This window comes from Terracoccus sp. 273MFTsu3.1 (assembly GCF_000383675.1).
In the GTDB taxonomy this organism is placed as follows: Bacteria; Actinomycetota; Actinomycetes; order Actinomycetales; family Dermatophilaceae; genus Terrabacter.
The window spans coordinates 230,687-287,155 of record NZ_KB911824.1 but is presented as its reverse complement, the minus strand read 5'-3'; the positions used below and the strand labels follow the sequence as shown (position 1 = coordinate 287,155).

General features: G+C 71.0%; 50 protein-coding genes (2 of these 50 only partly in view). 19 read left to right on the top strand and 31 right to left on the bottom strand.

The window, feature by feature from the left end; translation table 11 throughout:
• The 3 genes from H283_RS0116470 to H283_RS28235 all read right to left on the bottom strand — a co-directional run.
• Positions 1-100, bottom strand: partial view of a hypothetical protein gene (locus H283_RS0116470; protein WP_020144627.1) — the 5' portion only. 488 nt of this gene lie to the left of the window's left edge; the window shows 100 of its 588 coding nt (coding positions 1-100); it begins with the start codon at positions 98-100; its stop codon lies off the left edge, out of view.
• Between the two features lie 206 nt (positions 101-306).
• On the bottom strand, positions 307-1,539 hold the full coding sequence (locus H283_RS0116465; RefSeq protein ID WP_020144626.1) for an McrC family protein: 1,233 nt from the start codon (positions 1,537-1,539) through the stop codon (positions 307-309).
• A gap of 19 nt (positions 1,540-1,558) precedes the next feature.
• A complete protein-coding gene (locus tag H283_RS28235; RefSeq protein ID WP_051103667.1) occupies positions 1,559-4,375 on the bottom strand; it encodes an McrB family protein in 2,817 nt (938 codons plus the stop codon).
• Between the two features lie 323 nt (positions 4,376-4,698).
• Here H283_RS28235 and H283_RS0116455 point away from each other — a divergent pair, with 323 nt between their 5' ends.
• A complete protein-coding gene (locus tag H283_RS0116455; RefSeq protein WP_020144625.1) occupies positions 4,699-5,352 on the top strand; it encodes a DUF6318 family protein in 654 nt (217 codons plus the stop codon).
• 452 nt (positions 5,353-5,804) lie between these two features.
• The gene (locus tag H283_RS0116450) at positions 5,805-6,257 is read left to right on the top strand and encodes a hypothetical protein (protein ID WP_020144624.1); all 453 of its coding nucleotides are present in this window, start codon (positions 5,805-5,807) and stop codon (positions 6,255-6,257) included.
• Between the two features lie 97 nt (positions 6,258-6,354).
• Here the strand turns inward: H283_RS0116450 and H283_RS0116445 are convergent, their stop codons facing one another.
• From H283_RS0116445 to H283_RS0116435, 3 genes are all read right to left on the bottom strand, one after another.
• Positions 6,355-7,317, bottom strand: a complete 963-nt coding sequence (locus tag H283_RS0116445; RefSeq protein ID WP_028785660.1) for a hypothetical protein — start codon at positions 7,315-7,317, stop codon at positions 6,355-6,357.
• Positions 7,314-7,595 (bottom strand): hypothetical protein, encoded by a 282-nt coding sequence (locus tag H283_RS0116440; RefSeq protein WP_020144623.1) that lies wholly within the window; start codon positions 7,593-7,595, stop codon positions 7,314-7,316. Before H283_RS0116440 ends, H283_RS0116445 begins: the two co-directional genes overlap by 4 nt.
• A gap of 112 nt (positions 7,596-7,707) precedes the next feature.
• Positions 7,708-8,142 (bottom strand): hypothetical protein, encoded by a 435-nt coding sequence (locus tag H283_RS0116435; RefSeq protein WP_020144622.1) that lies wholly within the window; start codon positions 8,140-8,142, stop codon positions 7,708-7,710.
• A gap of 160 nt (positions 8,143-8,302) precedes the next feature.
• Here H283_RS0116435 and H283_RS0116430 point away from each other — a divergent pair, with 160 nt between their 5' ends.
• Together H283_RS0116430 and H283_RS0116425 are read left to right on the top strand one after the other, a co-directional pair.
• Complete coding sequence (locus tag H283_RS0116430; RefSeq protein WP_020144621.1) at positions 8,303-9,733, top strand: amidase; 1,431 nt, start codon at positions 8,303-8,305, stop codon at positions 9,731-9,733.
• A gap of 116 nt (positions 9,734-9,849) precedes the next feature.
• Positions 9,850-12,249 carry a Tex family protein gene (locus H283_RS0116425; protein ID WP_020144620.1) on the top strand — a complete coding sequence of 800 codons (2,400 nt, stop codon included), beginning with the start codon at positions 9,850-9,852 and terminating at the stop codon, positions 12,247-12,249.
• A gap of 53 nt (positions 12,250-12,302) precedes the next feature.
• Here H283_RS0116425 and H283_RS0116420 read toward each other — a convergent pair whose 3' ends face one another.
• A complete protein-coding gene (locus tag H283_RS0116420) occupies positions 12,303-12,683 on the bottom strand; it encodes a VOC family protein (RefSeq protein ID WP_020144619.1) in 381 nt (126 codons plus the stop codon).
• A 141-nt stretch (positions 12,684-12,824) separates the two neighbouring features.
• On the opposite strand from H283_RS0116420, the gene H283_RS0116415 reads away from it, so the two are divergent.
• Positions 12,825-13,259, top strand: a complete 435-nt coding sequence (locus H283_RS0116415; RefSeq protein WP_028785659.1) for an SRPBCC domain-containing protein — start codon at positions 12,825-12,827, stop codon at positions 13,257-13,259.
• A gap of 77 nt (positions 13,260-13,336) precedes the next feature.
• Here the strand turns inward: H283_RS0116415 and H283_RS0116410 are convergent, their stop codons facing one another.
• The 3 genes from H283_RS0116410 to H283_RS0116400 form a co-directional block, all read right to left on the bottom strand.
• Positions 13,337-14,260: a universal stress protein gene (locus H283_RS0116410; RefSeq protein ID WP_020144617.1), complete on the bottom strand. Its 924-nt coding sequence runs from the start codon at positions 14,258-14,260 to the stop codon at positions 13,337-13,339.
• 175 nt (positions 14,261-14,435) lie between these two features.
• On the bottom strand, positions 14,436-15,983 hold the full coding sequence (locus H283_RS0116405; RefSeq protein WP_043649775.1) for a S8 family serine peptidase: 1,548 nt from the start codon (positions 15,981-15,983) through the stop codon (positions 14,436-14,438).
• Positions 15,984-16,224: 241 nt separating this feature from the next.
• The gene (locus H283_RS0116400; RefSeq protein WP_020144615.1) at positions 16,225-16,662 is read right to left on the bottom strand and encodes a ChaB family protein; all 438 of its coding nucleotides are present in this window, start codon (positions 16,660-16,662) and stop codon (positions 16,225-16,227) included.
• Positions 16,663-16,894: 232 nt separating this feature from the next.
• Between H283_RS0116400 and H283_RS0116395 the strand changes: the two genes are divergently transcribed.
• From H283_RS0116395 to H283_RS26790, 3 genes are all read left to right on the top strand, one after another.
• A complete protein-coding gene (locus tag H283_RS0116395) occupies positions 16,895-18,358 on the top strand; it encodes an MFS transporter (RefSeq protein ID WP_043649772.1) in 1,464 nt (487 codons plus the stop codon).
• On the top strand, positions 18,355-18,909 hold the full coding sequence (locus H283_RS26795; RefSeq protein ID WP_020144613.1) for a universal stress protein: 555 nt from the start codon (positions 18,355-18,357) through the stop codon (positions 18,907-18,909). The genes H283_RS0116395 and H283_RS26795 overlap by 4 nt, the downstream gene beginning before the upstream one ends.
• Before the next feature lie 140 nt (positions 18,910-19,049).
• On the top strand, positions 19,050-20,369 hold the full coding sequence (locus H283_RS26790; protein ID WP_020144612.1) for a nuclease-related domain-containing protein: 1,320 nt from the start codon (positions 19,050-19,052) through the stop codon (positions 20,367-20,369).
• Positions 20,370-20,392: 23 nt separating this feature from the next.
• Here the strand turns inward: H283_RS26790 and H283_RS0116380 are convergent, their stop codons facing one another.
• The 5 genes from H283_RS0116380 to H283_RS0116360 all read right to left on the bottom strand — a co-directional run bounded on the left by H283_RS0116380 (position 20,393) and on the right by H283_RS0116360 (position 26,545).
• Positions 20,393-21,292: a universal stress protein gene (locus H283_RS0116380; protein ID WP_020144611.1), complete on the bottom strand. Its 900-nt coding sequence runs from the start codon at positions 21,290-21,292 to the stop codon at positions 20,393-20,395.
• A 25-nt stretch (positions 21,293-21,317) separates the two neighbouring features.
• A complete protein-coding gene (locus tag H283_RS0116375; RefSeq protein ID WP_020144610.1) occupies positions 21,318-22,259 on the bottom strand; it encodes a universal stress protein in 942 nt (313 codons plus the stop codon).
• Positions 22,260-22,398: 139 nt separating this feature from the next.
• Positions 22,399-22,872, bottom strand: a complete 474-nt coding sequence (locus H283_RS0116370) for a hypothetical protein (protein WP_020144609.1) — start codon at positions 22,870-22,872, stop codon at positions 22,399-22,401.
• A complete protein-coding gene (locus H283_RS0116365; protein ID WP_020144608.1) occupies positions 22,869-24,983 on the bottom strand; it encodes a CARDB domain-containing protein in 2,115 nt (704 codons plus the stop codon). The genes H283_RS0116370 and H283_RS0116365 overlap by 4 nt, the downstream gene beginning before the upstream one ends.
• A gap of 143 nt (positions 24,984-25,126) precedes the next feature.
• Positions 25,127-26,545, bottom strand: coding sequence for an aminotransferase class V-fold PLP-dependent enzyme (locus H283_RS0116360; RefSeq protein ID WP_020144607.1), 1,419 nt, complete (start codon positions 26,543-26,545; stop codon positions 25,127-25,129).
• Positions 26,546-26,726: 181 nt separating this feature from the next.
• On the opposite strand from H283_RS0116360, the gene H283_RS0116355 reads away from it, so the two are divergent.
• Positions 26,727-28,352: an HNH endonuclease signature motif containing protein gene (locus H283_RS0116355; RefSeq protein WP_156023251.1), complete on the top strand. Its 1,626-nt coding sequence runs from the start codon at positions 26,727-26,729 to the stop codon at positions 28,350-28,352.
• Positions 28,353-28,496: 144 nt separating this feature from the next.
• Here H283_RS0116355 and H283_RS0116350 read toward each other — a convergent pair whose 3' ends face one another.
• Together H283_RS0116350 and H283_RS0116345 are read right to left on the bottom strand one after the other, a co-directional pair.
• Positions 28,497-28,925, bottom strand: a complete 429-nt coding sequence (locus H283_RS0116350; RefSeq protein ID WP_156023250.1) for a hypothetical protein — start codon at positions 28,923-28,925, stop codon at positions 28,497-28,499.
• 66 nt (positions 28,926-28,991) lie between these two features.
• Positions 28,992-30,650 (bottom strand): NERD domain-containing protein, encoded by a 1,659-nt coding sequence (locus H283_RS0116345; protein ID WP_028785656.1) that lies wholly within the window; start codon positions 30,648-30,650, stop codon positions 28,992-28,994.
• Between the two features lie 185 nt (positions 30,651-30,835).
• Between H283_RS0116345 and H283_RS0116340 the strand changes: the two genes are divergently transcribed.
• Positions 30,836-32,776, top strand: a complete 1,941-nt coding sequence (locus H283_RS0116340; protein ID WP_043649904.1) for a hypothetical protein — start codon at positions 30,836-30,838, stop codon at positions 32,774-32,776.
• Positions 32,777-32,866: 90 nt separating this feature from the next.
• Here the strand turns inward: H283_RS0116340 and H283_RS0116335 are convergent, their stop codons facing one another.
• Positions 32,867-33,877 carry an aldo/keto reductase family protein gene (locus tag H283_RS0116335; RefSeq protein ID WP_020144602.1) on the bottom strand — a complete coding sequence of 337 codons (1,011 nt, stop codon included), beginning with the start codon at positions 33,875-33,877 and terminating at the stop codon, positions 32,867-32,869.
• Between the two features lie 74 nt (positions 33,878-33,951).
• Here H283_RS0116335 and H283_RS0116330 point away from each other — a divergent pair, with 74 nt between their 5' ends.
• From H283_RS0116330 to H283_RS0116320, 3 genes are all read left to right on the top strand, one after another.
• Entirely contained in the window at positions 33,952-36,618 is a 2,667-nt protein-coding gene (locus tag H283_RS0116330) for an AAA family ATPase (RefSeq protein ID WP_043649901.1), read from the top strand.
• Between the two features lie 78 nt (positions 36,619-36,696).
• Positions 36,697-36,948, top strand: a complete 252-nt coding sequence (locus H283_RS0116325; RefSeq protein WP_020144600.1) for a DUF4242 domain-containing protein — start codon at positions 36,697-36,699, stop codon at positions 36,946-36,948.
• 297 nt (positions 36,949-37,245) lie between these two features.
• A complete protein-coding gene (locus tag H283_RS0116320) occupies positions 37,246-37,653 on the top strand; it encodes a hypothetical protein (RefSeq protein ID WP_028785654.1) in 408 nt (135 codons plus the stop codon).
• 12 nt (positions 37,654-37,665) lie between these two features.
• On the opposite strand, the gene H283_RS0116315 is transcribed toward H283_RS0116320, so the two are convergent.
• From H283_RS0116315 to H283_RS0116295, 5 genes are all read right to left on the bottom strand, one after another.
• Positions 37,666-39,051 carry an NAD-dependent malic enzyme gene (locus H283_RS0116315; RefSeq protein WP_020144598.1) on the bottom strand — a complete coding sequence of 462 codons (1,386 nt, stop codon included), beginning with the start codon at positions 39,049-39,051 and terminating at the stop codon, positions 37,666-37,668.
• A gap of 168 nt (positions 39,052-39,219) precedes the next feature.
• Positions 39,220-41,343 carry a bifunctional lysylphosphatidylglycerol flippase/synthetase MprF gene (locus tag H283_RS0116310; RefSeq protein WP_020144597.1) on the bottom strand — a complete coding sequence of 708 codons (2,124 nt, stop codon included), beginning with the start codon at positions 41,341-41,343 and terminating at the stop codon, positions 39,220-39,222.
• 121 nt (positions 41,344-41,464) lie between these two features.
• A complete protein-coding gene (gene folE, locus H283_RS0116305; RefSeq protein WP_043649898.1) occupies positions 41,465-42,010 on the bottom strand; it encodes a GTP cyclohydrolase I in 546 nt (181 codons plus the stop codon).
• A gap of 80 nt (positions 42,011-42,090) precedes the next feature.
• On the bottom strand, positions 42,091-42,972 hold the full coding sequence (locus H283_RS25455; RefSeq protein WP_156023248.1) for a patatin-like phospholipase family protein: 882 nt from the start codon (positions 42,970-42,972) through the stop codon (positions 42,091-42,093).
• Positions 42,973-42,974: 2 nt separating this feature from the next.
• Positions 42,975-43,436 carry a hypothetical protein gene (locus H283_RS0116295; RefSeq protein ID WP_020144594.1) on the bottom strand — a complete coding sequence of 154 codons (462 nt, stop codon included), beginning with the start codon at positions 43,434-43,436 and terminating at the stop codon, positions 42,975-42,977.
• A gap of 164 nt (positions 43,437-43,600) precedes the next feature.
• On the opposite strand from H283_RS0116295, the gene H283_RS25450 reads away from it, so the two are divergent.
• From H283_RS25450 to H283_RS0116280, 3 genes are read left to right on the top strand one after another with little or no spacing between them, the layout of a single operon-like run.
• Positions 43,601-43,882 carry a hypothetical protein gene (locus tag H283_RS25450; RefSeq protein WP_020144593.1) on the top strand — a complete coding sequence of 94 codons (282 nt, stop codon included), beginning with the start codon at positions 43,601-43,603 and terminating at the stop codon, positions 43,880-43,882.
• Positions 43,882-44,619 carry an RNA polymerase sigma factor gene (locus H283_RS0116285; protein WP_020144592.1) on the top strand — a complete coding sequence of 246 codons (738 nt, stop codon included), beginning with the start codon at positions 43,882-43,884 and terminating at the stop codon, positions 44,617-44,619. The genes H283_RS25450 and H283_RS0116285 overlap by 1 nt, the downstream gene beginning before the upstream one ends.
• Complete coding sequence (locus tag H283_RS0116280) at positions 44,616-44,855, top strand: hypothetical protein (RefSeq protein ID WP_043649769.1); 240 nt, start codon at positions 44,616-44,618, stop codon at positions 44,853-44,855. The genes H283_RS0116285 and H283_RS0116280 overlap by 4 nt, the downstream gene beginning before the upstream one ends.
• Positions 44,856-44,938: 83 nt before the next feature.
• Here the strand turns inward: H283_RS0116280 and H283_RS0116275 are convergent, their stop codons facing one another.
• Positions 44,939-45,682 (bottom strand): ABC transporter permease, encoded by a 744-nt coding sequence (locus H283_RS0116275; protein WP_156023247.1) that lies wholly within the window; start codon positions 45,680-45,682, stop codon positions 44,939-44,941.
• Positions 45,679-46,401: an ABC transporter ATP-binding protein gene (locus tag H283_RS0116270; RefSeq protein WP_020144589.1), complete on the bottom strand. Its 723-nt coding sequence runs from the start codon at positions 46,399-46,401 to the stop codon at positions 45,679-45,681. Before H283_RS0116270 ends, H283_RS0116275 begins: the two co-directional genes overlap by 4 nt.
• A gap of 199 nt (positions 46,402-46,600) precedes the next feature.
• Here H283_RS0116270 and H283_RS0116265 point away from each other — a divergent pair, with 199 nt between their 5' ends.
• Together H283_RS0116265 and H283_RS0116260 are read left to right on the top strand one after the other, a co-directional pair.
• Complete coding sequence (locus H283_RS0116265) at positions 46,601-47,797, top strand: sensor histidine kinase (RefSeq protein ID WP_020144588.1); 1,197 nt, start codon at positions 46,601-46,603, stop codon at positions 47,795-47,797.
• 14 nt (positions 47,798-47,811) lie between these two features.
• Positions 47,812-48,474: a response regulator transcription factor gene (locus tag H283_RS0116260; RefSeq protein WP_020144587.1), complete on the top strand. Its 663-nt coding sequence runs from the start codon at positions 47,812-47,814 to the stop codon at positions 48,472-48,474.
• Between the two features lie 103 nt (positions 48,475-48,577).
• Here H283_RS0116260 and H283_RS0116255 read toward each other — a convergent pair whose 3' ends face one another.
• The 5 genes from H283_RS0116255 to H283_RS25440 all read right to left on the bottom strand — a co-directional run bounded on the left by H283_RS0116255 (position 48,578) and on the right by H283_RS25440 (position 55,056).
• Positions 48,578-51,505, bottom strand: a complete 2,928-nt coding sequence (locus H283_RS0116255) for a vitamin B12-dependent ribonucleotide reductase (protein WP_020144586.1) — start codon at positions 51,503-51,505, stop codon at positions 48,578-48,580.
• 94 nt (positions 51,506-51,599) lie between these two features.
• Positions 51,600-52,097, bottom strand: a complete 498-nt coding sequence (gene nrdR, locus H283_RS0116250; RefSeq protein WP_020144585.1) for a transcriptional regulator NrdR — start codon at positions 52,095-52,097, stop codon at positions 51,600-51,602.
• A gap of 493 nt (positions 52,098-52,590) precedes the next feature.
• Positions 52,591-53,019, bottom strand: a complete 429-nt coding sequence (locus H283_RS0116245) for a Crp/Fnr family transcriptional regulator (RefSeq protein WP_020144584.1) — start codon at positions 53,017-53,019, stop codon at positions 52,591-52,593.
• Positions 53,020-53,143: 124 nt separating this feature from the next.
• Positions 53,144-54,409: an MFS transporter gene (locus tag H283_RS25445; RefSeq protein WP_020144583.1), complete on the bottom strand. Its 1,266-nt coding sequence runs from the start codon at positions 54,407-54,409 to the stop codon at positions 53,144-53,146.
• Positions 54,406-55,056, bottom strand: coding sequence for a helix-turn-helix transcriptional regulator (locus tag H283_RS25440; protein ID WP_020144582.1), 651 nt, complete (start codon positions 55,054-55,056; stop codon positions 54,406-54,408). The genes H283_RS25445 and H283_RS25440 overlap by 4 nt, the downstream gene beginning before the upstream one ends.
• A 127-nt stretch (positions 55,057-55,183) precedes the next feature.
• Here H283_RS25440 and H283_RS25435 point away from each other — a divergent pair, with 127 nt between their 5' ends.
• Positions 55,184-56,461, top strand: a complete 1,278-nt coding sequence (locus H283_RS25435) for an ATP-binding protein (protein ID WP_020144581.1) — start codon at positions 55,184-55,186, stop codon at positions 56,459-56,461.
• On the opposite strand, the gene H283_RS27295 is transcribed toward H283_RS25435, so the two are convergent.
• Positions 56,358-56,469 carry the end of a hypothetical protein gene (locus H283_RS27295; protein WP_156023245.1) on the bottom strand. Its footprint extends 581 nt past the window's final position, so only the last 112 of its 693 coding nucleotides appear in the window; the start codon falls outside the window, past its right edge; the stop codon is at positions 56,358-56,360. The genes H283_RS25435 and H283_RS27295 overlap by 104 nt on opposite strands.

Sequence of the window (56,469 nt, the reverse complement as noted above, 5' to 3'; positions counted from 1 at the left end):
GGACCACCTCCTCCTGGAAGGTGACGACACCCTTGGTGGGGTCGTGCGTGGTGGTCGTCGCACTACCTTCGGTGTGCGTGTCGCGCGGGATGGTGCCCATGGAACTCAACTCCAGAACTCGGTGTGTGTTCCGGCAGCTTCTCTGTCGGTACTACACAGCGTAGTAGTAGCTGGTCCACAGCGCTCCCCCATCGCGGTGTGATCTGCCGGACACCGGGGCACCCCGCCGCGAGACAGCGCTCAGACCGCTCCGGCGGCAGACGACCCGCCGCGTCAGCGCCGCGTCAGCGCCGAGGGTGCGCCGCGTCAGCGGCGCGAGCGGATGAGGGTCGGGACCTCGAGTTCCCCTGGGGCGTCGGCGAGCTCGCGCACCAGCTCGGCGAGCGCGTCGAGCGAACGGCACACGGCGGCATACGACCCGTCGAGACGGATCGGACGGCAGAGGATCCGGGTGCCCGCGTTGCGGATGACGATCTCCGACTCCGGCGCACGGTCGCTGTTGCAGTGGATGAGCAGGCCCGTCGGCAGCCCCATGGCGGTCGTGTAGGCCACGAGCTCGAGGTAGTCCCGCGAGGCCATGTAGCCGTCGGCGCCCATCGAGTACTTCGCGTCGCCGACGAGGACGACCTCGCTGCCACGGCGCACGACGAGGTCGGGGGCCATCGTGACGGCCCGGCCCTCGTCGAGCCAGACGTCCTCGTCGCGCTCGATGCGCATCTCCGGGGCCAGACGCAGGTCCAGCTCCTGGGCGATCCAGCGCTGGAAGAGGTCGTCCATGTCGACCATGAGGCTGTTGGCCTGCTGGTCGCCGGCCTCGTGGCTCAGCGACATCGCTTGCAGGACAAGGCGACTGAGCCGCATCGCGTCCTCGTAGTGCTCGTTGAGGCGGGTGATCGGCAGCGGTGCAGCATGCTTCGTCGCCGGGGTGTCGGCGACGCCGTCGAAGCGGCCGAGCACGCGCAGCGCCTCCCGGCGGACGTGCGGCGCGAGCTGGGGCCACGACAGCATCGCCTGCAGCGTGCAGCGGAAGAGCTGGTTCTCGACGATGTCGGCCGTGAAGTCGTCGAAGCGGCACTGCGGCTCGGCGGCGCTCCACGGCCGGCGCGCGAACTCCTCGACGAGCAGCCGCCCCCGGATGGTCCGCATCCGCTCCTCGCGCGGGACGTAGCCGTGCACGAGACCGCGCATCGTCGACGAGTCGATGAGCCGGATCGCGAAGTAGGCGACGCCGTCGATGAGCTCGTCGGTGTCGCTCCACGTCACGTGCTCGTGGTCGAACGCGTCGGGCGAGACGCCCGCGCCGAGCATCGCGAAGAAGTTCGTGACCGAGACCTTGGGCGTGACGCGCACGACGAGGCCGGGCACGGCGAGCGCGCCGACCCAGCTCGTCGCACCGATCGTGACGACGTCGGGGTCGGCGGTCGCGTGGATGACGAGCCGCTCCCCCGCTGCCGCGACGAGAGCCGCTCGGGTCTCGCGGGACAGCCGGACCGGGCCCGAGCGTCCGTGCTCGGGGATCGGGGCCAGCTCGATGGTCATCGGCGCGTCGCCTCCACGGTCACGGCCTCGTCAGGTCGAACTGGCCGTAGCGGGCTCGGACGTTCTCCCAGCGGAACTGGGCCAGCTCGTGCTCGCGCCCGTAGAGCTGGTCCTCGATGAACGGGTAGACGTTGTAGTCCCAGATGCGGCGCAGGGTGGCCTCGTCGCCGTCGAGACCAGGGCGCATGAAGTAGCTGTGGCCGATCTGCAGGTGCGGGCCGCGCAGCGCCCGGCGCAGGTCCTCGTTGACGCGGTCGACGAGCTCGGCCACCCAGACGGGGCCGTCGTGGACCTCGAGCCACCGACGCAGCAGGCCCTCCATCGGCCCGTCGTGCGGCATGAACGGGACGAAGTCGAAGCGCCGGCGCAGGGCCGCGTCGACGAGCGCGATGGAGCGGTCGGCGGTGTTCATCGTGCCGATGAAGTAGAGGTTGGGCGGCAGCTCGAAACCCTCGTCGGGCCGGTAGCTCGTCTTGACCGAGTGCGAGCGGTACTCGAGCAGGAAGAGCAGCTCACCGAAGACACGCGGGAGGTTCGCGCGGTTGATCTCGTCGATGATCATGATGTGCGGCGTCAGCGGGTCCGCCTCGGCCGCCTCGGCGAGGAGGGCGAGCGGGCCCTTGCGCAGCTCGTAGACCATCTGGCCCTGGTGGTCGATCTGCGGCCGGAAGCCTTCGAAGAAGTCCTCGTAGCTGCTGCTCGGGTGGAACTGGACGATGTCGCGCTTGGCGGGGTCGGGCTGCAGCGCCTGCGCGAACCGCTGGGCGAGGTAGGTCTTGCCGGTGCCGGGAGGGCCGTAGAAGATGACCTGCTTCTTCTCCTCGAGCAGGCCCTGGATCTCGCGGAGGAAGTCCTCCTCGATGAGCAGCTCCGCGGCGGCCTCGCCGAGCGCGTCGTGGTCGGGCATGAGCGCCTTGTCGGAGCGTCGCATGAGCCAGTACGCGAGCTGCGCCTGGCCCCACGGGTCGTCCGGCAGCAGCGGGTCGAGCGTCTGCTTGAGCAGGGCGTTGGTCTCGACGTGCGTGCGGCCGCGGGACTTGCCCTCGGTCCAGCGCGCCGGCCCGCCGAGGCGGCCGAGCATCGCGATCTTGCCGGAGTCCCCGCCCAGGGCGAAGAGGGGCAGCCAGTGCTCGGGGTGGGCGATGGCGAAGAGCTTGAGCACGACGCTCTCGCCGAAGCCCTGGACCGGGACGTCGTCGGAGCCGAGCACGCGGTTGATGCGCTCCTCGTCACGCCCCTCGCCCCAGAGCAGGTCGCGCACCATGACGCGCAGCTCGTCGATGCCGGCGGCGTCGAGGGCGTTGATGCTGCTGATGAGGACGGACTGCGCGCCGATGTCACCGTAGCCGCGTGTCGACACGATCCGCTTGAACGTCGGCAGGTCGAAGGCCTCGAGACCCTCACGCGACAGGCAGGCGGCGAAGACGCGGCGCTGCTCCTGGTGCCAGGCGTCGCGCTCGCTCGGGTAGGGCCGCTCGGCCTTGAAGATCTCGACCTCGCCGTCGAGGTCGACCATGGAGGCGAGCTCGAGGCTGGGGTCGTCGAGGGGGCCGCGCTGGCTGGAGGTCATGAAGCGCAGCAGCGGCGTCAGCGCCCGGGCGGTCGCGATGACGTCGTCGGCGAAGTCGGCGCGTCCGACCGCCTCGTCGCCCTTCCACCAGCGGCCGACGAAGGCCTCGCCGCCGGGGTACTCGCGCCCGACGGGCTCGAGCCGGTCGGTGCGGCCGTCCTCGTGGACGCGCAGGAAGCTGAGGCCGCGCGGGAGGTGCTCCTGGACGATGGTGCCGACCTCGCGGTGCTGCTGGTCGCTCTCGCCCTCCCAGCCGCCGTGCAGTCCGAACGCGACGCCCGACGGGGTGACCCACAGGCGGAAGCCGGGTGCGCCGGCGCCGCCGACGAGGATCCACGCGGCATACAGGTCGGAGCGGTAGGCGGCGTCCTCCCCCGTGTGCTGCTGCAGCGCGAGGGTCGGAGCCTCGAGGTAGAGGCCCGTCTCGGCGGAGAGCCGGTCGATGAGGCTGTCGCTGATGTGGTCGGCCTCGCCGCGCAGCTGGCGTGCGAGATCAGCGGCGCGGTCCTCGCGCCGGCCGTCGCCGTAGCCGGTCGACGGGCGGAAGTCCGCCGCGATCTCGGCAGCCTCGACGCACACGTCGAGCACCTTGGGGGCGATGCCGACGAACGCCTCGGTCTCCTTGAGGTACCAGAGGATGCGGGCGGCGTACTTCGGGTCCTCGGGCCGCAGCGCCGCACAGAGGTCGGCGAAGGCGACGTAGCGCTCCGCGTGGCTCAGGCCGCGCTCGAGCCAGCCGAGCCGCTGGAGCATGTGCGGGGCGTTCTCCCACATGAGCGGCCACTCGCCGCCGTCGTCGGTGGACCAGAAGAGCGAGAGCACGTATGCCGTGTGGCCGGGCCCGGGGGCGCGCTGGCCGCGGGAGCCACCGCGGGCGAGGAAGGCCTCCATGGCCTGGAGCTTGTCGCCGGCGTCCTGCGGGGAGGCCGGGGTCTGGAGGGTGAGCTTGAGCAGGCCGACGACCTCGGCGTACTCCTCCTCGGAGCGGCGCATGAGCGAGGCGAGCCACGGGCCGCCGATGGGGCCGAAGCCGACGTAGGGACCGTCCTTGCGGGTCCACTGGTTCATCGCCTCCTTGAAGGCGACGAGGTCGCTCGAGGCCACGAGGTCGGCGAGGATCTCGCGCAGCTCGCCGTTGCGCGCGGCCCGCTCGGAGTCGAGCTCGGCGAAGAGGGCCTGGGCGTCCTTGTCCGCCTCGGCGGCGCGCTCGATGAGGGCGTACTTGGCACGCCAACGCTTGACGTCGACGGTGTCGGTGCGAGACATGGGGCTCCCTTGCACGCCCACTTCTAGGGCGCATAGCTACTGCGCACGTGGAGGTGCGCGCAGGACCGCGAAAAGGTTACCTGCCGGTCGCCCATGCTCCGAACTCGTGGGTGTGTCGCCGGTGAGACCCCAGTAATCGCAGCGTCGAACGGCCCCTGACGGCAGCGAATCGCCACCATTGTGACCCGAGCACCCGGACACTGCGCACCCGGGGTGCCTGTGGATGACGGACCGGCCTCGGCGTGCGGGTGCGGGACGATCGTCGTAGGTTGCCGTCGTGGAACAAAGGGTGCACAACGCACCTCAGACGACGCAACCGCACGATGATCGACGATCGACAGGGGACGCCGATGACCGCCGCCGCACGCCCGCACCGACACCGCACGTTCCTTGCGTATGCCGTCGCCCCCGTCGCGCTCGTGACGCTCGGTGCGTGCACGGGCAGCGACCCCGGTCCCGCGGTGACGACTCCCCTAACGAGCTCGGCCGTCACCAGCTCCCCCACGCCGACGGCCAGCACCTCAACCGCGCCGAGGCCCACCGCCACGGTCGACCCCGTCATCGCCAAGATCCCCGCAGCGGCCCGAACAGAGACCATTGAGGGGGCCGCTGCTTACACAACGTTTTACTTCACTCAGTTGAACGAGGCCTTCAAGGCCGCGGACCCCGCAGTCTTGTTGAACCTTTCCAGCCCTGCGTGCAAGATGTGCGCCGCCCTAAGTAACGGTGTGGCCGACGTCAAGAAGGCTGGGCATCACTACGGCGGTGACCTCACCAAGGTGAACTATGCGTCTACCACTGAGTTCTCCCCAAAGACGCGCCAGGTCTTAGTCGACCTCAACCAGAAAGCCGTTCCTGTCCTCGACGGGTCCGGGCGAAGAGTCGACACGACCCGCTCGGCGAAGTTGGCCTTGGTAGCGACAGTCGAGTTCGACAAGCGCTGGATCATCACGCGCCTTCAAAAGGCCACGTCGTGACGTCACGAGCTGGGTGGATCGCATGCGTCGCCATTGCTGTCTTCGCATCCGGCCCGTCTCTGCCAGCGTTGGCCGCTGATGGGAGCTGCGATCAACTAGATGTCTGCGAGGTGGATGACACCGCCGTTGTGACTGGTCTCATGTCGCGGAAGCAGGTGCTGGCGCTTGAGAAGTTCCCCGGGGACAAGGGTGGCCCCATCGTGGACCGGCCCAAGGACGCCCCTGTCTACGAATACCTGTCCCTCAACGACTGCCCACAAACAAGGCCGGACTCCATCACCGAGCAGGTTTCGTGTGCGCATGCTCTGCGCGACTGCCCTGAAGGCGAGCTCGGTCCTTTGCTCCGGATCTGGCGACGGACCATGACGGCGGGCGAGGTGACCGAGCCATGGCGCACGCGGGGCCTCACCTGTGCGTCTGATGTCGCACCGGGAGCCCGGCCGACGTTGACGATGGCTGATCTCAAGGCCGCGTTCATGAGGACGCCGTGGTCGAAGCCGCAGATCTCCAGCCAGCCGGCCGGGAACACGACGCTCGTCAACCTCCGCACCTTCTATAAGGTCAACTGGACGACGCAGGGGTTCCAGCCCGGGGAGGTCGACCGTTCCGTCCTGCGCGGCATCCCGGTCCAGATCCGTCCGAAGCTCGTCGGGTTCACGTACGTGTTCGGCGACGGCTCGAGCGCAGGCCCCACCACCTCGACCGGGGGCGTCTACCCGGACGGCGACGTCACGCACCTCTACCGCGCCAAGGGCGAGTACCCCGTTCGCGTCGACACCACGTTCGGCGCCGACTTCAGCCTCGATGGTTCGACCTGGGACGAGATCCCCTCGACCGTCACCGTGCCCGGCCCGTCCACGACCGTGACGGTGCGTGAGGCGAAGGGCGTGCTCGTCAACCACTGACGCCAGGCCGAGCCGTCCTCACCTGATGGAGTGTGCGGCGAGCGTTGCCGGGGCACCGTTCAGTGCACCCAGGGTCCCGTGCCGAGGGCGAGCCGGGTCAGGGCTTCTCCTCCGGAGGGACGGAGTCGTCGGGCTCGTCGAAGGTGAGCTCGCCCTGCGTCGGCCGTGCTCCGGGTCCAGCGACCCCGGCCAGATCGCCGCTCGGGGTGGTGTCGGCGACGGGCGCGACGTCGACGGCCGGCCTCTCCGACGCGGCCGCGTCCAGGTCGTCCGCTGAGCTCGGATCGACCTCCGGCACCTCGTCCGCCCATGAACCAGAGACGTCCCTCCCAGCTGCCTCGTCGAGGGCCGCCACAGCCTCGGGCTCACCCACGCCGGCCAGGTCGCCGTTCGGGGTCGCGCCGTCCACAGGTGCGACGCCAGCGGCCACGTCATCGTTCGGGGTCGCGTCGGCAACAGGTGGGGTGTGAGGAGCCACGTCATCGTCCGGGGTGGTCTCGCGCACGGGTGCCGCGACGGCGGCCTGTGCGGCGGACCTCGGCAGCAGCGCGTCCTCGTCCTCGGCATTGCGGTCCCACGCCTCCGCCGCGCCCGGAGACTCCGAGATCGGGGTGTGCGCCCCGCCGAAGCCGGCCTCGTCCACCACCTCGGCCTCGTCCACCATCTCGTCCTCGCCCGCCTCGTCCTGCACGCCTCTGGCCGTGCCCTCGGGCTCCACGTGCTCGCCGACGTCGTGCGTGGCCTCCACACTCTCGTCGTGCTCGGTTGCCAGGACCCCTGCGCCAGCCGCGGCGGCGAGGTCGGCGCCACCGGCGATGCCCACGGCGCCTGCCACAGGCTCGCCCGGGGAGACCACGGGAGTGAGCTCGGGCCCCGCGGGCTCGCCACCGGTCTCCGCGTGGACGCCGTCGAGCCCGGTCCGTTCCGGCGCCGCACCCACGTCGGTGCCCGTGACCGGTCCCGCGCCGGCCTGGACCGTGCGGCTCACGCGCCTCACGGTGAGGAACCACGTGAACGCAGCACCGAGGACGAACGCCAGCACCAGGAGCAGCCACTTCATCGCGTGACCCCCGAACCGCTCGCGTCGCCGAGATCGGCGAACGCCTCGTCCGCGGACCGTGCCGGCACGAGCCGTGCGGCCACCGCGATGGCCACGAGCGAGCCCACGACGAACCCGACGATGCTCCACAGGAAGCCGCTCCAGAAGCCGCTGTCGCTACGGCCGAGGAAGCCGAGCAGCACGGTCACGACGACGAGGGCCGTCCACCACGCGCCACCGATGCCGGTCCGGTACGAACGGGTCACGGTCTTCCCACTGGTGTGGGCCTGCTGGGCCATCGGTCCTCCACGGGTCAGACGTCGCGGTCGCGACGACGCTACCCCGCCCACCCTCGACGAGGCAGGGAACGCCACGGCATGCTCGTCACGCCGTCGCGACCATCCCGCCGTCTCAGGCCGCGGCGCAGCCGCCCTCGGCCGGCATCACCGCGACGGCCTCCGGGGCCGCGATCGCGACGGCGTGCAGCGTGAGTCCGGCCGTGCGGCAGGCATCTTCGAAGGCGGCGCGCAGGTCACGGTCGCGCGGTGTGGGTGTCGCGCGCCCCGGCCGGGCGATCACGATGACCACGTCGTGCACGTCGTGCCGCCCCACCTCCGCGAGCAGTGCCCCGACGCCCTCGAGGACCTCGCCGACGTCGACGCGGTGCGGCTCGTCGGGCAGGCAGATCGGCTGCAGCAGCCGGCCGTTGTCGTGCATGAGCAGCAGGTAGGTCGCACCGTCGGATCTCGTCTGTTCGGTGACGATGAGGTCGACCACCCCCTCGAAGACGTCGGGGTCGGTGATCGGTCGCTGGGCCCAGTCTCGCGGAAGCTCGTCGAAGCGCATGGCAAGAGCATGGCGGCCACCGGTGACAGCCGTCCGGCGTTGTCCACACGGACGGACGGACCACGACTGGCCGCGGGAGGTAGCGTTCTGCCACCAGGCCCGATGCCACGATCTCCTCGCCAGCAGGCGGCGCGAGGTCGACCGCCGCGGAAGGACGCCCATGCCGCACACGTCTGGTCGACCGGCCAGCCTCACCGCCACCGAGCTCGTCGCTGCGTACGCCTCTGGCGACCTCTCACCCGTCGACGTGCTGCACGATGTCGCCGACGTCATCGAGACCCGTGAGCCGCTGCTCAACGCGTTCTGGCGGCTCGACCTCGAGGGTGCCGAGGCCGCCGCCCGGGAGAGTGAGGCCCGCTGGCACAGGGGTGAACCCGCGGGTCCGATTGACGGCGTGCCCGTGACGGTCAAGGAGAACCTCGGTCGGGCCGGCGTCCCCATGCCCTTCGGCAACGCCGGCGTCGAACCCGTCGTCCCGACACGGAGCAGCCCGGTCGTCGAGCGGGTCGAGGAGTCCGGCGGTGTCGTGCTCGGCTCCACGGTGATGCCCGACTGGGGGATGCTCAGCTCGGGCGTCTCGAGCCTGCACGGCATCACCCGTTCGCCCTGGGACCCCTCCCTGACGACGGGAGGTTCGAGCTCGGGGGCTGGAGCCGCCGCCGCAGGTGGCTACGGGCCGCTGCACGTCGGCACCGACATCGGTGGCTCGATCCGTCTGCCGGGCACCTGGCTCGGCCTGACGACCCTCAAGCCGAGCGCCGGACGCGTCCCCCTCGACGCTCCGTACCTCGGTCGAGTGGCCGGCCCGATCGTCCGGTCGGCCGCGGACGCGGCGCTGCTGCTGTCGGTGATCAGCCGCCCCGACCCGCGCGACTGGACGAGCCTCCCGCCCGCCGACCTCCACGCCATACTGCCCGGGGAACCCGTCGACATCCGCCGGCTGCGCATCGGCCTGCTGCTCGATGCCGGGTGCGGGCTGCCGGTGGATCCTGTCGTGGCGCACGCGGTCGAGGCCGCTGCAGCCCTCTTCGCCGACTCGGGGGCGGAGGTGGTGCCGCTCAGCCCGTTCATGACGCCCAGGATGCTGCGGGATCTCGACGAGTTCTGGCGGGTGCGATCGCTCACCGACTTCGACGCCCTGAAGCCGGAGGCGCGCGACCGAGTGCTCCCGTTCATCCGGCGGTGGGTGCTCGCCGTGCGCGACGTCGACGGCCCGTCCGTCCTGCGTGACTACGCGAGCATCATGTCCCTCCAGCAGGCCACGGTCGCCGCCACCGAGCCCTTCGACCTCGTGCTCTCCCCCGTCGCACCGATGACGGCGTTTCCTGCCGCGTGGCCGATGCCGTGGGGCGATGACGACCAAGGCATGGCCCACATCGGCTTCACCGTGCCCTACAACATGTCCGGCCAGCCCGCGGCATCGGTGAACTGCGGTTTCACCCCCGACGGGCGCACCATCGGCCTGCAGGTGTCCGGGCGGCGCTTCGACGACCTCGGGGTGCTCCGCGGCGTCGACTGGTACGAGCGCCACCGCGCCAGCTCGGCAGCGCCTCGATGGCCCATCCCCGAGCGGGGGACGATGCGCCCCTGACACGCTCGAACCCCGGCATCCGCGGCAGTCCTCGAGGCCCGCCCGAGGGGCGACCGGGCTCGCACGGCAGAATGCGTGGCCCCGGTGTGTCGTCGACGTCTAGGAGTTCAGCCCCCGTGAGCGTGCAGGTGAAGGTGCCGTCCATCGAACGTCGCATCGCAGAGGAGCTCGGTGTCCGCGACGGACAGGTGGCTGCGGCTGTGGGCCTGCTCGACGGCGGCTCGACCGTCCCCTTCGTCGCGCGCTACCGCAAGGAGGTCACGGGCGGTCTCGACGACGCCCAGCTGCGCACGCTGGAGGAGCGTCTCGGCTACCTCCGCGAGCTCGAGGAGCGGCGCGCTGCCGTGCTCGCCTCCGTCGAGGAGCAGGGCAAGCTCGACGACCTCCTGCGCGCGCAGATCCTCGCCGCCGAGACCAAGGCCCGGCTCGAGGACATCTACCTGCCGTTCAAGCCCAAGCGCCGCACCAAGGCGCAGATCGCCCGTGAGGCCGGGCTCGAGCCCCTTGCCGAGCTGCTGCTCGGAGACCCCGGCACCGACCCCGCCACCGCCGCAGCGCGTTTCGTCGACGCCGACCGTGAAGTTGTGGACGCCGCTGCCGCTCTCGACGGCGCCCGGGCGATCCTCGTCGAGCGCTTCGCCGAGGACGCGGACCTCATCGGCGACCTGCGCGAGCGCGTCTGGCAGCAGGGCCACGTCGGCTCGCGCGTGCGCTCCGGCAAGGAGGATGAGGGCGCGAAGTTCTCCGACTACTTCGACTTCACCGAGCCCCTCGCCAAGCTCCCCTCGCACCGCATCCTCGCCCTCTTCCGCGGCGAGAAGGAGGACGTCCTCTCGCTCGAGATCAACCCCGAGGACCCGGCGGCCGAGCAGCAGCCCGGCCCGACGGCATACGAACGCGCCATCGCTCGGCGTTTCGGCATCGAGAACGCTGGGCGCCCGGCCGACCAGTGGCTCGCCGACACCGTCCGTTGGGCCTGGCGCACGAAGATCCTCGTCCACCTCGGCATCGACGCCCGGATGCAGCTGCGCCGGGCCGCCGAGGAGGAGGCGGTACGCGTGTTCGCGGCCAACCTGCGCGACCTGCTCCTCGCTGCCCCCGCCGGTGCGCGCGCGACGATGGGCCTCGACCCGGGCTTCCGCACGGGCGTCAAGGTCGCCGTCGTCGACAGCACCGGCCGGGTCGTCGCCACCGAGGTCATCTATCCGCACGTCCCGCAGCACCAGTGGGACCGGTCCCTCGCGACCCTCGCGCGGCTCGCCAAGGAGCACTCGGTCGACCTCATCGCGATCGGCAACGGCACCGCCTCGCGTGAGACCGACCGCCTCGCCGCCGACCTCATCAAGGCACACCCCGAGCTCAAGCTGACGTCGGCCGTCGTCTCCGAGGCCGGCGCCTCGGTCTACTCCGCGTCGGCGTTCGCGTCGCAGGAGCTGCCCGGCATGGACGTGTCGCTGCGCGGCGCCGTCTCGATCGCGCGGCGCCTGCAGGACCCGCTCGCCGAGCTCGTCAAGATCGACCCGAAGTCGATCGGCGTCGGCCAGTACCAGCACGACATCAGCCAGACGGCCCTCTCGCGCTCGCTCGACGCGGTCGTCGAGGACTGTGTCAACGCCGTCGGCGTCGACGTCAACACGGCGTCGGCTCCCCTGCTCACCCGCGTCTCGGGCATCACCCCCGGTCTCGCCGAGAGCATCGTCGCCCACCGCGACGCGACCGGCCCGTTCCGCACGCGCAAGGCCCTCAAGGACGTGCCGCGCCTCGGGCCCAAGGCGTTCGAGCAGGCGGCCGGCTTCCTCCGGATCCCAGGAGGCGACGACCCGCTGGACGCGTCGGCCGTGCATCCCGAGGCCTACCCCGTCGTCCGGCGCATGCTCGAGTCGACCGGGCAGAAGCTGACCTCGCTCATCGGCAACACCGTGGCGCTGCAGGCGCTCCGGCCCGCTGACTACGTCGACGACAGCTTCGGCCTGCCGACCGTCACCGACATCATCAGCGAGCTCGACAAGCCGGGGCGCGACCCGCGACCGACCTTCAAGACGGCGACCTTCAAGGACGGCGTCGAGGAGATCAAGCACCTCAAGCCGGGGATGACGCTCGAGGGCGTCGTGACCAACGTCGCAGCGTTCGGTGCCTTCATCGACATCGGCGTCCACCAGGACGGACTGGCCCACGTGTCGGCCCTCTCGAAGAGCTTCGTGCGCGATCCGCACGACGTCGTGAAGTCCGGCGACGTCGTCATGGTCAAGGTCCTCGACGTCGACGTGCCGCGGAAGCGGATCTCGCTGACCCTGCGCCTCGACGACGAGGTGGCCCCGGGCTCCCCGAAGGAGCGGACGGGTCAGGGCTCGGGAGGCCAGCCGCGCGGTGGACAGGGCCGCGGCGGCCAGGGCCGCGGCGGCCAGGGCCGTGGAGGTCAGGGCTCGGGAGCCCAGGGCAGCCGGACCCGCCGGGACGAGGCGCCTGCCAACAGCGCCATGGCCGACGCCCTGCGCCGCGCCGGTTTCACCGGCTGACCGCGCGGAAGGCGCGGTCAGTGCAGAGGCGCGGACGGCGCGGTGACCGAACCTCAGGCGTCGGGAGCGGCTCCATGGAAGACGGCCTCGACGTTGTTGCCGTCGGGGTCGCGCACGAAGGCGCCGTAGTAGCCGGGGTGGTACTCCGGCCACAGGCGCGGATCGTGCAGCGACTCGGCGCCGAGCTCGAGCGCCTTCGCGTGGAAGGCTCGCACCGCCTCGACACCGTCCGCTTGGAACGCGCAGTGCATCTCGCGGTTGGGCTCGGTCCCCTGCCATCGGCTGATCCAGAAGTCCGGGTGGCCCTCGGTGCCGTAGCCGATGGCCACGCCGACGTCCATCTGTCGGCTGTAGCCGAGGGTGCCGAGCACCGCGTCGTAGAAGCGGGCGCTGGCGTCGAGGTCGGAGCAGTTGATGCCGAAGTGGTCGATCATGCCCCGAGGCTAGGCCCGATGCTCATCGAGCGGCGCCGAAGAGGCCGTCTCGACCCATTGTCTTCCGGCCCAGTCTTTGGTCGACTGTCTGTGGTGGGTCCGGCCCATCAGGGGGCCGGTCCGTACGACCCGGAGGTGCCCATGAGCAGTTCAACGCAGTCGATCCCCGAGAACGCAGAGGACGCAGAGCTCGAAGGATCTCCCGCGGGCGTGCACTCGAGCCTGACCGTCGGTGCGCCCGTCGACCGGGTGTGGCAGCACCTCATCAGCGCCCGCGGCACCGAGGCGCTCCTCGGCCCCGGCGTCACGCTCGGCAACAAGGGCGAGTCGTGGCACAGCTCCGACGGCCCCCATGGCGTCGTGCGCAGCTACCACCCGATGGAGCAGGTACGCGTGTCGTGGCACCCCCATGCGGACGGCCCGCTCAGCATCGTCGACCTCCAGCTCAAGCCGGACGGTGACGGCACGCGCGTCGACCTCTACCACGAGGGCCAGGGCATCGCCGAGGACGGCGCCGGCGACAAGTCGCGCTGGGACGACGCCCTCGACCGCTTCGCGCAGGCCCTCGACGCCTGACCCCGGCGCCCCGACGCAGGGCGCCAAGACCTCACAGGGACGACGCCCTCGCGCACGCCACGGACCGTCAGCGGCCCTCAGCGGACGACCATGACGGGGCAGGTGGCGTCGTGGATGGCGCGGTGGCTGACCGACCCGAGCAGCATGCCCGTGAACCCGCCGTGCCCTCGCGAGCCGACGACGATCAGTCCTGCCGTCGCGCCCAGGTCGGCGAGCGACTGGCCGGGGTCCCCGTAGAGCACCTCGGTCGTGACGATGACCTTCGGGTGCCGCGCCCGCACCCGCTCGGCCGCGCGCAGCACCGACTGTTCGGCGTTGTCGCGGATCGCGTGCGTCTCCTCCGTCCCGCCCTTGGCGGTCTCCGCGTACGTCCACGCCTCCATCGACCGCGAGTGCGCGACCCGCACGATGTGCAGCACGGCACCCTCGCGCTCGGCGACCTCGACGGCCGCGTCGACCGCCCGCATCGCGGCGTCCGAGTCGTCGATGCCGACGACGACGTCGTGCCCGCGCCCCGGACGGGGCGGCATCGGCACGTCGTCGGGGGTCGTGCCCTCCGGTCCGCGCACGACGACGACGGGGCAGTGCGCGTGTGCGGCGACGGCATACGACGTCGAGCCGAGCAGGCCGGCCAGGATGCGTCCGCGCCCGCGGCTGCCGACGACGACGAGGTCGGCGTCCTTGGACATCTCGACGAGCTGGGCGGCCGGGCTGCCGAGCCAGTACTGCGTCGTCACCTGGGACGCCTCGAGCGTGGCGCCGGCCCGGACCGCACCCTCGTCGACGATCGCCTTGGCGGCGTGCTCGAGCGAGGGCTCGATCTCCGAGAGGTCCATGGCCGGGAACGCCGGGGTGGACGCCAGGTTGACGCTGTGCACGAGGGTCAGGTGCCTGCCCTGCTGCCGAGCCGTCTCCGCGGCCCACTCGAGTGCGAGCTGTGCTGATGCCGAACCGTCGTAGGCGACGACGATCCCGTTCGTGGTCCGCACCTGGCCGTTCATGGCGCTCCCCTTCTCTCGTTCGCGTGGCCGGGCCTCTGCTCCGTCCACCTCCATCGTCCCGCCGGGCCCGGACGCCGCAGGTCCTTTGTGACCACTCAGACAGGGCAGCCGTCACCGATGGCGTATGCCGCCGGGCCGGGTCGCGCGACCCGGCCCGACGGCCTTGGTGGTGGGCTCAGCCGACGGCCTTGAGCGCGTCGATCTCGCCCGCCCCGAACCAGCTGTTCTGGGCCAGCGTGCCCTCACATGTCTGCGGCACGCCGTCGTCGACACCCGGGAAGAAGGCGTACGGCGAGACGTCGGCCGGGCACGGCATCGGGTTGACGGCGTTCTGCAGGGCCGCCGAGAGCGCCCCTCCCGTCTTGCCGGTGACGCTGGCGATGAGGGCTGCGACTCCTGCTGCGTGCGGCGAGGCCATCGAGGTGCCCTGCTGGTAGCAGTACGTCGCTCCGCTCACGTCGACGACGCGCCGTGAGGCGAGGCACGTCACGGTGAGCAGGGACGCGGGCCAGGTCGAGAGCACCCGTCCGTTCGGCGCGGCTGGGGTCAGCTGGAGGATGGAGTCGCCGCCCGGCGCCGCGACGTCGACCGCGGAGATGCCGTAGGACGAGTAGAACGACTTCATCTCCTTGTTGCCGGTGGCGCTGACCCCGACGACGCCGGGGACCTCGGTCGGCACGACGGCACACGCGTTGCTGATCGCCCGCAGGACCGGGTTCGAGTCGTCGGGACTCGTCGCGTCCAGCGTCGGGTGCGACAGGTCGTCGGCCTGGTTGCCCTCGGCCGCGACGACGAGCACACCTCTGTTCTGGGCGTACTTGATGGCACGACGCTCGGCGGTCCAGATGGCCCGCTGCTCGACGTCGTTGCGGCAGTTGAAGAGCCACGGGTCGGCGAAGTAGCTGTTGTTCGTCACGTCGACGCCGTGGTCGGCCGCCCACATGAACGAGCAGACGACGGCCTCGGGGAAGAAGAAGCCGGCGGCGTTGCCGGCCTTGATGCCGGCGATCTTCACGCTCGGCGCCACCCCGACGATGCCGATGCCGTTCGCGGCTGCCGCGATCGTCCCGGCCGTGTGGGTGCCGTGGCCGTTGTCGTCGGCTGCGGCCGCCGCACCGGGCACGGGCGCCCCGCTGACGCAGTTGGCGCTCGCGGCGGAGTCGACGTTCGGCGCGAGGTCCGGGTGCGTGTAGTCGAGGCCGGTGTCGATGTCTCCCACGAGGATCGAGGGGTCACCGGTGCTGACGGCGTGTGCCTCGCCGACCTTGATCTGGGTCATGTCCCACTGCAGCCCCGACAGCGAGTCGTTGAGGCCCGGGAGTCCTGCCCCGTTCTGGGTGGTCTGGCTGGTGGTCGCGTCGGCTGCGGTGTCGGCCGAGACCGCTCCGCCGTCGACCGCGCTGGCGAACCTCGTCGTGGCGACGGCACCCTCGACACCCTTGACCTGGCGCATCTTCGCTGCGAAGTCGGGGCTGGCCGACCGTGCGACGACGACGCTGATGGGGGCGTAGGTCGCGACGACCTGACCGCCCGCTGCTGCGACGGCGCTGCCCGCGCCGCTCGTGGAGGTCTTCTCCTTGTAGACGACCAGATAGGTCGAGCTCGCGCTGGTCGTGGAGGCGTCGGCCGACGCCACCCCGGTCGCGAGTGCGGCGGCCGCGACGACCGCGACCGCCCCGAGTACTGCAGTCCCCCGAGATCCACCCCTTCGTGACACGGACATGGTTCTCTCCTCCGCGGTGGCGGCGTGTGCGTCCCACCGCTCCGGGCCGACTCCTGTGGCGGCCCAGTTGTCCACGCTAGGGCCGTCGGCTCGTCGGCACCGGCCTTCTCAGGAGCCTGAGAGTCCGCTCGGCGATCGCTGGGAACGATTCACGTGTTTGGGGCGTCCGCGAGCGAATTCTCCCGTGCCCGTGGAGGGCTCGCGTGGAGGGCGCGAGTGGAGGACTCGCGTCGAGGACTCGTCAGCTCGAGTCCCGCGCCGCGGCCGTCGCCCGGTCGTTGGCGCGCTGGATCGCCTCGACGAGCTCGGCCTTGCTCATGCTCGAGCGCCCCGAGACCTCGAGGCGCTTGGCGATGTCGTAGAGGTGCCGCTTCGAGGCGTTGGCGTCGACGCCGCCGGCCGTGTCCCCGTCGTCGCGATGCGCCCTGGCCTCGGCGCCGCGCCGTTCGGCCTGCCGGTCGCTCGGTCCCTTCTCCGCCTTCTCCTCCCAGTGGTCGCCGACCTTCTCGAAGGAGTGCTTGAGCGAGGCGAACGCCGTGCGGTGGGCTCGCTCGCCCTCGCCGTACTGCTCGACCGCAGCGTCGTGCGTCGCGAGCCACGTCTCCTGCGCCTTCGTCGACGACCGCTCGAGGGTGGAGGGCAGGTCCGTGCTTCCGCGCGTTGGCTTCCTGGCCGGCATGTCGTACCTCCTGCACTGTCGAGGGAGGGCGCCTGTGCCCCCGCAACCGTGACGTACCCGGCGGGACGGCATGTGACCACCCGACGGCATACGTACTCGGGAGGCTGGTGGGCAAACCGTCACGAAGCACGTTCGTCGTGCCCGGCCACGGGGTACGGACTCCGGCGGTGAGGACGCGGCGCCGCGCGCCCTGACCCGACGGTTCACTGCGATTCGGATCGAAGGAGATGGGATGAGCGAGGCTGTCGCACAACGCACGGACGGTGCCATCAGGAGTCTGGTGCCCGCCCGCATGGACCGGCTCCCGTGGACGAAGTTCCACTGGTCGGTCGTTCTCGGACTCGGGGTGTCGTGGATCCTCGACGGACTCGAGATCCAGATCGTGTCCGAGTCGGGCTTCCAGAAGACGCTCGGCATGTCCGCCGCGCAGGTGGGGCTGACGGGCACCGTCTACCTCGTCGGCCAGGTGGTGGGAGCCCTGACGTTCGGTCGTCTGACCGACCGGCTCGGTCGCCGCAAGCTGTTCATCATGACCCTAGTGATCTACCTGATCGGGTCGGGCCTCGCCGGCCTCTCCCCGAACATGTGGTTCCTCTGGGTCTGCCGGTTCGTCGCCGGTATGGGCATCGGCGGTGAGTACACCGCGATCAACTCGGCCATCGACGAGCTGATCCCGTCCCGCTTCCGGGGCCGGGTCGACATCGCGATCAACGGGACCTACTGGTTCGGCGCCTTCTTCGGCGCGCTCGCGAACCTCTACCTGCTCAACCCCGACAACGTCGCCGAGAACATCGGCTGGCGCCTGGCGTTCTTCATCGGCCCGATCCTCGGCCTGTCAATCATCTGGCTGCGCCGGCACATCCCGGAGAGCCCGCGCTGGCTGCTCACCCACGGCCGCGCGGAGGAGGCCGAGCGCACGGTCGACGAGATCGAGGAGCGGGTCCGCCGCGAGGGTGGCGAGATCCCGGAGGTCGACGACAGCAAGGCGATCCTCGTCAAGCCCGAGGACCGCATGGGGCCGAAGGTGCTGTGGGACGTGTTCGTCCGGCGCTACGGACGGCGCACGGTGCTCGGCCTGACGATGATGGTGACGCAGAGCTTCCTCTACAACGCCATCTTCTTCACGTACGCGTTGGTGCTGACGAACTTCTACGGCATCAGCAAGGCCCAGACCTCGCTCTACTTCCTGCCGTTCGCGGCCGGCAACCTGATGGGCCCGCTGCTCCTCGGTCATCTCTTCGACACCATCGGGCGTCGCAAGATGATCTTCAGCACCTACACGATCGCGGGTCTCGTCCTGCTCGTGTCGGCCTGGGCCTTCCACGCCGAGATCCTCACCGCGACGACGCACACGATCTTCTGGTGCGTGTCGTTCTTCTTCGCGTCGGCCGGCGCGTCCGCCGCCTACCTCACCGTGAGCGAGATCTTCCCGATCGAGGTGCGCGGTCAGGCGATCAGCTACTTCTTCGTCGTCGCGCAGTGCGCCGGCGCCGTCGCGCCCGTGCTCTACGGCGCCCTCATCGGGGAGGGCAAGGACCGCGGCCCGCTCACGTGGGGCTACGTCGCCGGTGCGGTGATCATGATCATCGGCGGAGCCGTGGCCCTGGCGATCGGGATCGACGCGGAGCAGAAGTCCCTCGAGGACGTCGCCGACCCGCTGAGCAAGGTCTCGGAGGAGTCGGGGGCCAGGGCATGAACGTCGCGGACCTCGGACGCGAGCACACGATCGTCGTCGGCGTGAGCCCGACGAGCGGCTCCCCCGGCGCCCTTCGCTGGGCCGTCGAGGAGGCCGCGGTGAGGGGTGGTCGGGTCGTGGCGGTGCGTGCCTGGCGCCCGCACGCACCCGAGACGGCGACCGGCGGCCGCGTCCCGTCGGTCATCTCCGACGACAGCGCCCTCGCCGCCGAGCAGTCGCGCTTGGCCGAGGACGTTGCGCACGTCCTCGGCCGGGACCACCTCGTCGAGGCCCGCGTCGTGGCGGGCAAGCGTCGCGCCGTCCTCGTCGAGGAGAGCCGCACCGCCGACCTCGTCGTCATCGACGCCGGTCACTCCACCGAGGTCGGCGCCCGCTGGCTCGGCAGCCGTCTCGTGCGCGCGGCGCACTGCCCTGTCGTCGTCGTCCCACCGGCGCTCGGCGACCGCGGGTCGAGCCCGCTCGGGGCAGCCGCCAGCAGCTTCGGCCGCTCGATCGAACGTGCCGCCGGCACTGCCGGGCGCCCCGGCTTCCAGCGCCCGCCATCACGCTGACGCCCTCGCTACCTCTCACGCGGCCGTATGCCGTGTGCCCCGGTCCCGGGACCCGAATCCTCTGCGAGTTGCACCGATTCGGGCCCCGGGCCCAGCACGCTTGCCTAGAGTCACCGACGATAGGGGCACAGGGGGCTCGGATGGCAGCAGGTGGGTCGGCGCAGTCGCGCGCCGAGGAACTGAGGGCTCGGGCCGCGCAGGCGCGCGCTCAAGCGGAGGCCCTCGAGGCGCAGGCAGGGGCCTGGGCGGCCGGTGCCGACGGCGAGCGGCGCGTAGCCGCCGCGCTACACGCCCTACCGCCCACGTGGCATGTCCACCACGACCGCCTGCTCCGTCCCGGACGCGCGCAGACGAACCTCGACCACGTCGTCATCGGGCCATCTGGCGTCTACCTCGTCGACACGAAGAACTGGGCGGGTGGCACCAGCGTGCACGAGGGCAACCTGTGGCAGCACGCGAGCAGCAGCTCAGCCAAGGGGCGAGAGCTCGACTCCGTGGCCCGCTTCGCGGGCGAGATGGAGAGGACGCTGGGCCTGCCCGTCGTTCCGGTCATCGCCCTCGCCGGAGGGCATTCCGCGTCCTTCCCGAGCCAGCGCGTGCGGGGGGTGGAGATCATCCCCGTGAGTGGTCTGATCGCCTGGCTTCAGGCGCAGAGCAAGACGTCAGGGACCGAGGACGCCGAGGTGATCGCCCGAAGGGTCGCCCACACCTATCCGTGCGCGTCGACGGAACCTGCTGGCGCTGATCTGGACGTCCTCACGGTCGCCGACGTGCTCGCAGCGGGGCAATCCACCGCACGACGCGCCCCGTCACCGGTCCCCCGCGGCAGCTCCCGACCTCGGGGCAGACAGGGCGCTCGCCGCAGGCCCCGTCGTCGTGGCTCGATGCTGGCCGGGCTCGTCGGGCTCCTCGCCCTCTGGGCCTTCAGCCAGGTGGGTCCACACATCATCACCTCTCTCATGGCTCCACCAGGAATCAGCTCTGCCTCGTCGTCGGCCCGAGCAGGAACGACACCGCTGGCGCCGAAGCCCTGCCTGGCTCTGCATCGCGCGAGCATCCAGAAGGTGACCGGCGCTACGACTGCGCTCGAGAAGCCCAGCTCCAGCAACGACATCTGTATGTGGTGGCTGTCCAAACCGCGCTACTCGACGGATGGTTCGGACGTCACAGTCGAGATGGGGCGAGTGGTCGAGGTTCGTTTTGCAGTCTCTGGCACCACGAGCGCTCGTACCGACATGAGCCCGGGCGGGGCGTCGGCATGGCTTCCCCGGAACACCTCGCTGCCGGGCTGGAAGTCGGGCCTCCGCACCAGTCAGCCGTTCATGATCTCCTACCGCTTCAGCTATCCCGAAGGCGCAAGCGAAGCCACGGCCCGGGCTGTCGAGGCGACGGCCGAGAAGAAGGTGGCGCGACTGGCCGAAGAGCTCGCGAGGGCGCTGTCGGCTCGATCCGGAAACTGACCCGCGACCTGGAGAGTCATCCGTCAGGGCACGAGCATGACGGGGCAGGTCGCGTCGTGGATGAGCTGGTAGGGCAAGTGCCCGGCCAGGACGGCTCCGACCCCGCCACGGTCCGGGGCACCGACGACGAGCAGCCCGCTCCCCGCGGTGGCCTGGGCCAGGGCGGTGACCGGTTCGCCGGCGAGGATGTCAGCGGTGACGACGAGCTCGGGGTGCTGTGACGTCAAGGCCCCGACGGCATACGGAATCCTCTGTCCCGCAGCGTCACTGGCACCTCCACGTGCGACGGTGACGAGCCGCAACGCGGCGCCGCAGGCGACGGCGATGCGGACCGCGGCGGACACGATCCGCTCCGTGCGCGCAGCATGCCCGTCACCGTCCCCGCCGCCGACGGCGCACACGACCTCGCCGCGCGGACCCGGGACGCGGGCGTCACCGCTCGCGCCGGGCGAGAAGCGGCCGAAGGTGTGCAGGACGACGACGGGGCAGTACGCATGGGCGACCACGGCGTTGGAGACGGAGCCGATGATCGCGCTGCGGGTACGTCCGCGGCCGCGGGTCCCGAGCACGACGAGCTCGGCGGACATCGAGGCATCGACCAGCGCGGCGGCCGGCCCGCCGACGGCGTGGACCGCATGCACCCGCCCTCGGGCCAGCGCTGGGCCCGACCAGGTCGACGGGCCGCCGACGAGCGTCTCGACCACCGTCTCCAGCGAGGGGCTCAGCGGGCGCAACGCGTAGCCGCGCCGGCTCGGCACCAGGTCGAGCTCGACGGCGTGGACGATCTTCAGGCTGTCGTCGAGAGCGCGGGAGACTGCGGCGGCCCAGACCAGGGCGCACTGCGAGGCCCGGGGACCCTCGTAGCCCACGACGATCTGGCCGCAGGCTGGGTCGGCATGCTGCGTGCGAGTTCCCTTGACCACCAGTGTCGTCGAGTCATCGGCCGCGTCAGCGAATCACCATGACGGGGCACGGCGCGTCGTGGACGACCCGGTGACTGACCGAGCCGAGCAGCATTCCGGTGAAGCCTCCGTGACCGCGCGACCCCATGACGATGAGGCCGGCCCTGACGTCCACGGCGTAGGCGGCCACCGCTGCACCGGGCCCTCCACCGAGGACGCTGGTCTGCACGTCGAGACCCGGGTGGGCGCGCCGCGCATCCTCCGCGACGTCGCGCAGCACCTGGCCGACGTGGAGGTGCATCTGGTCGATCATCTCCTCGCGACCCAGGATCGTGTCGGTCTCCGGCCACGCCTCGAGGCCACCGACGTTGTCGACGGCGACGACGTGCAGCGACGCCTCCGCGGCCGTGGCGATCTGGACGGCTGTCTCGAGCGCCTTCTGGGAGTTCTTGGAGTCGTCGAAGGCGACGACGACAGGGTGCGACGGACCCGCGTGGACCACGGAGGCCCCCCGGACGACGACCGCGGGGCAGTGTGCGTGAGCCGTGACGGCATACGCGGTCGAGCCCAACAAGCCACCGGAGACCGCTCCGTGACCGCGCGACCCGGTGACGACGAGGTCGGCCCGGGACGAGATGCCGACGAGCTCGGCGGCGGCGCCGCCGATGACGCTGAGCGGGTGGACGTCCTTGCGGTCCAGCGTCTTCGTGGCGATGTCGATGGCCTCCGCGAGGACGCCGCGCGACATCTCGTCGTACGCGTGGGCCTGGACCCCAGGATCGTAGGCCCGGAAGGTCGGCGTCATCGTCAGTCCGACGCAGTGCAGCAGCGTCAGCTGGCGGTCGTCACGCTTCGCGGTCTCGATCGCCCAGTCGAGGGCGAGCCGTGCTCCCGGTGACCCGTCGTAGCCCACGACGATGCCGGGGTTCATCGTCTCGTCGGTCGCCTCGTGGGTCGACTCCTTCGTCGAGCTGACTGCGGCGCTCATCGCTCTCCCCTTCCACGGCGGTCGGGGCCGCATGCTCCGGCCACTCCCATCGTCCCGCGTCGGGCGCGCGTCGGCAGAGAGTTGTGACTGCTCAGACAGGCCGGCGACGGGGGTGGGCAATCCCGCCGCCGGCCAGCTGTCAGGTGCCGATGAGCACGCTCACCGACGTGTTGTCGGTGCAGTCGGGGATCTCGCGGATGGCCCAGCGGCCGCGGAGCCCGTTGCCGTCGAAGTTGGACTCGGCGTCCCGCTCCTCCACCTCACCCTCGGACGCCGACCACCCACGGGTCGAGTAAGCGGTCTGCATGTCGGCGAGCGTCTGCGTGAACGGCTTGGGCGAAACCGCGGTGACGACCGTCCGACCACCGCTGCGGGCCTCGACGCCAGTGACGACGTACCCCTCCGGCACGGCCGCGCTCGCAGGGAACGACGCCGGCACCGTCACCGGCTTGGCGTCCTTCGCACAGACCAGGGCTGCGCTGGTCGAGCTCGACTGGGCCGCCATGGCCGACTCCAGCTCGTCGTTCTCGCACCCGGCGAGGACGACCGCCGTGACGAGCACCCCGGCGGCGAGGGCGACGCGGGGTCCCGACCACTGCGCGGGCCGTCTCATCTCGTCACCTGCAGCTGGCGGTTGTTGTCGGCCTCGTCGGACTCCCGGATGCGTCCGTCCGGGTCGACGACGACGGCGACGACGTGCGCGCCCTTGCCGAGACGCACGCCGGGGAACGTGACGGTCGTCGAGCGGCCGGGCTGGACGTCGACCGGCGACGAGGTGGCGACGTCGACCCCGTCGACGAGAAGGCGTGTCGTGACGCCCCGGGCGACCGCCTTACCCGGGTTGGCGACGGTCGTCGACGCGGCATAGAGGCCGCTGGCCTTCGCGACGGACAGAGAGGTCGGGGTGACGTTCGGCAGGGCGTCGTAGGCGGCATACAGGGTGTTGCCCGACTGCTGGCGTGCGATCGTCGCATAGGCGTCGAAGTTCTGGGCACCGCCCGGCTGCGCGCAGGCGCCGGTGCACCCGTCGGCATAACCGACCTCGACCCGACCGGTTCGGTCGACGGTGACGTCCATGAAGTCGAGGAGGTTGCGGTCGTTGCCGCAGGTGGTGCCACCCGTGCAGATGGAGCCACGCTGGACGGGGTCGCCGGGAGTGGTGTCGACGGTGACCCAGCTCTTGCCGCCGTCGTAGGTCGTCGCGACGTAGAGGTGCCAGTCGCCCTTGAAGGTCGTGGCGTCCTGGTAGTTCCCGGCCGTGGTCGTGCCGATGAACGCGAACGAGGCGCGGTCGTCGTCACCGGCCACGACGGCGGGGAACACGGTGTTGTGCACCCCGAGGCCTGCGCCGACGTTCTGGTCGTCGGTCCACGTCCTGCCCTTGTCGCGGCTCACGGCCATCCGGGGGGTCCCGTCCGCGGCCTGGTATCCCAGGTAGACCGTGCCCTTGGAGCCGATGCCGACGCTGGGGTCGGAGTCGCCGGCGGTGCTGGCGGGGTCCTTGCGGACCGACCACGTCGTGCCGCCGTCCTCGGAGACGGCGACCGCCTGGTTGCCTCCGCACGACTTGTTGGGCACATAGACCGTGCCGTCGTCCGGGGCCACCTTGACGTGACCGTGCAGGCCACCACAGTCGAGGAGCGAGTACATCGGGACGGCTGGTCCGAAGGTGACACCGCCGTCATGGCTCGACGCGCAGTTGGCGTCCGCGATGTCCTGGCTGCAGTAGTAGACGGCGTTCGGGAAGCTGGACGTCGGCAGCGCTCCGACGCCGTTGGGCGAGTAGGGACCTCCACCCACGGTCTGGTGGTCGACACCGGAGTTGAGCCCGCCGCCCTGGCTGGGCGACCACGTGGCGCCCTCGTCGTCGGAGTAGCACATGAGCGAGGTCTTGCCGGCGAGCTGGCTCTCGAAGACACGTCCGGTCGCGCGGTCGGTGAAGCCGATGGGGTCGAGCGACGTCGATCCGCCCGTGGCACAGCCGTTGGCCGGCTTCGCGGAGACGTCGGACCACGTCACCGCTGACGGGGTGACGCTGTCGTCCCACGTCGCCCGGTAGGTGTCGTACAGGGCCTGGTAGAACGTCGAACCGGTCTTGTGGCTGCTGCCGATCGACGGCTCGCCCGCGTCGTGCGCGCGGCCGAAGGATTGGGGGGCGCCGTACTGGCTGTAGGTCGGCGGCGTGGCCGTGCTCGGCGCGGGATTGGCCGGGACATCGGTCAAGGTCGCTGTGCCCGTGACGGACTCACCGAGCGGGGCATACGGCACGACCCTGACCGTGTAGTCCCCGCTCGTCGGTGCCACGAGGATGGTCTCGGGGTCCGCGCTCGAGGCGGACGACGCCAGGACCGAGCCGTTCTGGTCGAGCAGGTAGATGTCGAAGTCGGCAGCAGCGTTGGCCCAGCCCACCTTGACCGAGAGCTGGTGGGTGTCCCCGTAGCCGCTCGGGGTCGACACGTGCAGCGCGAAGTCGTCGCATAGCCCGGGCCCGCACGTGACGTCGCCCGTCGTCCCGGTGACGTTGGGGGCGACGAAGGGGCCGGCGGTCCACTGGGTGCTGGTGCTCGTGTCGGTGACGGCTCCCCCGGTGGGTGTGGCGGCCAGCGCGGGGGCGGCCACCCCCAGGGCGGCGACGAGGCCGGCCGCAGCGACGAGCGGGATGGCTCTGCCCCGGGCGCCGGCGCAGGAGCGGGGGCGGCCCCGCGAGGGAAAGGTCGGCAGCATGGGTGCAGCTCCTTGATCCGAAGTGGATGACACCCCCGAGGCGTCCGGTCCGGAGACCGTCGAGAGAGGACACGAGGGCCTCGCTCGACGGGTTCAACGAGTCGGAGGACCGGGCGGCTACGGCTGCACGGGTCAAGAATCGGTCAGGAAGGGCTGGGATTCTGCTGGACGTCCGCTGAGGACACGGCTCCCGCGACACGCAGGATGGCATCGGCCGAGATGTCGACGTCGTGCTCGCCGGTCGTGGCGTTGGACACCGAGACGCGGATGAGTCGCTGGCCGTGCCACGTCGTCGCACCGACCCAGCACGTGCCGTCGCGCTGGACGGCCTCGACGATGGCGTCCGTGCGTCCGGGATCGCCGATGCTGACGAGGACCTGGTTGAGCACGACGGCGTTGTGGACGGTGGCACCGCCGGCTGCGAGACGCTCGGCCATGCGCGTCGCCAGGGCGCAGGACCGGTCGACGAGCTCGGCCACACCCTCGGTGCCGAGCTCGCGCAGGGCGGCCCAGACCGCGAAACCCCTTGCCCGCCTGGAGGACTCGGGCGTCAGGTCGCCGAGGACGTGGTCGGCCCCCGAGCCCGACCCGGTGAGGTATGCCGCCGCGTACGACATCGTTGCCGCGTGCAGGTCCGCGTCGGCACAGAAGGCGAGTCCGCAGTCATAGGGGACATTGAGCCACTTGTGGGCGTCCGTGCCCCACGAGTCGGCCAGCTCGACCCCGTCGACGAGATGAGCGGTCCGGGGGCTGGCGGCCGCCCAGAGTCCGAAGGCACCGTCGACGTGGACCCACGCGCCGTGCTCGTGCGCCACCGTCGTCGCGGCCCTGAGGTCGTCGCACGCCCCGGTGTTGACGTTGCCAGCCTGAAGGCACACGATGACCGGCCGTTCGCCGACGGACTCGAGGGTGGTTCGGAGATGGCCGACGTCGATGGCGCCCTGCGGGGTGGCGGCCACGGGCTCGATGCTGCCCGTGCCGAACCCGAGCAGCCGAGCGGCCCGGTCGATCGTGGCGTGCCGCTCCTCGCTCGCGACCACAGCGATCCGGGGAGCGCCGAAGAGACCGTCCCGCGCGACGTCCCACCCGACGTCCGCGAGCACGCGCTGCCGTCCGACGGCGAGGCCCACGGTGTTCGCGGCCTGAGCGCCGGTGACGAAGCCGACCGAAGCGGCCTCGGGCAGGCCCAGCAGGTGCTTCGCCCAGCCTCCGGCCGCCCGTTCGGCGGCCGCCGCGGCCGGTGAGAGGACCTCGTTGTAGGCGCACTGGTCCCAGCCGGCGGCGAGCAGGTCGGCGGCCGTGGCTGCCGGTGAGGCTCCCCCGATGACGAAGCCGAAGAAGCGCGGACCGACGGTGCCGACGAGACCGGGGCGCGCGGCGGTGATCAGATCGTCGACGACGACGCTGGGGTCGGTCCGCGTCGCGGGTAGTGGCCCGCCGAACGCGGCCGCCATTGCCGCACGGTCGGGTGATGCCGCCACCGGCCGGTCTGCGACGGTGGCGCGGTGTCGAGCACCTTCGGCAGCCGCGCGAGCGTAGAGCTGGTCCAGGTCGACGTCCATCCCCGCACGGTCCTCCGCGACACGGGCAGCGCGCAAGGTTCGGCCGACGCTTGGCACGACCGGTCCGCACAAGGTCGGCGATGATCTCAGAAACCGATCGGACTGCCGCACAGAGCAACTGGTCCGTGAGGCGTCTTGACCATCGTTCGAACGTTTGTTCTAATGGAGCATGGACAGGGCGATGGCAGTGGGGAGCCACTCCTGGCCCGCTGCTGTCGAGGACGCCGATGCCGTCGTCGACCTCGACCACCTCGCCGACCTCTACCGGTCGCGCGCCGAGCTCCGCGTCCCCGTCCGGCAGGGTGACCTGCCACTTCTCGAGCGCACGCTCCGCCACCACCTGGCCGAGGCGGTGCTCACCCACGTGCTGCCGACACTCGTGAGCGAGCTGGTCGAGGCGGCGGCGGACGACCTCCTGGCAGCGCAGCCCGACGAGGCACGGACCGAGCTCGAGGCGATGGCCGACGCCGACCTGAGGGTCGTCGAGTCCGTCGAGCGCTGCAAGGCGATCCTCGACGCCGTCGCGCTGGAGGCCCTGGCACGGCTTCGCTCGACCATCGAGGCAGGTGAGCTGGCGCGCTTCGCCGACCTCGGCCGCCCTCGCCCTGCGGGCTGGATCGATGCCGCCCAGCTGACCGCGATGGAGGTGTCCACCGCCACCGGCCTCGGCACCCACGAGGTGAGCTCTCGACTCGACCTCGCGACCGCGCGCACACCGGGAGCCGCCGCGCTCCGCGGTCGCCTGCAGCAGGGCGCGGTCACGGTCTACCGTGCGTGCACGATCCAGGGCGAGATCGCCGCGCTGCCGTCGGACTGCGGGCCCGGCATCGTCGACTCCGTGCTCCGGTCGAAGGACGGCGCTCCGCCCTCACCCAGCCTCTTCCGCCAGCGCCTCACGCGCGCCTGCCTCGCCGCCGACCGCGACGCGGCCGCACGGCGACGTGCAGCCCGACGGCGTCGCGGCGCCCACGCGCAGATCGACCACGAGGGCCTCGGCGTGCTCACCGTCGTCAACGACGCCGACAAGATCATCGCCGCGATGGAGCGAGCGGACGCCGTCGCTCGGGCCGCTCGGGCCCAGGGCGACCCGCGCGATCTCGACTCACTGCGTGCCGACGTCATCACCGACACCCTGATGTTCGGCTGGCCCGCCCGCGTCGGCACCGATCCGTCGGCGTCCAGTTCGGCCGCCGCCGGTGACGACGTGGGCCGTGCCGGCGATGAGTGGTTCCGGCGTCTGGGTCGACGGCCCGCAGCGACCGTGACCCTGGTGGTCCCGTTCACGACGGCGGTCGGACTCACGGATGCCCCGTGCGAGGTCCCGGGCCACGGCTGGGTGACGGCCGAGCACGCCCGCCGGATCATGCTCAACGACGGCTCGACGTGGCGCCGCCTGGCCGTCGACGCCGACAGCGGCGCCGCCGCTCACCTCGAGACGCACGCCTATCGTCCGACGCCGGCGATGCGAGCACACGTCGAGGCCGTCGACGGGACGTGCCGGGCGCCGGGGTGCACCGTGCCTGCCGCACGGTGCGACCTCGACCACGACATACCGTGGCCGCACGGGCCGACCGAGGTCACGAACCTCACGAGCAAGCACCGGCCGCACCACAACCTGCACACCAACGGCCACTGGCTCGTGCGCCGTGACGGCGACCGGGTTCGATGGCGCACCAAGGCCGGTCGCATCTACGACACCTACCCGAAGGACTGGCTCGACAGCGTCCGAGACACGTCGCTCCCGCCGTCAGCCCGAGATCTCGCGATCAGGCATCGCTCGACCGACCTCGAGCAGCCACCCTTCTGAACGTGCGGTGATCCAGAACGTGCGGTGATCCAGAACGTGCGGTGATCCTGAACGTGTGGTGATCCCGAACGGTCGGGTCCCGAACGTGCGGAGATTCTGAACGCGTGATCATCTGAACGTGCGGTGGTGCCCTGCCTGGCACCCTCACGACGCGGCGGTGAGCGGCTCGGGCAGCCGGAAGACCCCGTCACGCGTGGCAATGTAGAAGCCGAGCAGGTCGACGTCGTGCTCGGCGCACCGGTCGATCGCCAGCTGGTGCCAGGCCCGGTCGACGTCGTCGGGCGCCGTTCCCCGCGGTCGGCCCCGACCGATGAGGACGGACCCGCCGTTGTCGGCCACGAGCGGGAGGAGCATCCCGAGCAGCTGGGCCAGGCCGCCGGCCGTGGCGTCCGGCAGCACGTCGTGCAGCAGGATCGGTTGGATGCCCCGGTCCTCGGAGTCGCAGATCATCAGGGCGACACATCCGCTGGCGCGGTCGGTGTCGCCGATGATGAGGTCGATGACGTCCGCGGCGACGCGACGGTTGGTCAGCGGGATCTCGCTCGCCCGATGGGGCAGGTCTTCGAAGGTCATGCCCGCCATCGTCACCCGCACCCGCGGAGGCGCGCCGACGTTGTCCCCAGCCACCCGTGCCGGGCGTCACCCGATGCCGAGCCGGTGAGCCACCTGGGCGCCACCGATCTCGCGGATGAAGTCCGGGTCCCCCACGACGACGAGCTCGTCGGTGGCGCGCGACATGCCCACGTAGAGCATCTCGCGGGCACGCTCGGTCTTCGTCGCGTTGACGCAGAGGACGACCGCGCGGCGTTCGAGTCCCTTGCAGCCGAGGACGTGGCCGTAGAAGACGTCGTCGTCGTCCCAGAAGGACCGCCAGTAGCCGACCTGACCGTCCACCTCCTGACGCTCGACCTGTGCCGGGTGCCGCGACCCCATCGTCAGCAGCGCGACGTGCTGCGGCCGCCAGCCCTGCTCGAGGAGCAGGTCGACCTGGTCGTCGGCGCTCCCGATCGCCTCGTCCGGAGGACAGGCGACGAAGCGGACGTCGGCGCCGACGCCTCCACGCAGGTGCATCCGCATCGGTGCGAGGGGCCCGAAGGTCCGGGCGATCTGCTGCGTGTTGCGAAGGTTGTGGTCGAGGACGAGTGGGACGAGGGGCACCGGGGGCTGGCCGAAGCGGGCGAAGATCCGCTGGTTCTCGTCGGAGTAGACGTAGAGACCGCCCTCGTCCTCGTCGCGCAGCGCCTTCATGAGGGGGTACCACCAGTGGTCGGCGAAGTCCTGGGCCTCGTCGACGATGACGGCGTCGAACTTCTTGCCGTCGGGCAGGGCCGCGGCTATCTCGGTCATCCGGGCTGCCAGGTCGCGCTCCCAGAAGGCGGCGTCGTTGCGGTCGTGCGACGCGGTGTCGATCCCCCACTCGTTGGCGAGGTCCTCGAAGGAACCGACGAAGGCCGGCCGATGGTGCCGCGGCACTCCGGCGAGCTGCCGTTTGAAGTACTGCGAGAGGCCGATCGAGTAGCAGACGAGCGCCACTCGCTGCGCCTTGCGGTCGCCCTGGCCGCGGGTGAGGTCCTTGGCCTGGGTGAGGGCCAGGATCGTCTTGCCGCTGCCGGCACCACCCCGGATCTCCATCCGCCTGATGAGCCGTGTGACCTGGAGCAGAGCCGCCTGCTCCTGGGTCAGCCGGTCCGCCGTGGCCTCCCGCTCGTCCGCGTCGGCGGCGATGTCGGGTACGGGGAAGCCTCTGCCCGTGAGGATCTCGACGATCAGCTCGACGTCCTCAGCAGTAGGGACGCGCTGGTCGTTCTCCTGCAGGGCCGCGACGTCGTGGACCCGGCCAGCGAGGTCGTCGAGGTCTCCGCGGCCACTGATCATCCAGCGGGGGCAGTCCGGGGTGGCGAAGTCGTCCGGGACGTCGGTGAACGGGACGACGACCGCGTGGCCGAACCGGACCCGGCTCCGGTGGTTCTTCCAGCGGGGGTCGGCCTCCACGAAGTCGCGCAGGGCGTACTTGCCGTCGCGGCACTGCTCGACGGGGCGCACCCGGCTCCGGCGCGCACCGCCACCGGACCACCAGTGGCCCTGCGCGTCCACGGAGACGCTGCCGCCCTTGACCTCGACGACGACGACGCCCACGCCGGGCATGAGGACGACGACGTCGAGCTCGTGGTCCTTGCGCTGTGAGGTGAGACGGATGTTGGGCAGCAGCACCGTGCCCTCCGCGACGCCACGCGCCAGCCGCTCCCAGACAAGACGCTCCGACTCGTGCGTGAACCGCGCGCCCTCCCCCTGTGCCATGACCGCAGGGTAGCCGTGCTGCACGAACCGACCTCGACGTTGCGCAGATCCGTCGAATCGCACCCGCGTCCGCAGCACCGGCGTACGCTCGAAAGTTGTGCGAGCGGCGCTCCCACAGCAGCGAACGTCCGAAAGGTGGCCAGGCTCCGCTCGACACATCCGCGCAGATTCTCTCGGAGGTGCTCATGCGAAAGATCATCGCCACCAGCGGAGCCGCGGCCATCGCCGCAGCGCTGCTGAGTCTGCCAGGAGCCGCGAACGCCGCCCCTTCTGACACCCGCCAGATCACGTCCTCTGGCACGACCAGTATCCGCAGCCTCGGCACCGGCGCCGACGGGCTCCAGCAGCCCGAGCTCAGAGCCGGACCCGACGACGAGCAGGATGGCGTCCCGTCCACCCGCCCCGACCCGAACTTCAAGCACGGCATCTTCCCCAAGCACCCGCTCGAGGCGCCCGTGGTGGCGTCCAGCGCCGTCGCCGCGACGAACCCGGCGGTCCAGGCCAGCATCCAGGGCCTCAACCACCGCGACCAGCGGCTCGCGAACGGCGGCAACCAGTTCTCGCTCGAACCGCCGGACCAGGCCCTGTGCGTCGGTAACGGCTTCACCGTCGAGTCGGTCAACAGCGTGCTGCGGGTCTACGACTCGAACGCCGCTGCCCTCACCGGCGTCCAGGACCTCAACACCTTCTTCGGCTACCCCGCGGCCATCGACCGGACGACCGGCGTCGTCGGGCCCAACGTCATCGACCCGGTATGCCACTACGACCCCGACTTCCAGCGCTTCGTCGTGGCCATCACGACGCTGCACGTGGACGGGAACGGTGACTTCAACGGGCGGAACACCATCGACGTGGCCGTCTCCAACACGAGCAACCCGACGGGCACCTGGACCATCTACTCGGTGCCTGCCCAGAACGACGGCACGGAAGGCACACCAAACCACGGCTGCACGACCGACGGCGTCACACCCGGCCCGTGCTTCCAGGACTACCCGCACATCGGCGGGGACGCCAACGGCATCTACATCACGACCAACGAGTATGACCTCTTCGGCCCGAACTTCAACGCCGCCCAGGTCTTCGCGTTCTCGAAGGCGCAGCTCGCCACCCACCCGGCAGCGGTCCGCGTGACCCTGGTGCCGAACCTCGACCTGGCCGGCACGCCAGGCTTCACCGTGTGGCCGGCGACCTCACCCGCGGGCCAGTACGAGAGCGCCGCCAACGGCAGCGAGTACCTGCTCAGCTCGGCCGCCGGTGACGGCTCCGAGACGGGCAACCCCACCGGGACCGCGCGGCGCATCGGCCTGTGGGCGCTGACCAACACCGCATCGCTCGACGCGGCCACCCCGGCGCTGGCGGTCACGAACAAGCTGGTCAACAGCGAGACGTACGTCTTCCCGCCGAAGGCCGACCAGAAGGCCGGCGACTTCCCGCTCGGCCAGTGCATCAACGACACGACGATCGCGACCCCGTTCGGTCCCGGGTGCTGGCAGCTCTTCTTCGACCCGCCCGAGCCGGCGCACGACGAGGTCATCTCGCACCTCGACTCCAACGACACCCGCATGCAGCAGACGTGGTTCACGAACGGCGTCCTCTGGGGCTCGCTCGACACCGCGGTGCGGGTCAACGGCGAGCTGCGGGCCGGCATCGCCTGGTTCTCGGTGGAGCCGAAGATCAACGGGGCGGGCAAGGTCGGCGGCAACATCAAGAAGCAGGGCTACCTGGCCCTCGCGGGCAACAACCTGACCTACCCGGCCCTCACGATGCTGACCACCGGTCAGGGCGCCATCGCCTTCACCGTCGTCGGACGCGACCACTACCCGAGCGCGGGCTACGCACCGATCTCGTCGAGCGGAGCAGTCGGCCCGATCCACATCGTGGGCGAGGGCGTCGGCCCGGCGGACGGCTTCACCAGCTACAAGGCCTTCGTCGGCACCCCGATCCGCACCCGTTGGGGCGACTACGGGGCGGCCGTCACCGACGGCCGGTCCATCTGGATCGCGTCGGAGTACATCGCCCAGACCTGCACCCTGGCGCAGTACCTGACTCCTCCGATCGGCAGCTGCGGCGGCACGCGGACCTCTCTCGGCAACTGGTCCACGCGCCTGACGAAGCTCACGCCGTAGGGACCGCCTGACCACGCGGCCACACCGTGTGCCGCCCAGCCTCGCGAAACCGGCTGGGCGGCATACGTTGTCGGGCATCCGGCTCGGACGTCAGGCGACGCGCTGCTGCGGCGCCGTCTCCTTCGTCTTGGCCGGGTCCTTCTCGACGATGTCGCCGAGCACGTCGTCGATCTTCGTCATGAGCTCGGGCTCGAGCGTCACGCCGGCCGCCTTGACGTTCTCGGCGACCTGCTCGGGACGCGAGGCGCCGACGAGGGCAGCCGCCACGTTCGGGTTCTGGAGCACCCAGGCGACGGCGAGCTGGGCCATGGTCAGACCGGCCTCGTCGGCGATCGGCTTGAGGTTCTGCACGCGCGTCAGCACGTCGTCGTTCATGAAGCGCTTGATCATGTCGGCACCGCCCTTCTCGTCAGCGGCACGCGAGCCCTCGGGCGGCTGCTGGCCGGGCTGGTACTTCCCCGTCAGCACGCCCTGGGCGATGGGGCTCCACACGATCTGGCTGACGCCGAGCTCCTCGCACGTCGGCACGACCTCGCCCTCGATGACACGCCACAGCATGGAGTACTGCGGCTGGCTCGAGATGAGCTGGAAGCCGAGCTCCTTTGCGAGAGCGACGCCCTCGCGGATCTGGTCTGCGGTCCACTCGCTGACGCCGATGTAGAGCGCCTTGCCCTGTCGGACGACGTCGGCGAAGGCCTGCATGGTCTCCTCGAGCGGCGTCTCGGTGTCGTAGCGGTGCGCCTGGTAGAGGTCGACGTAGTCGGTCTGGAGTCGCTCGAGCGAGCCGTTGATCGACTCCATGATGTGCTTGCGGGACAGGCCCGTGTCGTTCTTGCCGCCCGGGCCGGTGGGCCAGTAGACCTTCGTGAAGATCTCGAGGCTCTCGCGCCGCTCGCCCTTGAGGGCGTCGCCGAGGACGCTCTCGGCCTTGGTGTTCGCGTAGACGTCAGCCGTGTCGAACGTGCTGATGCCGGCGTCGAGCGCGGCGCGCACACACTGGGTGGCGACGTCGTTCTCGACCTGCGAGCCGTGGGTCAGCCAGTTGCCGTACGTGATCTCGGAGATCTTGAGTCCGCTGTTGCCGAGGTATCGGAAGTTCATTCGTCCACCGTATGCTGCCGCCGATGTCGCCCGGACCCCCCTCCCTGTCGAGCGGACGCACGTACGATCGCCAGGTGACGCTTCTCGAGCGCGTCGAGCAGCTACGCGCAGTCGCCGGGTACCTGGACGACGCCCGCGCCGGACACGGGCGGCTGGTCTACGTCTCGGGCGAGGCGGGGATCGGCAAGACCACCTTCGTCACCGCCGCAGCCTCCGAGCTCGGCGCCGACGCACGCGTCGCTCTCGGCAGCTGCGACGGGTCCGCCACGCCGGCACCGCTCGGCCCGCTGCACGACATGATGCCGTCGCTCCCGGCCGACCTGTGGCCGGAGGATGCGAGTCGGCAGGACGTCTTCACCCGACTCGTCGACAGCCTCCGTGGTGCACCGCCCGACCGGCCCTACCTGCTCGTCGTCGAGGACGCGCACTGGGCCGACGAGGCCACTCTGGACCTCCTGCGGCACGTGGCCCGTCGCGTCCACGGGTGTCGAGCCCTCGTGCTCGTCACCTACCGCCCCGAGGACGCGGGTACCGGCAGTCCCCTGCGAATCCTCTTGGGGGACACGGCATCCGCCAGCGGGACCCGTCGGATCGACCTGCCGCCGCTCAGCCCCCGCGCCGTGGCGACCCTCGTGGCCGAACGTTCGCGGGACCGTCCGTCGCCGACGCGGATCGACGTGGAGCGACTGCACGACGTGACGGGCGGGAACGCCTTCTTCGTCACGGAGGTGCTCTCCGGTGACGCGGTCGGTGTGCCCCCGACCGTGCGCGACGCGGTGCTCGCCCGCGTCGCCCGTCTCCCCGAGTCGTCGCAGCGAGCCCTCGAGGTGGTTGCCCTGACCGGGTCGAGAGCCGAGACCGACCTGCTCGAAGGACTCCTGAGCGAGGGCCTGGGCGTGCTCGACGAGCCCCTTGCCCGGGGACTGGTCGTCATGTCGGGCCGGGAGGTCACCTTCCGTCACGAGCTGGGCAGGCTCGCCGTCGCCGACGAGGTTCCGGCCGGACGACGACTGCACATCCACCGCCGACTGCTCGCGGCGCTCGAGAGTCGCGACGCCGACCCGGCGCGGCTGGCGCACCACGCCGACGCAGCCGGGGACAGCCGGGCTGTGCTGGCCCACGCACCCGAGGCCGGAGCGCGCGCCGCCCGTCTCGGCGCGCACCGGGAGGCCGTCGACCAGTACCGCCGCGCCCTGCAGCACGCGGACTCCCTGCCGGACACCGAGGTGCCCGCTCGACGCAGGGCCGACCTGCTCTGGGCCCTCGGCTACGAGCTCTATCTCACCGACCGCATCGACGGCGCCATCGAGGCGGTCGACGCCGCTCGCCGGATCTGGGACGACGCAGACGACGCCACCCGGGTCGGCGACGCGTGGCGCTGCCTGTCACGGCTCAGCTGGTTCGCAGGGCGCAAGGCCGAGGCCGAGACGCAGGCGGCTGTCGCCGTCGACGTGCTCGAGGGGAGCTCGTCCTTCGAGCTGGCGTTGGCCTACAGCAACCTCGCGCAGCTCCGCATGCTGGCCACCGACCTGGCCGGCACCCGGGAGTGGGCGCACCGCACGCTGGACCTCGCCGACTCCCTCGACGACCCGTTGCAGCAGACCGAGGTGCGCGTGCACGCCCTCAACAACCTCGGCACCATCGAGATCGCGGCCGGCGACTTCGCGTCCGGGGCGGCGATGCTCGACGACAGCCTCCAGCAGGCACGCGCGGCCGACCTCCACGAGCACGCGGCTCGCGCCTACTGCAACCTCGCGTCGAGCGCCGTGCTCCAGCGACGGCACGAGGACGCGCGCCGCTACTTCCTCGAGGGCATCGAGTACTGCTCCGAGCGAGATCTCGACTCGTGGACCCTGTATCTCGAGGGATGGGAGGCACACCTGCACCTCGACCGTGGTGACCTCTCCGCGGCCCGCGACCGGGCCGAGTCCCTGCTCCGCCATCCCGACATCGCGAGCGTCGGCGAGGTCGAGCCGCTCGTCACGCTCGCCCACGTCCGCGGTCGCACGGGCGAGCCGGGCGGCGACGAGCTGATGGCGCGGGCGTGGTCCCTGGCCTCGGGGATGCGTGAGCTGCAACGGGTGGCGCCGGTGGTCGCCGTGCGCTGCGAAGCCGCCTGGCTCGCCGGCGACCTCGGCGCAGCCGCACGCGTGGCGGCAGAGGCTTGGCCGCTCGCGGTCTCGGCCGACTGCCCGTGGAACCGCGGCGCCGTGGCGCGGTGGCTCGTCGGCGACGGCATCGACGCGCTGGTCGAGCCCGACGTGTCGTTCACCCGCCCCGAGCTGGACGGCCCACTCGCTCCCCCCTTCGCCGCGGAGGTGGCCGGTGCGTGGCGTGAGGCCGCCGACATCTGGAGGTCGCTCGGGTGCCCGTTCGACGAGGGTCTGGCGCTGGCGCGCAGCGGCGAGCGCGAGCCACTGACGGAGTCCGTCGCGATCTTCGAGCGGGTCGGTGCCCGTGCCGCGGCAGCGCGATCGCGCGCGGAGCTGCGCGCTCGTGGCTGGACCGCGCCTCGCGCCCCGAGAGCCACGACGCGCGAGCACCCCGCTGGCCTGACGCCGCGCGAGACCGAGGTGATGGAGCTGTTGACGAAGGGCTACACGGACGCGGGGATCGCCGAGCGTCTCGTCATCTCCCGACGCACCGCAGAGCACCACGTCTCGTCGGTCCTGACCAAGCTCGGGCTCGAGAGCCGACGTGAGCTGCTCAAGATGGGTGGGACGAACGAGATGAGTGGGTAGTCGGCACCCATGACCTGCGGTTCGGCGGGAGCGACGCTGGAGACATCCAAGCTCTCCCATCCCGAAAGGACCACGAGCATGCCGCTCTTCATGGACGTCCACTCCCTGGGCGACGGGGTCACGATGGACGCGGTCGCCCAGGCACACCGCGCCGACCTCGCCACGCAGGACCCCCACGGCGTCAACTACCTGCGCTACTGGGTCGACGAGCACCGGGGCCAGATCTTCTGCCTCGTGGAGGCCCCCGACGCCGAGGCAGCCAACACCGTGCACCGCGACGCGCACGGGCTCGTCGCCGACGCCATCTACGAGGTGCAGGAAGGCGTCTGACCGCCCCACCCGCACCACCGCCGACCACACGACGAGACAGCCGTATGCCGCCACCCCGAGGTGACGGCATACGGCCCCGTCGTCATGCCTCGACGCGGTCACCGACCCGTCATCCCGTGGGTCGTCCCGGCGTCGTCCCGGCGTCGTCCCAGCCGATGGAACCGCACGGTTGGCCCGTGCGTTGGGCGGGTAGAAACCACTCATCACCTCACCGGAATCTTCATGTTCACTTGAACGTTGACCACCGTGAGGCCCGCGTGGACGCCCGGTCCACGCACGACCCGAAGGGGGTGCACCATGAGGCGAAGGAAGTACGAGGAGTTCGAAGAGGACAACGGAACCGTGCTGCGCTACGCCCGCCACGACAACGGTGGCGGTTTCGTCGAGTCGCACGCCCACGTCGACCCCGCGGCCTACGTCGCCGAGAACGCCTACGTCGACCGCGGCGCGGTCGTCGGCGCAGGAGCCCGCATCGCGACCGGCGCCTGGATCGACCGCGGTGCGATCGTCCACGCCGGAGCCAGCATCGGCACCACGGCACACGTGGCGCCCGGCGCCGTCATCGGGCGCGATGCCCGGGTCGGCGCACGCGCCAAGATCGGCGCCAACGCTCGCGTCTGGGACGGCGTCCGCGTCGACAGCGACGACGTCGTCTCCGAGGGCTCTGTCGTCCGCGCCGGCTCGCAGCGCCGACGCGCCGCCTGAATCTCGGTCCGTTCAGCGGGTGCCGGCCACCCGGCACACCGCTGCGGCGACCGCCGGCGCGACGCTCGCGTCGAAGACGCTGGGGATGATGAAGCTCGGGTTGATCTCGCCCGGCTCGACCGAGTCGGCGATCGCGCTCGCCGCGGCGACCATCATGGCGTCCGTGATGTCGGAGACGCCGGCATCGAGCAGCCCGCGGAAGAAACCCGGGAAGACGAGGACGTTGTTGATCTGGTTCGGGTGGTCCGAGCGGCCCGTCGCGACGACAGCGGCGTGCTCGCTCGCGGCGATCGGGTCGACCTCGGGCACGGGGTTGGCGAGGGCGAAGACGATCGCGTCAGGAGCCATGAGGGCGATGTCGTCACCCGTCAGCAGGTCCGGCGCCGACACGCCGATGAAGACGTCCGCACCGACGAGGACCTCCTTGAGGGTGCCGCTCCGGTGACCGGTGTTGGTGTGGTCGGCGATCCACTGCCGGAAGGGCTCCATGCCCTCGTTGCCGTTGTGGACCGCACCCGTGCGACCGCAGGCGATGATGTTGCGGGCGCCCTGGGTGAGCAGGAGACGGATGATCGCATGACCCGCGGCGCCGACGCCGGAGACGACGATGTGCACGTCGTCCATGGACTTGTTGACGACGCGCAGGGCGTTCTTCAGCGCAGCGAGGACGACGATCGCGGTGCCGTGCTGGTCATCGTGGAAGACGGGGATGTCGAGGAGCTCACGCAGGCGTGACTCGATCTCGAAACACCTTGGGGCAGAGATGTCCTCGAGGTTGATGCCGCCGTAGACCGGGGCGATTGCGCGCACGATCTCGACGATCGCGTCGGGGTCCTGGGTGTCGAGGCAGACCGGCCAGGCGTCCACGCCCCCGAACTGCTTGAAGAGCGCGGCCTTGCCCTCCATGACCGGGAGGGCCGCGAGCGGGCCGATGTTGCCCAGTCCCAGGACGGCCGAGCCGTCGGTGACGACGGCGACGGTGTTGCGCTTGACGGTGAGTCGGCGGGCGTCCTCCGGGTGGTCGACGATCGCCTGACAGATGCGAGCGACTCCCGGCGTGTACGCGCGCGACAGGTCGTCGCGGTGCTTGAGGGGCACCTTCGGGTTCACCTCGATCTTGCCGCCGAGATGGAGCAGGAACGTCTGGTCGCTGACCTTGCGGACGACCGCGCCCGGGATCGCGGCGATCGCCTCGGTGATGAGGTGACCGTGCGCCTCGTCCCGCGTGTCGCACGTGACGTCGACGACGAGCCGGTCGGTGCGGCTCTCGGCGACGTCGAGCGCCGTGAGGGCTCCGCCGGTGGACGAGACGGCGGTCGTGAGGGCCGCGGTCGCGTTGGCGGCGGCCGGCACCTCGACCCGGACGGTGATCGAGTACCCAGGACTCGGGATGGCCATGGCAGTCCTCTCGCGCGGAGCAGCGGTGTCCGACCCGTTCATCCTCCACCCGCGACGGTCGGCCCGCTCGGATCCCGACCGCCTCGTCGGGCATGTCGTCGGCGTGCCGGGGAGGACGTTGCCGTCACCTCGGGGCCGTGGCCGGTCAGGGCGCCCGCGGCCGTCGGCTCACTGGCGACCCGAACGCGCCAGGGCGACCAGGTCTCGCACCCCGGCGTCGGGCAGGTACGCACGGCTCAGGGCCAGCCCGATGCGCGGGAGCGCGGCCTCGTCCGGGAAGACGAGATAGAGCGGTTCGTGCCTCGGCTGGAACTTCGACTTGAAGGCGTGCAGGGACCTGAAGCCGTAGTACGGCTCCAGGGACTCACCGAGCCGGTCGAGGAAGACGTCGAGCGTGCCCCGGTCCAGGGACTCGTCACCGGCAGCGGGCCGAGTCCGGGCCAACGGCGCACCCGAGAGGGAGACGAGGGCGCATCCTTCCTCCTTGAAGGCGAGACAGGCCGAGGCGATGAGGAACTCCATGGAGTAGCGGAAGCCTCCGGGGAGGCGCCGCATGACGTCCAGCGTCCAGCCGGCCGGCTCGCCACCACCGCTCGCGTGGAACGGCATCCACGACGTGACCCCGTGGACCGTGGCGTCACCGTCGATGGCCAGGCCGACTCGGACGTGTGGGTCGAGGGCTTCATCCACGCCACCGAGGGTGAAGCCCATCTCGGGCAGCCCCTTGTCCTCGACCCATTCGGACGAGATCGCCTTGACCTGCATCTGGATGCCGCGCGGCATGTCCCTGAGGGGGCCCAGCCGGAAGCCGATGCCGAGCTTGGCCGCCTGGTTGAGGGCGGTGCGCACGTCCTGCCATGCCTTGCCGACGAAGTCCAGCGTGGGCAGGTCGACCCAGGCCTCCTCCGCCACCTGGAGGGAGTGCCAGCCTTGCGCCCGAGCATGTCGAGAGGCCTCGGCCGTCACGGTGAAGAGGCACGGCACCAACCCCTGGGCGTGCACGGCGTTCGCGAAGGCGCCGAGCAGCTGGGACCGGTCCTCCTCGGCGGAGGCCACGGGGTCGCAGAGCCCGACGGCAACGCCGGCGTGCACGCGGTACGCGACGTATCCCGACCCGGAGGGGGGAATGAACCAGCGGTTCTCCGGCCAGGTCGTCATCCACGCAAGACGGTTGACGGTGCCCTGCTGCCGCAGCAGCTGCGTGGCTCGCGAGCGCTGGTCGTCGTCGGCGGGAGCCACGATGCTGCCGCTGGTGCGGCGGGCGCGGCGGGGCGACGGGTTGCGGAACGCATGGCGCCCCACGAGGCACACGGACAGTCCGAGCCCGTTGCCGAACAGCTCCCAGCCCGCGGCGAGGAGTCCCTGCTCCCCCACCACGACCATGTAGCCGAGGTTCACGACCTGGATGACCATGACGACGAGCAGGAGACCCACGGCCCAACGCCAGGCCAGTCGCCGGCCCTTGTAGAGCGACCGGGCGAGCCACAGCCAGAGGACGATCTGGACGATGCCGAGCAGCAGGTCCGTGTCGGCGAGCTCCGCGGCTCGGGCTTCCGGGCTCATGGTGACCGCGAACGGGCCGTCCGCGGTGGTGAAGGGGCGCAGCGCCACCTCGACCGCGGCGATGACGAAGAATCCGGACGCGAGCAGGCGGAAGTCTCGCCGGGTCAGGTGACGCACGGTCAGCGACGGGGCGCGGCCCACGAGCGTCGGTCCGAGGAGGAGGCCGAAACCCACCCCGAGCACGTGCTCGAGGTCCGCGAGCGCGCCCATGTGGATGACGAAGAGCACGACGTAGGCGCCGAGCAACGCCCGGATGCGGCCACGCCACGGGGGTGTGAGCGTGACCGACGCTGCAGCCGCTGCGCCGAGGAACCCGGCGGAGGGCCCTGCGTCGCGCACGGCGGCGAGGTGCGTGGTCCACGCGTAGCCGTGGTCACGGGTCAGCCAGAGCAGACCCGCGGCACCCAGGACGGCCACGACGTGGCAGGAGAAGAGCGCCACCGCGTAGCGGAGTGAACCAAGGCGCCACTCCGCAAAGCCCCCGAACACGATGAGCCCCAGCAGGATCGGGACGTACTGGTACGGGCGCGCCGCGAAGAAGGCACCGGTCAGCACGGTGGACCAGTGGCCCTGCTCGAACGCGGGCAGACCGTAGCTCACGGAGTCGTTCAGCGGCCGGTCGAGGAGCGGGTCCCAGAGGGACCTGGTCCACACCGACAGCGCGAGGGTGGCGACGACGAGAAGGCTCGTCAGCGGTAGGCGACTCGTCACCGTCCAGAGACGGGACATGCCTTCGATTGTCCTGCCAACGGGCTCCGCACGTCGAGGGAATGGCCGGATGCCCGGACCGGGTCACGCTTCCGACACGTCGGCCACCACGGCGACTCACCACGTCGGCCTCCGCGGCGACTCAGCGGGATGCCTGCGTCAGGGCGAGGAACTCCGCCCGCGAGCGTGAGTCGTCCCGGAGGGCGCCGAGCAGGCTCGAGGTGATGGTCGTCGTGCCAGGGGCCTGCACGCCGCGCAGGGTCATGCAGAGGTGCTCGGCCTCGACGACCACGCCGACCCCGACCGGGCTGAGCTGGGCGCAGAGCCAGTCGGCGACCTGGACCGTCAGTCGCTCCTGCACCTGGGGACGCGACGAGAAGTGCTCGAGCACACGGGCCAGCTTGGACAGTCCGAGGATGCGCCCGCCGGGGAGGTAGCCGATGTGCGCGGTCCCGACGAACGGGAGCATGTGGTGCTCGCAGAGGGACCGCACCGGGATGCCCCTCGCGACGATCAGCTCGTCGTAGCCGCCGTCGTTGGGGAACGTCGTCATCTGGAACGGGCGCGGGCTCATCAGCTCGGCGAGCGATGCAGCCATGCGCTCGGGTGTGCGCGCAAGCGACTCGTTGTCGAGGTCGATTCCCAGTGCCTCCAGGAGGGTTCGGGCTCCGGCGGCCGCACGCGCCAGGTCGGGCTCGGGGACGGCCCCGGTTCCCGCCCAGGGCCTCCGGGCGCGATCACGAGGTCCGGCCTGTTCCGGTGTCGGGCTCATGCGCTCATTCCTTCCCGGGCGTCGGGCCCGTCATGGTGGTGGAGGGCCAGGACGCCCGAGTCGTCCCGGGGCCGGGACGAGGCGGAACGCAACCATCGGCGGGCGCTCTCGTGCGCCCGCGCCACGAGAGCGGTCGTGTGGCTGAAGTCGGCGGGTAACACCGACAGCGGGCACAGCGGGGGCAGGACGTGCAGCCGTGCACCTCCGTCGTAGCCGCGGACCTGCGCCATGAACTGGCGGTGCAGCAGCAGGCTCAGCGCAGTCAGGACCGAGCCGAGCGCCGTCGTCGGACCGGCACCCGCGCAGGGGTACCCGGCGGGCAGCAGGTAGATGTCCGTGACGCCGTGGGCCGCCGTGTGGCCCAGCACGTCCAGCTCGCCGATGGCGCCGTCCACGAGGGTCCGGCCCTGACGCACCACGGGCGGGAGCAGCCCCGGGACGGCAGCGCTGGCCCGGACGGCACTGACGGCTGGACCCGTGCCCATCACGATGCCCTGACCGGTGACGAGATCCGTGGCGGTGACCTCGACCGGGACCCGTGCCTCGTCGAGGCCGTCGTAACCGAGGTTGCTCCGCAGGAGGCGCTCGAGTCCGGTGCCGGCGAACAACGATGGTTGGGTCCCGCGTGCGGCGCCGAGCCACCGAAGCGGGTCCGGGGCGAAGATGTCCTGGCGACGCATCCCCTGCCAGAGGCGCACGAGGGCGTCGAGTCTGACCCGAGGGCTCCCCGGTCCGGCGAGGTAGGCCGCGTTGACCGCGCCGACGGACGTGCCGACGAGCAGGTCGGGCTTGATCCGGCAGTCGCGCAGCGCCAGGAGCATCCCGACCTGCACTGCGCCGAGGCTCCCGCCTCCGGTCAGCACGAACGCCGTGCTCATGGTCAGCCCCGCCGGACCGGCCACAGCACGGGGCGTGTGTCGAACCGCGTGGCGAGCCGCTGCAGGGCGACCGCCGCCGACAGCAGGCCGAGGTCGCGCAGGGCCACGTCGTAGAAGCCGGGGAGGAGCAGCAGGTTGACGATGATGCCGCCGAGCCACGCGGCCACGACGAGCGCCCCGAGACGCGGGTGGAGGGCGACGACCAGGCCGGCCACCACCTCGACGACGCCGACGGCATACATCGCCTGGTGCGGTGTGACCGGCAACGGCCGGGACAGCACGGGTGCCAGGTACTGGTCCCACTGCACGAGGAGGTTGGTGAACTTGTCGAGACCGAAGACGACCGGGGCGACGACGAAGGCGGCCCGCAGCACGGCGTAGGCCTGGTAGGTGGGGTCACCCCTGTCAGGACGTGCGGGGCGCTCGACGCGGCGGGTGGTACTGGGACTGCCGATGGTGACCATGTGGGTCCTCCTGGACTGGTGGCTCGGTGTCCTCCGGGCTGCTCCGCGACATCGAGCCGGCCGGGTGGGACGCTGACGGGGTGTTAGTGCGTCCACGCGTCACCGGTCTTACCGCGCCGTCTCCGACCGGTAAGACCATGGACGCTGCGCACCGCCAACAGGGCATGACCACGCAACACACCCACATCCCGGCCACCGCGGCCCCCTGCCGATCCGCGGGACCGCCGCTCGACGTCGTCGAGTGGCGCAGGTGCCGGCTGCGCGAGGCGGGCTTCCCGGCACCGCTCGCTCGTGACCTGGCCCGACAGCGGGTCGACCTCCACGCCCTGCTCGAGCTCGTGGACGCCGGCTGCCCACCGGAGCTCGCGGCCCGCATCCTGTCTCCGCTCGACGGCCTCGACGGCCTCGACGGCCTCGACGGCCTCGACGCGTCGCAGGTGGGCTGATGACCGCCGTGAGCAGGGACGGGCAACGCTCGACCACCTCGGTGTCGGCACCACCGTCGGATGCCCGGGGCCCGGTGGACTGGGTGGCGGCCCTGACCGGAGGAGGCCCCGAACAGGCCGCGGCCCTGCGAGAGCTGCACGCGCTCATGCTCCGGGCAGCCGCGCACCAGGTGTGGCGCATGCGTCAGGCGCTCCCCGATCCCTCCCCGTCGGCGGTCGAGGTCATCGTCAACCAGGCGGCCGACGAGGCCATGACCGCATTGCTGGCCAAGCTGCACACCTTCGAGGGCCGGAGCCGCTTCACGACGTGGGCCTTCAAGTTCGCCATCCTCCAGGCGGCGACCGAGGTCCGCCGGCTGCAGTGGCAGCACCGTGAGGTGGAGCTGCGAGACCTCGACGTGCCGAGCTCGCCGCGACACGAGGACCCCGACCTGTATGCGGAGGGAAACGACCTCGCGGCGGCCGTGGCCGCCGCGATGCGTGGCGTTCTCACGCCCTACCAGCGCCGCATCGCGATCGCCCTCCTCGTCGACGGCGTCCCGATCGACGTTCTCGCCGACCGTCTGGGCACCAACCGAGGAGCCCTCTACAAGACGCTGCACGACCTCCGGGTCCGCCTGCGGGCGGAGCTCACCGCGAACGGCTACCTGGCCGTCCACCCTGCGACACCACCGGATCCGGTCCCTTCCCACGACACCTCACGCATCTCCCCCACCCCCACGGCAGGCACTCCATGAGCACCACACCTCGCCCCGACCCGGCCGCCCTGACACCACGCAACGTCAGCGCGCTGCTGCAGGACACGACCCCTTGGCTCTCGTGTGACGAGTGCTTCGAACGGATGGACACGTATGCCGAGGCGCTGGTGCACGACCCCACCTACCGTGACGAGGCGATGGCCGCCCACCTTCGAGGGTGCGCAGCCTGCGACGAGGAGGCCGAGTCGCTGCTCCAGCTGCTCGACCGGCCCTGAGGCTCGGGCGCGGCACCGCCTCCCGGTAGGCGACCGCGCCTCGGGTCCGGTGTGGACCCGAGGCGCGAGCGACCTCTGGTGGCTCAGTGCGCTTCGCGGGTGAGGCTGAAACGGGCCGCGATCCCTGAGATGAGCAACGCCCAACCGGTGAGCACGAGGGCGGCAGTCGTCGGGGCCAGCATCCCGTGCGCTGCCGTGCCGACGCTGGTGAGGGCGATGGCAGCCCCTGCCGGGAGCCACTGGGCGACCTCGGGGAGGGCACTGGCGAGGATGCCGACCTCGATGATCATGACCCAGGTGATCGCTCCGACGATGGCCGCGACCGTGTTGCGGGTCAGTGCCCCGAGGGCGACGCCGACGAGGCCGTAGAGGGCGGAGGCCACCGCGGCGCCGATCCAGAGCTGGGCCACGTCGACCGGCAGCGAGTGCACCCCGCGCGCGCCGTAGATGACCACGGCCTCCGCGTAGGCGATGCCGAAGGTGCCGGCGCCGAGGAGCGCGCCGAGCCCGAGGACGGTGACGGCCTTGGCCGCGAGCACCCGGGCGCGACGGGGCTCACCGAGGAAGGTCTGCATGATCGTGCGGTGTCGGTACTCGCCGGCGACCACGAGGACCCCCATGGCCAGCATCACCATCGAGGTGAGCGCCGACACGGAGAGCGTGTGGTTGACGTGGTCCGTCGACCCGAAGGCCGGTCCGCCGGGACTGGGGACGAGTGCGTTGGCGGCCACGGAGGCCATTCCGAGCACGAGGGTGATGCCGAGGCTCACCCACGCCGCGGGGGTGGTGCGAAGCTTGTAGAGCTCAAGGGAGACAAGGGTTCTCATGACCAGACTTCCTGGGTGTCGGTGGAGTGGATGAGGTCGTGGAAGACCGACTCGAGGTCCGTGTCGTCGGTGACGATGTCGTGGACCGGGCCGGCGGCGGCGAGCGTGCCGCGGTGGATGACGACGAGGTCGTCCGCGACCGCCGCGACCTCGCTGAGCAGGTGGCTCGACAGGAAGACGGTGCCGCCGGCGTCCGCGAAGGACCTCAGGAAGCGGCGCATCTCGCGGATGCCGTCCGGGTCGAGGCCGTTGAGCGGCTCGTCGAGCACGAGCACTGACGGGTCGCCGACGAGAGCCGAGGCCAGCGCGAGCCGCTGACGCATCCCGAGCGAGAAGCCGCCGACGCGGCGCCCGGCCGCGGCCCCGAGACCGAAGCGGTGGAGGAGGTCGTCCGCCATGTCGGCGGAGACCCCCGCCTGCCTCGCAGTCAGGCGAATGTGGTTGCGAGCAGAGCGATTCGGGTGGAATCCCTGGTCGAGGACCGCTCCGACCACGCGGGTCGGATGCGGTAGGTCGGCGTAGCGGACGCCGTCGATCGTCGCCTCCCCGCTGGTCGGGTCGGCGAGACCGAGCATGATCCGCATGCTCGTCGTCTTTCCTGCCCCGTTGACCCCGAGGAAGGCGGTGACGCGGCCGGGAAGGGCCGTGGCCGTGAAGCCGTCGAGGACGGTGACGGGACCGTAGTGCTTCGTGAGCTGGTGGAACGAGAGTGTTGGCATGGTGCGGAGCTCCTGTGTCGGGCCGGTTTGGCTGACACCAACGATCCGGCTCCGCGGGGTCCTGGGTCGTCGGCTGTGCGGCCGACCTGCCGCGTGCGCCTGGGGGTGGGGTCATCGGGCGCCTGGGACACGGCATACCTCCCGGGGCGTACGCCCCGAAGCCGACCCCCCGTGGGCCGGCGCTGCCTACTCTGCAGGTATGGACACGCGTTGGCGGCGCCGCCCGCGGCGGCTCGACCCCCAGGTCGCCGACGCTCTCGTCGCGCTCGGCCTCTTCGTCCTGCTCGTCCTGTCGTTCGGCGTGACCGTCCGGGCAGGGCAGCGGCCCGTGGATGCGGGGGCCTGGGTCCTGGGCGTCCTGCTGACGGCGCCGTATGCCGTGCACCGCCGAGCCCCGTGGCTCGCCCTCACCGTGACGCTCTGCGCTCTCGTGGCCTTCTCACTCATGCACTACGCGCCCTACCCCGGGGTCAGCGCCTTCGCGCTGCTGTTCGGACTGGCGCTCCACGGTCGACGGCGCGACTCCCTCCTGGCCCTCGGCGCGACCGTCGGGGCGTTCTGTCTGGCTCTGGCCGTCCAACCCGCCGGGGTGGTCGCCCCGAGCGACGTCATCTCGACGCTGCTCGCGACGGCCGTCGCCTGGCTGGCCGGCGACAACCTGCGCCAGCGACGCCTTCGGTGGGCGGCCATCGAGGAGCGGGCCCGCCTGCTCGAGCGCGAGCGGGAGGACCGGGACCGCGCGGCCGTGACGGCAGAGCGGCTTCGGATCGCCCGGGAGCTGCACGACGTCGTGGCTCATTCGATGTCGGTCATCGCGGTCCAGGCCGGTGTCGGCAGCCACGTCATCGCGACCGACCCGACGGCGGCTCGAGCCGCCCTGGGGGTCATCGAGTCGACCAGCCGGGGTGCGCTCACCGAGATGCGCCGGATGCTCGGGGTGCTGCGCCAGGACGGTGAGACCGCGATGCACCCCATGCCCGGCCTCGCCGACATCCCACGGCTCGTGGCCGAGACGCGCCGCACCGGCCTCGGCGTCACCGTGAGCTCGACCGGCGACGGCGCGCACCTGCCCGCCGGCCTCGACCTGGCGGCGTACCGCGTCGTGCAGGAGGCGCTGACGAACGTCCTCAAGCACGGCGGACCCGTCGCTCACGTCCACATCGCCCGTACGGAGTCGGAGGTCGAGCTCGAGGTGCTCGACGAAGGATCGCCCAGGCGTCCGCGCCACGGTGACGTCCCGGTCTCGGACGTCGGCCTCGCGCCGGGTGCCGGCCAGGGACTGGTGGGCATGCGGGAGCGGGTCGAGCTCTACGGCGGGAGCTTCGAGGCCGGACCGCGGCCCGGAGGCGGGTTCCGGGTGCATGCCACGCTGCCGTATGCGGTGCAGACGCCGTGAGTGCGCCGGTGCGGGTGGTCGTGGTGGACGACCAGGCCCTCGTGCGAGGAGCGTTCTGCGTGCTCGTGGACTCCGCGCCCGACCTCGAGGTCGTGGGTGAGGGCGAGAACGGCGCCGAGGCCGTCGAGCTCGCGCGCGAGCTCGAGCCGGACGTCGTGCTCATGGACATCCGGATGCCGGTGATGGACGGACTCGCGGCAACAGGCACCATCGCCGCCCTCGGCCTGTCCACACGCGTGCTCGTCCTGACGACCTTCGACCTCGACGAGTACGTCTTCGGGGCCCTGCGTGCGGGGGCCAGTGGCTTCCTGCTGAAGGACACGCCGCCGGCCCAGCTGCTCGACGGGATCCGAGTCATCGCGCGGGGTGAGTCGCTGCTGGCGCCGACGGTGACACGCCTGCTCATCGAGGAGTTCGTGCGGCGGGGGCCGGCCGACGTGGGCGGACGACCCGACCCACCCGCGTCCCTGGACGCGCTGACCGAGCGCGAGCGGGAGGTTCTCGTGCTCGTCGCCCGAGGCCTGTCCAACCACGAGATCGGCACCGAGCTCTTCGTGACCCCGGCGACCGCCAAGACCCACGTGAGCCGGCTCCTCATGAAGCTCGGAGCCCGAGACCGCACCCAGCTCGTCGTGATGGCCTATGAGACGGGTCTCGTGGAACCGCACTCGCCCTGACAAGGCAGTGCCGGCCTGAAGGATGGGTCGCGCTGGCGGGCGACCACGCGGTCGACGAAGGGCCCGGACGGCTAACCGTCCGGGCCCTTCGTGGTGACGACTGTCAGCTGCAGCCGCTGGTGCTTCCGCAACCCTCGCAGACGTAGCAGGAGCCGGCGGGGCGCATCTTCGTGCCGCACGTCATGCAGATCGGCGCGTCGGCGGTGATGCCGCCGAACTTCTCGAGCAGCTCGGCGGAGCTGTGCACGTCGCTGGAGATCTCACGGGCGGAGGCAGCACCTGCACCCGACTTCACCTCGGCGGCTGCGACCGGAGAGTCAGCCTGGGCCTCCTCGGCCTTGTGCTCGGCCTTCTTGGAGACCGGTGCCGACTGCTGGAGCGACTCGAGCTCGTCCTCGAGATCCTCGTCCGACTCGTCCGACTCGATGGCCTCGTAGGAGCCGGTCTCGACCTGGCGGGCCCGCTCGGACGCCGTGTGGATGCCCATGAAGGAGCGGGTGTCGAAGTCGAGGTAGTCCAGCGCCAGACGGCGGAAGACGTAGTCCATGATCGACTGCGCCATGCGCACGTCCGGGTCGTCCGTCAGACCGGCCGGCTCGAAGCGGAGGTTCGTGAACTTCTCCACGAACGTCTCGAGCGGCACGCCGTACTGCAGGCCGATGGACACGGCGATCGAGAAGGCGTCCATCACGCCGGCCAGGGTCGAGCCCTGCTTGCCGAACTTGAGGAAGATCTCGCCGAGCTGCTGGTCATCGTAGGTGCCGGCCGTGAGGTAGCCCTCGGCCCCACCGACGGCGAACGACGTCGTCTGCGAGGTGCGGCGCTTCGGCAGACGGCGACGGACCGGGCGGTACTCGATGACCTTCTCGACCTTGACCTCGGCAGCAGCGGCGTCGGCGGCGGCCTTGTTGTCCTTGGCCGTCGAGCCACCGTCGGACAGCGGCTGACCGACCTTGCAGTTGTCGCGGTAGATCGCGAGCGCCTTGATGCCGAGCTTCCAGCCCTGCATATAGACGTCCTGGATCTCCTCGACCGTGGCCGTCTCGGGCAGGTTGACCGTCTTGGAGATGGCACCGGAGAGGAACGGCTGCGTCGCGGCCATCATGCGCACGTGGCCCATGGCCGAGATCGAGCGCGCACCCATGGCGGTGTCGAAGACCTCGTAGTGCTCGGGCTTGAGGCCGGGGGCGTCGATGACGTGACCCTTGTCGGCGATGTACTCGACGATCGCCTCGACGGTCTCGCCGGTGTAGCCCATCTTGCGCAGCGCCCGCGGGATCGTCAGGTTGACGATCTGCATCGAGCCGCCACCGACGAGCTTCTTGAACTTCACGAGCGAGAAGTCCGGCTCGATGCCGGTCGTGTCGCAGTCCATCATGAAGCCGATGGTGCCCGTCGGGGCCAGCACCGACGCCTGGGCGTTGCGGTAGCCGTGCTTCTCACCGAGCTTGACGACGTCGTCCCACGCCTTCGTCGCGAGCTTGTGGATGTCGGAGTCCATCGCGTCGAGCGTCTTGATGTTGTCGTTGGCGGCCTGGTGCTTGCGCATGACCCGCTTGTGGGCATCGGCGTTGCGGGCGTAGCCGGCGTAGGCGCCGACGACCGAGGCCATCTCGGCGGAACGCTTGTAGGCGGCACCCGTGAGCAGCGAGGTGATCGACGCGGCGAGCGCGCGGCCACCCTCGGAGTCGTAGCCGTGGCCGGTCGCCATGAGGAGCGCACCGAGGTTGGCGTAGCCGATGCCGAGCTGGCGGTAGTTGCGCGTCGTCTCGCCGATCGGCTCGGTCGGGAAGTCCGCGAAGCAGATCGAGATGTCCATCGCCGTGATGACGAGCTCGACGACCTTCTGGAAGGTGACGGCGTCGAACGTGTCGTCGTCGCGCAGGAACTTCAGCAGGTTGAGCGAGGCGAGGTTGCACGAGCTGTTGTCGAGCGACATGTACTCCGAGCAGGGGTTGGACGCGGTGATGCGGCCGGTCTCGGGGTTGGTGTGCCACGCGTTGATCGTGTCGTCGTACTGGATGCCCGGGTCGGCGCACTCCCACGCGGCCTTGGCGATCTTGCCGAAGAGCTCACGGGCGTCAACGGTGTCGATGACGGAGCCGTCGCTGCGCGAGCGCAGACCGAACTCCGTGCCGTCCTCGACGGCCTTCATGAACTCGTCGTTGACGCGGACCGAGTTGTTGGCGTTCTGGTACTGGACGGAGACGATGTCCTTGCCGCCGAGGTCCATGTCGAAGCCGGCGTCGCGCAGGGCGCGGATCTTGTCCTCCTCGCGCGCCTTGGTCTCGACGAACTCCTCGATGTCGGGGTGGTCGACGTCGAGGACGACCATCTTGGCCGCACGACGCGTGGCGCCGCCCGACTTGATGGTGCCGGCGGACGCGTCGGCGCCGCGCATGAAGGAGACCGGACCGGAGGCCGTGCCACCGGAGGAGAGCAGCTCCTTCGAGGAACGGATGCGCGAGAGGTTGAGGCCGGCGCCGGAGCCGCCCTGGAAGATCTTCCCCTCCTCCTTGTACCAGTTGAGGATCGAGTCCATCGAGTCGTCGACGGCGAGGATGAAGCAGGCGGAGACCTGCTGCGGGCTCTTGGTGCCGACGTTGAACCACACGGGCGAGTTGAACGAGAAGACCTGGTGCAGCAGCGCGTGGGTCAGCTCGTGCTCGAAGATCTCGGCGTCGTCGGGCGAGGCGAAGTAGCCGTTGCTCTTGCCGGCGGCGACGTAGGTCAGCACGACGCGGTCGATGAGCTGCTTGAGCGAGACCTCGCGGGCGGCCGTGCCGACGGCGCCGCGGAAGTACTTGGTGGTGACGATGGTGCTGGCGTTGACCGACCAGAAGTCGGGGAACTCGACCCCGCGCTGCTCGAAGATCGTCTCGCCCGTCTTCCAGTTCTGCTGGACGACGTCGCGCTTCTCCCACGTGACCTCGTCGTACGGGTGCACACCGGGCGTGGTGTAGATGCGCTCGATCTTGACGCCCTTGGCGCCTGCCTTCGAGCGTGAGCTGCGGTTACCGATCTCCGTCATGTCGTGCGGCCTCCCTGACCGAATCTGCTGCTGGTTTCAAGTGTTGCGTGGGGCACCGACAGGGCGGGTGTCCCGGACGTGCTGTGGAGGGTGGTTACCGCTGGACGTCGAGCCGGGACGGAGCCGTGGGCTCCTCCCCCAGCGCTTCGTGCTCGGCTCGAAGGAGCGCGATGGCTCCTTCGAAGTCCTCGAGGCTCTCCCACGCCTGGTAGACGCTGGCGAACCTGAGGTACGCGACCTCGTCGAGCTCGCGGAGCGGTTCGAGGACGGCCATGCCGACCTCGTGCGCCTCGATCTCGGCGTTTCCCTGCGACCGGATGGCCTCCTCGACCTTCTGGGCGAGAAGGGCCAGGTCGTCCTCGCTGACGGGCCGCCCCTGGCATGACTTGCGCACGCCTGAGAGGACCTTGGCCCGGCTGAACGGCTCGGAGGCTCCCGACCGCTTGATCACGTTGAGGCTCGAGGTCTCGAGCGTCGTGAAGCGGCGGTTGCACTCGGGGCACTGGCGCCGACGCCTGATGCAGGCGCCGTCGTCGGTGGTGCGCGAGTCGATGACCCGCGAGTCGGTGTGGCGACAGAACGGACAGTGCACGTCTGGTCACCTTCCCTTCCCCGAGACCCAGTCGTTCAACGGTTCCAGGCCGTCCCGTATGCCGTCCCGAGCCCGTCCTGACCCCCGCCCGGTGTTCGTGGGACCGGTCGGGGCTGGGGATGGATCTGGGGATGACGTGGGGATGACCTGTGCGTAACCCCCGTTTGCCTGGGGACTACATGTGGACGTCTTACATCTGTGTAACTACTAGATGTAGGGGTAACTGTAGGCATGGTGTGACCCCGATCGCAAGCACGTGATCGTGGTCCGGCGCGTCGCGCCCCTGACCTGCACAAACGTCACTCCAGCCCCAGGCGTCCCGGCGTGTCGCGGGACGCCCACCCCCAACATGTAGGGGTGGTCGGCGCCGTCCCCTCCCCCATCTACGGGTCCGTGAGCGTATGCCGTCCGCCGCGGCCGCGACGATCCCACCCCTCCGAGCGCCCCACGCTCAGACCAGGCCCCGGTGCCCGGCACCGGGTGGCGCGCCCGGTCAGCGGGCCGGGGCCTCGCCGACCTGCGCCTCGAGCTGGCGCACACGCGACACGAGGCCTTTGAGGAGCAGCACGGCGGTGTGCGGGTGCTGGTCGATGAGGTCGGTGAACGCGGCCGGCGAGAGCCGGAAGGCCGTGAGTCCCTGGGGCCCGCTCGTGACGGTGGCCGTCCGCCCCGACCCGTCGATGAGGGACATCTCTCCGAAGTAGTCGCCCGTCGAGAGCGAACCCACGGCGCGACCGTCGACGTCGACGTCGGCCGAGCCGTCGAGCAGCATCACCATGCCGGCGTCGCGGTCGCCCTGCTTGACCATCGGCACCCCGGGACCGACCTTGATGGTGGAGCCACGGGCGATCACCTCCTCGACGAGGTCGTCGGGGAGCTCGCAGAAGAGCTCGACGGCGCAGAGCGAGTCCTTCAGGCTCATCACGTGCCTCCCACGTCGTGGCCCCTCGCGGGCCGGCCCTTCGACGGTAGCCCTCCTCGGAGCGTGCGGGTAGGCATTCGACGAAGACGAGGACGGACGTTCCCGGAGGCGGTACCCACGTCGTTCAGCGCAGCCGCGCGATGCCCGGCCGGGTGGCGAACCACAGGCAGAGCACCGACATCGCCGTGCCGTAGACGACAGCGGCCGTGAGGACCGAGGTGCCTGCGGCGAGCGCACCGAAGGCCGGGATCGCGAGCGGCACCAGCGCCATGTCGCCGAGGCTCGAGACCGACGAGACGCGCCCGAGGTGGCTCGGCGCGATGGTGCGCTGGTACGTCCCCGAGAGCCACACCGACGCCGCACCAGCCGCGACGCCGATGAGGAGCATCGACGCCGCCAGGAAGGCGCGCGAGCCGACGCCGGTGCCCGCGATGCAGACACCCTGTCCGACGAGGACGGCGAAGCCGGCGCGAGCCGGGCGACCCACCCGCCACCGGATGCCGACGACGCTGCCGCAGATCGCTCCCACGGCGAACGCCGCCTCGGCGGCGCCGAGCCACCCGGGCCCCCAGCCGGAGCTGCTGACCCGCAGGGCGATCCCGAGGGCGATGACCGGCGAGACGAAGACGTTGAGGGCCGCCAGCCCGAGGACGAGCAGTCGGGCCGACTCGTCCCCGCGCAGATATGCCGCCCCGTCCCTCAGGCTGGCCGTCCACGACGCGTTGGGCACCCGCGGCATCCGGTAGCGCGGGCGCACCACGCCCGCGAGGACGGCGGCGACCGCGACGAAGGTGACGGCATTCGCGAGCATGGCCCCGGCAGGCCCGGCCGTGGCGACCGCGACGCCTCCGGCGGGAGCGCCGAGCAGGCGCGCGACGCGACCTCCGATCTGGTTCCAGCCGCTCACCGTCGCGAGGTCCGCAGGGCGCACGAGCTGGCGGGCGAGGGTGGCCCCGGCCGGCAGCGTGAGCCCGGTGGCGGTACCGAGCAGGACGCCCAGGGTGACGAGCAGCGGCGCACCCCTGACCCCGGCGGCCCATGCCACGGCGCCGCCGAGCAGGACCACCGCCTGGACGAGCCGTCCGGTCACGAGGACGCGCCGGGTGTCCCACCGGTCGGCGATGACCCCGCCGAGGAGCACGAAGACGGCCTGCGGCAGGGTCTCCGCCCCGAGAACCACGCCGGCCATGGTCGGCGACAGGGTGTGCACGGCGGTCCAGGCCAGCGCCACGGTCCACACGGCGTCGCCGAACCACGACAGGGCCATCGAGCCCACCCAGGCCTGCACCATCCGGTCCCGGGTGACAGGCGGAGGTGCGTCGCCGATGAGCGACGGCTCGGTGGCGGGAGGGGACGCCGCGACCCTCGCCGGCCCGGTGCCGGCGCTCACGGCTGCACCGGTGGGCTCGGGAAGACGCGCGCCGAGACCCGGACCGGCAGTCGCTCGACGTCGGGGTGGACCTCCACGTCGGCGCGGCACTCCTCGCTCCACTCGACGACGAGCGCGGTGAGCCGACGGCTCAGCTCGCCCATCTGGGCGACCGTCGCGGCCGCGAGGGTGTCGGTCGCCACCGACGCGCGCCGCACCTCGGCCGGCGCCGACTCGCCTTCGGCCAGCCACCGCTGGACCGCGCGCACGTGGTGGCGGAAGTTCTCGGCCTCGGCCGTCGAGGCGATCCGCCGCGCGAGGGTCCCCTCGTCGTATTCGGTGGCATCCCACGAGAGCTGTCGGGGACGAGTGCGCCACCAGCTCTCCCGGGTGTCCCGGGCCAGCTCGGGCGCCGGCTCGACGAAGCCGTAACGGTGCAGCGTGCCGAGGTGGTGGCTCACCGATCCGACGGCCAGGCCCGTGCGCCGCGCCAGCGACCCGACGGTCGCGGGGCCCTCGACGGCCAGCAGCTCGCACAGCCAGCGGCGGGTCGGATGGTGGAAGGCGGTGAGGACGTCGAGGAGGGCGTTGCCGGTCTCGCTGCCGAGGGCGTCGACGGAGACGGGGCTCGTGGCGGCGTGGCGCTCGGAGGCGGTGCGTCGTGGCATGCAACCAGCCTCGGGTGCGCGCCGACTGTTGCACAAGAGCTCTTGTATGACTTCGGCTGCGTCGATGACTTGGTTCAGCGAGCCCGGGTGCTTGCCCCGCCTGCCGTCATGACAGAGTCTTCCTATCGTGACAAACCGGACCTCGTCAGCAGACGTCCTCGACCCGGCCCGACGACGCGAGGACGCGCTGGCGGGCTACGACGTCCTCGGCAACGCTCCCCAGCGCGAGCTGCAGGCCCTCGTCGACATCGCGGCGCGGGTGTGCGCCGTCCCCCGCGCGGCGATCAACCTCATCACGGCCTCGCACCAGCACCAGATCGCCGCCACCGGGTTCGACGCCTCCATCTGCGCCCGTGAGGACTCGATGTGCGCCGCCGTGCTCGAGCACACCGACCGCGTCGTCGTACCCGACGCCAGCCTCGACGCCCGATTCTGCGACAACCCTTTCGTGACGGGCGTCCTCGGAACCGTCCGCTTCTACGCGTCGGCGCCACTGACCACCCCGGACGGCGTGATCATCGGTCGCCTCTGCGTCTTCGACTCCCAGCCACGCGCGCTCGACGAGGCACAGGAGGAGGCTCTCGTCGCCATCGCCGAGCGCGTCGTCGACGTCCTCGAGCTCCGTCTGCGCACCCGTGAGCTGGAGGACTCGCTCGCGGCCCTCACCGAGACGAGGGACGAGCTCCACCGGTCCAACGAGGCCCTGTCGGTCTTCGCGGGACAGGTGAGCCACGACCTGCGCACGCCCCTCACGGCCATCATGGCGAGCACCGAGATGCTCGGCCAGCAGCCTGCGGTCGCCGCGGACGAGTGGTCCGAACGCCTCGTCGCCACGGCCTTTCGCTCCGCCACGCGGATGGCCGGGATGATCGAGCAGATCCTCGCCCATGCCCGCGTCGGGGCCGAGCTGCACCGCAGCGACACCGACCTCGACGCCGTGCTCTCCTCGGTGCTCGAGGACCTCGACCCGACGCTGACCGCCCGGTCGGCGGCCCTCACGATCGGGGCGCTGCCGACCCTGCCCGCAGACGGGCAGCAGCTCTACTCGGTGCTGCTCAACCTCGTCTCCAACGCGGTGAAGTACGCCCGTCCCGGCGTCGCGCCCGTGGTCGAGATCTCGGCGGTGCAGGTCGGCGACTCGTGGCGCATCTCGGTGCGCGACAACGGGATCGGCATCTCCGCGGCGGACCGCGACCGGGTCTTCGGCCTCTTCAGTCGGCTGGAGACCTCGGTCGACGGCAGCGGGATCGGCCTGGCGACGGTCAAGCGGATCATCGAGGCGCACCGAGGGACGATCGGGATCAGCTCGGTGGACGGTCCGGGCACGGACGTGTGGTTCGAGCTGCCCGCCCAGCTCCCCCGCAGGGACGAGCACGAAGGGCACGACGGGTCCGGCGCGGACTGAGCGGACGT

What these genes read in the sequence shown, in the direction of transcription:
- H283_RS0116355 (WP_156023251.1), top strand. Translation starts at nt 26,727, where the DNA reads ATGGCAGTGGGGAGCCACTCCTGGCCCGCTGCTGTCGAGGACGCCGAT.
- H283_RS0116415 (WP_028785659.1), top strand. Translation starts at nt 12,825, where the DNA reads ATGAGCAGTTCAACGCAGTCGATCCCCGAGAACGCAGAGGACGCAGAG.
- H283_RS0116420 (WP_020144619.1), bottom strand. Translation starts at nt 12,683, where the DNA reads ATGATCGACCACTTCGGCATCAACTGCTCCGACCTCGACGCCAGCGCC.
- H283_RS26795 (WP_020144613.1), top strand. Translation starts at nt 18,355, where the DNA reads ATGAACGTCGCGGACCTCGGACGCGAGCACACGATCGTCGTCGGCGTG.
- H283_RS0116440 (WP_020144623.1), bottom strand. Translation starts at nt 7,595, where the DNA reads ATGGCCCAGCAGGCCCACACCAGTGGGAAGACCGTGACCCGTTCGTAC.
- H283_RS0116340 (WP_043649904.1), top strand. Translation starts at nt 30,836, where the DNA reads ATGCGAAAGATCATCGCCACCAGCGGAGCCGCGGCCATCGCCGCAGCG.
- H283_RS0116430 (WP_020144621.1), top strand. Translation starts at nt 8,303, where the DNA reads ATGCCGCACACGTCTGGTCGACCGGCCAGCCTCACCGCCACCGAGCTC.
- H283_RS28235 (WP_051103667.1), bottom strand. Translation starts at nt 4,375, where the DNA reads ATGTCTCGCACCGACACCGTCGACGTCAAGCGTTGGCGTGCCAAGTAC.
- H283_RS0116335 (WP_020144602.1), bottom strand. Translation starts at nt 33,877, where the DNA reads ATGAACTTCCGATACCTCGGCAACAGCGGACTCAAGATCTCCGAGATC.
- H283_RS0116270 (WP_020144589.1), bottom strand. Translation starts at nt 46,401, where the DNA reads ATGCCAACACTCTCGTTCCACCAGCTCACGAAGCACTACGGTCCCGTC.
- H283_RS0116395 (WP_043649772.1), top strand. Translation starts at nt 16,895, where the DNA reads ATGAGCGAGGCTGTCGCACAACGCACGGACGGTGCCATCAGGAGTCTG.
- H283_RS0116345 (WP_028785656.1), bottom strand. Translation starts at nt 30,650, where the DNA reads ATGGCACAGGGGGAGGGCGCGCGGTTCACGCACGAGTCGGAGCGTCTT.
- H283_RS0116465 (WP_020144626.1), bottom strand. Translation starts at nt 1,539, where the DNA reads ATGACCATCGAGCTGGCCCCGATCCCCGAGCACGGACGCTCGGGCCCG.
- H283_RS0116450 (WP_020144624.1), top strand. Translation starts at nt 5,805, where the DNA reads ATGGCTGATCTCAAGGCCGCGTTCATGAGGACGCCGTGGTCGAAGCCG.
- H283_RS0116410 (WP_020144617.1), bottom strand. Translation starts at nt 14,260, where the DNA reads ATGAACGGCCAGGTGCGGACCACGAACGGGATCGTCGTCGCCTACGAC.
- H283_RS0116455 (WP_020144625.1), top strand. Translation starts at nt 4,699, where the DNA reads ATGATCGACGATCGACAGGGGACGCCGATGACCGCCGCCGCACGCCCG.
- H283_RS0116400 (WP_020144615.1), bottom strand. Translation starts at nt 16,662, where the DNA reads ATGCCGGCCAGGAAGCCAACGCGCGGAAGCACGGACCTGCCCTCCACC.
- H283_RS26790 (WP_020144612.1), top strand. Translation starts at nt 19,050, where the DNA reads ATGGCAGCAGGTGGGTCGGCGCAGTCGCGCGCCGAGGAACTGAGGGCT.
- H283_RS0116320 (WP_028785654.1), top strand. Translation starts at nt 37,246, where the DNA reads ATGAGGCGAAGGAAGTACGAGGAGTTCGAAGAGGACAACGGAACCGTG.
- H283_RS0116365 (WP_020144608.1), bottom strand. Translation starts at nt 24,983, where the DNA reads ATGCTGCCGACCTTTCCCTCGCGGGGCCGCCCCCGCTCCTGCGCCGGC.
- H283_RS0116435 (WP_020144622.1), bottom strand. Translation starts at nt 8,142, where the DNA reads ATGCGCTTCGACGAGCTTCCGCGAGACTGGGCCCAGCGACCGATCACC.
- H283_RS0116315 (WP_020144598.1), bottom strand. Translation starts at nt 39,051, where the DNA reads ATGGCCATCCCGAGTCCTGGGTACTCGATCACCGTCCGGGTCGAGGTG.
- H283_RS0116370 (WP_020144609.1), bottom strand. Translation starts at nt 22,872, where the DNA reads ATGAGACGGCCCGCGCAGTGGTCGGGACCCCGCGTCGCCCTCGCCGCC.
- H283_RS0116310 (WP_020144597.1), bottom strand. Translation starts at nt 41,343, where the DNA reads ATGTCCCGTCTCTGGACGGTGACGAGTCGCCTACCGCTGACGAGCCTT.
- H283_RS0116360 (WP_020144607.1), bottom strand. Translation starts at nt 26,545, where the DNA reads ATGGACGTCGACCTGGACCAGCTCTACGCTCGCGCGGCTGCCGAAGGT.
- H283_RS0116265 (WP_020144588.1), top strand. Translation starts at nt 46,601, where the DNA reads ATGGACACGCGTTGGCGGCGCCGCCCGCGGCGGCTCGACCCCCAGGTC.
- H283_RS0116275 (WP_156023247.1), bottom strand. Translation starts at nt 45,682, where the DNA reads ATGAGAACCCTTGTCTCCCTTGAGCTCTACAAGCTTCGCACCACCCCC.
- H283_RS0116405 (WP_043649775.1), bottom strand. Translation starts at nt 15,983, where the DNA reads ATGTCCGTGTCACGAAGGGGTGGATCTCGGGGGACTGCAGTACTCGGG.
- H283_RS0116285 (WP_020144592.1), top strand. Translation starts at nt 43,882, where the DNA reads ATGACCGCCGTGAGCAGGGACGGGCAACGCTCGACCACCTCGGTGTCG.
- H283_RS25450 (WP_020144593.1), top strand. Translation starts at nt 43,601, where the DNA reads ATGACCACGCAACACACCCACATCCCGGCCACCGCGGCCCCCTGCCGA.
- H283_RS0116245 (WP_020144584.1), bottom strand. Translation starts at nt 53,019, where the DNA reads ATGAGCCTGAAGGACTCGCTCTGCGCCGTCGAGCTCTTCTGCGAGCTC.
- H283_RS0116295 (WP_020144594.1), bottom strand. Translation starts at nt 43,436, where the DNA reads ATGGTCACCATCGGCAGTCCCAGTACCACCCGCCGCGTCGAGCGCCCC.
- H283_RS25440 (WP_020144582.1), bottom strand. Translation starts at nt 55,056, where the DNA reads ATGCCACGACGCACCGCCTCCGAGCGCCACGCCGCCACGAGCCCCGTC.
- H283_RS0116325 (WP_020144600.1), top strand. Translation starts at nt 36,697, where the DNA reads ATGCCGCTCTTCATGGACGTCCACTCCCTGGGCGACGGGGTCACGATG.
- H283_RS0116375 (WP_020144610.1), bottom strand. Translation starts at nt 22,259, where the DNA reads ATGAGCGCCGCAGTCAGCTCGACGAAGGAGTCGACCCACGAGGCGACC.
- H283_RS0116255 (WP_020144586.1), bottom strand. Translation starts at nt 51,505, where the DNA reads ATGACGGAGATCGGTAACCGCAGCTCACGCTCGAAGGCAGGCGCCAAG.
- H283_RS0116350 (WP_156023250.1), bottom strand. Translation starts at nt 28,925, where the DNA reads ATGACCTTCGAAGACCTGCCCCATCGGGCGAGCGAGATCCCGCTGACC.
- H283_RS0116280 (WP_043649769.1), top strand. Translation starts at nt 44,616, where the DNA reads ATGAGCACCACACCTCGCCCCGACCCGGCCGCCCTGACACCACGCAAC.
- H283_RS0116445 (WP_028785660.1), bottom strand. Translation starts at nt 7,317, where the DNA reads ATGAAGTGGCTGCTCCTGGTGCTGGCGTTCGTCCTCGGTGCTGCGTTC.
- H283_RS25455 (WP_156023248.1), bottom strand. Translation starts at nt 42,972, where the DNA reads ATGAGCACGGCGTTCGTGCTGACCGGAGGCGGGAGCCTCGGCGCAGTG.